This is a genomic window from Variovorax sp. GrIS 2.14 (genome assembly GCF_046115955.1).
GTDB lineage: Bacteria > Pseudomonadota > Gammaproteobacteria > Burkholderiales > Burkholderiaceae_C > Variovorax.
Window position 1 is genome coordinate 1 of the sequence record NZ_JBJXIA010000002.1, and the last position, 55,844, is coordinate 55,844.

Here is a 55,844-nt window from a genome sequence, read left to right on the forward strand (position 1 = left end):
ATTCAACGCCAGTGCCGCGGTAACCGACGAAGCGGCACCTGGAGTCGAACATCGGCCGGCCGCTCACGCGGAACTGCTGGCGCTGGCCACTGACCGACCACAGACTACCGCAACGCCTCGGCGCCAAGTGGAACTCGGTCCAGGTGATCTATGGGAAGCATGTCGGACGACTAGCCTGTGTCCTTGCATCTATGTTCGATCTAGTGCTCCTGCCCTATCAAGGTGATGGCTTGCTGATCGCCGGAACACGGAGTAGACCCTCGCTGGCAAGTCAAAATGCGGGAACTTCTAAGTTTGGTGCCCACAGAATGCGCTTTGTCCCCGATTGGTCAATACAACTTGCATGGTGGGCATCTGGCATCTTTGCTACCGGAGCAGCTTGGTATTTCATATCCACCAAGGACTTTACGTCCGCCGCGTACTCGGTCTTTTTCGCCATCGTGTTCGCCGGAATCGCGATTTTTCTGCATCTAAAGAAGGACGCTTTCGTCGCAGCGCTCATACCCAATGAACTGAAAAGCGCTGTTCCTGCGGACTACGTAAGAAGAAGTGCGGAGATTGAAGCACAGGTTCGCCTTGTTCGTCATCTGCCCGAGATGAGGGCTACTGCTTGTCTGTCGTCGAGTCAGGGATGGCATTCTGGGGTCACCTTAGACATGCGCGAAGCGAACTACGACATGATCGATGTTTTGGAGTTTGCTTGGCTGAGGCTCGCCGAGTTCTATCCAAGAAACCACTTTGGTACTCCGAACGCCCGTGACTACATTGAGACCTATATCCGCGCTCGCTTCGCATTTCATTGGGCGAAGCATGAGCCGGCGGGCCCCGGCTCAGGAGGGACCATTACTAGCGTGCTGACCGGTGGCGATGTCATCCGCGATCTAGAGCGACTCGTCGAAGAAACGATGCAATCGCTCTTCTTCGACAACCAACACCTTGACCTTGAAGATTGGCTACGACGCTGGCAAGCAGTTGGAAGTGCCTGTGCTCCAACTATTGGCCCCGCTGTCGTCAAAGTTTGATCGGGGCTGCTTCGGTCAGACTGGCACGTTCCGATTTGACCTATCGCAAGCCCGTCGCCACTCCTACTCACCGCGTATTCACCGACCGCCGTAAGTGGTCGATCCTCGAGAAGAACGCGTCCCTTGCGGAGCTGGCCCCATTCGTCTGAACAGATTCCGAATCTTTTTAAGTGAATCCTGCGAGGTCAGGCTATCTCGACCAAAGCTGCTTGATCAATTCCCGGCAAAAAATTCGGCGAGTATGGTCAGACGGTTAAGGACTCAGGGCGTCGTAGCTGCGCTCGCAGGCCCGCCCTGCGATACCTCTGGCGTCAGCGATCTCAGCCAGTCTTTGCGCTCGGAGGTCACACCGCCCAAGCACGTCGGCAAGCACTCCGATGGCGCCAGAGGCTGACGCGCCGCTGGGGAGAGGGGTTCGATCTTCGCTCGCTCTACGGGCGGCGGCTGAATAGGCGGCAATACGGCCGAGCAGCCGCTGACGATCAGCGACAGCAGTAGCCAATTCAGTTGTTTTGACATCGGTTTCTTTTGCGGCGTCATTGAGTGCCTTTCGTTGTTCGCCAACCCGGCGAGCCTCTTCAGCGCGCTCCCCGTGCTCGGCAATGCGTGCCGATTCGGCCGCGGTTGTTTTGTAATTGGCGAGGTCGAGCCGGGCTTCGGCAACAACGGCTCGAGCCCCGCTTATCTGTACGGCGCGCACGCCCAGCAGCGCCAAGGCGCCCGCCAGTAACAACGCCCACAGGAAGCCCGGCATCACGTCGAAGAGCCCCAGGAAAGCTTTCATTCCGCGGCCAAGCACTTCTTGTGGCGGGCAAGCTGGCGATCCCATACGCCCGGGCATCGGTGGTTTCCCGGCGTCGAGCAGTCGAAGCCGGCTGCCTTGCGGAAAGCCAGCAGCGCATCGCACGCGGCCCGATATTCGCTCACCAGCAGCTTCTTGCGCATGGTCGACGTGCGCCAGTTCCCAATGCCGTACTGACCGATGAAGTCAACGTAGACGTCGTATTCGTCCTGCCACAACGTCACGCCCGGGATGGTTTCGGCGAAGCGTTGTTCGTCCTGGCGCATCAGGTTTCGGGCAAGCTGTTCGGCCCGCGGGCGGGTGATCGTGTCGCCCATCTTGACGGGCGAACCGTCCTCGTATTTGGTCGACCCCAAGCCGAGCGTCGGCACATCGCCCTTGGTCGGAATCATGGCCTTAGGCTCGAAGCCTTCTGACTGGTTCCACACGCCCAGGCCGGCAGCGGAGACTGTCAGCAGCAGGACAGCGATGCGCCTCCGGGTACTCATTCGTCCTGCTCTTCGGGCTTGATGCCCACGGGCGCGGTGTCGATCGCCATCTTGCGCATGCGCAAAACATGCTCGGCGTGCTCGCGCTTGTCGGTGCGGTACTTGAAGTACAGATTGACCAGCAGGCCGATCACGCCCAGCGTGATGCCGAAGAGCACGCCGAACTGTGAAGACGCGAGCCAAGCCAGCAACGTGGTGCCGGCGCCGGTGTAGGTGATCTTGCTGCCAGCAGCCGCAGCAGCAGCTTCAATGGCTTCGCGGTTCATGCGGAAACCCCGCGGCGATGGCGGGGTGCATTGACGGTTACGGACGTCGCCGTGGATTGGGTGAGCATCGAAGTTCCTTGTGAGAACCGCGAGCCCCGTGTGTGTGGCCCCGATTAGGCCGCCCGCACGCCCCTCAGATCAAGGGGGGTTGCGCCGGCGCGACCAGTAGAGGAAGGCGCCAAGGCCCGCCAATGCCGCGCAGAACAGGTAGCCGTTGGCGCTGACGGCCACCAGCACGCTGACCAGAATCGTGATGCCTGCGAATGTGCTCAATTTTTACCCTCTTTAAGCTGTGCTTTCGCCTCTGCCCGAATGGCCTTAGGCGCAGCTTTGGCGGCGCGTGTTGCACGGTCCTGACGCATAGCCATGACGCGGCGCCGCACGGCAGCCATGTCGATGGTCATTGGTGAGTGGGGGTTTTTGCGGTTCCACTCGGCGACGTCGTGCCGCACCGCTTTCTGAGCCTCAAAGTCTTTGTCGTTCACGGCCTGCGCCATGTCCGCGGCAAATTCACTCTTGGCCAAGGTATTTTGCGCGCGGAAATTCTGAACGGCGTAGGCGCGCGACGATTCTTCCGCCACGTCGTTGGGCTGGAAACCGATCAGCTTGCCGATGCCGTCGGCGGTGCTGACGTTCATCACCTTGCGGCCCTTGGTGTCCTTGTACTCGCCATCGAGCAGCATTTCGACGCCCTTGCGCAAGTTCTCGGAGGCCTTCGGGCTCATGGTCATCGCGCCCAGGATCGGATGCCCGTCAAGCGCCTGCCCGGCGCCGGTGTACGCGCGGCTCACGAGATCCGCCATCGGGCCTGCGATCTCGGTCACGTCGCGCATGTGGTCGGCCTTATGCACCATCAAGCCGGTGCCCGGGATGAGGTTGCCCATGCCCAGCCGTCCGGACACGTCGATCGGTGCGCCTGGAAGGCCCGACACACCGCGCTCCACGAAGTCGGCCGCGCCTGCGCCCAGCGTATTGATGAGGAATTGCTTGCGCACTTGCTTGGTCGACCAGCTGTAGCCGAGCGATTGCATGATGCCGTCGAGGATGTCTTCGGCGTCACTGGCGAACGGCAAGCCGCCCACACCCGACAGCAGCATGAGCATCGCCAGTGACCACAGAGCGGCCTTCTTGCCCTCTGGCCCGCCCTGCGTGGCCATGCGGTGCAAAAGCTCCGTGTAGCTGATGCTGTACTGCTTGAACGTGAAAACGATGCCGCCGACGGCGCCGCGCGCCCACTGCGGTTTGTTGCCCTTGTTGTAGACGAACTGAGTGTCGTTGATCGCCTTCACAGCGAAGGCCACGGGGTCGCCCATGCCATGAGCAACGGCCGTGCGGTAGGCGGCGATGAACGTCACGCGGCGATTGAACTGCTCGGCGATGCTGAAGGGCTTGCCCCAAGCCAGTCCGACCTTTGATGCAAGGTTCTGCACGCTGGCGATCGCATCGCCCTTGAGAGTGCCGTCGCCACTCTTGAGCGAGCCCTGCCCACGGGCTTGGGCCATCAACTGATGCACTTCCTGCGGCGCCACGATACCTTCGTCCTCGGCGTGCTTCAGCGCCTTGTCGAGCACCGCGTCTCCGGTGGTCTTCGCCATCACGTCGCGCACCGCGCGCTGCATGTTGGCTGCCGACTTGGCCATGCCGCCGTACTGCGAGAGGTAAGGCATCGTCACCGCGAAAGGCTGCGTCATGTTCACCAGCGCCGATGCGATCGAACCGCCGATGTACTGGCTGAAGAGCAGTCCGCGGATTTTTTGAGCTTCCTCCTGCGGGTTGCGCACGTAGTCGGTCAGGTTGATTGCCATGTCTTTCAACTGGCCTTGCTCCTTCGGGATTGCGGCGGTGGCTTCGGTGATTTCGCCCTGGTGCAGATTCTGCGAAGTGAGGCGAGCGTTAGAGTAGATGAAGCCGGCCAGCACGCGCCCGGCGTCCTCGTTGAAGCCGGCGATGCCCTTGCGCTCGATGAGGCGCTTCATGGCCGATCGGTTGCTCTTCGCCAGCTTCAGGTACGACTGGAACATCTGCGCCTGCGGGCTGTTGCCATCGCCCTCGAGGCCGACCATCTGGCCGAACAGTTCGAGAGTTTCCGGGGTGATGCCGTTGAAGAGCTTGTAACTCTGCTCGCTGTTGGTCCCCATGGTGAACTTGCCTTGCGGGTAGAGCTTGCGCATTTCCCGCACCTTGGCGCCGCGCTCGGTCTTGCCCTCGTACATGCCGAAGAAGAGCCGATTGCCCGCGGCGTCCACGATATCGAGCGTGTATTGCCCGTAACGCGACAGCGGCGCATAGCCCCGGTCGATGAGCGACTGGATCTTGTCGCTCTTCTCGATCATGGAGTTGGCGGTGTCCAGCATGTCGGCCGACTCAGGATGCGGCACACGGGCCGGGTCGAGCGCCAGTGCGAGCCGAGTCTTCGCCTTGATGCGCAGTGCAGCCGCGCGGCCGGCGCGTTGGCTGTTGAAGGCCTGTGTGATTTCGGCCATGCCGTCCTGCGCCTGCCTTGCCTGCTTCATCAGGCGATCGGCCGCGGTGGTGGCGCCAGCCAGTCCCAGTTCACGCGCCTCGTCGGACAGGCGCTTCCACTCGGCCTTCAGGTCGGTCATCTTCTGCGTGTCTTCTTGTGGCGTCGTGTCGGCGGCAATCGCGTCGGCCTTGACCATCATGGCCGCGGCTTCGGCGCGAATCTCGCCCTTCAGCTTGTCGGTCATCGTGGCGGCGGGCTGGTGTCCCTCGGCCAAGCCGTTGAGGAAGTCGCGCAGCAGGATGCCCGCGGCGCGTGCGCTGCCGGCGTTCAGTGCCTGCTCACGGATGGCCGGGGTCAGGCGCTTGCCACCGAAGCGAATCATTTCCGCAATGCCCATCTGATTGAGCGACTTCGTGCTGGCAGCATGAAACTCACGGTAGAGGGCGATGTGCCGCGGGGTTGAGCCAAATTCCTTGACCAGTTCGGCGTCGGTGAACACCGCGCCCTCTTTCAGAAACTCGGCGTCGAAACGGTTGTTGATGGCGCCTTCGTAGGTGCCGATCTGGCTGGCCTTCCACGTCTTCAGTTCGGCCGCGCTGATGATGTTCTTGCGCAGCAACATCTGGCCTTTCTCGTCCGTCGACAGCTTGGCGTACTGCGCCTCGAGGTCGGCGTGCTTCACCAGCTTTCCCGCTCCGTCGCGGGTGTAGGTCAGCGTGCCCTCGAACACCGCGCGACTCATGCCCTTGACGTCGGCGTGCGACAGCGCCGACTTCTTCAGGTCGCGCAGGCTGTCGAGCTTCGGCAGGATGCTCGGCGCGAGATCCGCCGCTTGGGTGGCGTAGTAGCTGACGTCTTGCAGGAAGGTCTGCACGCCGTCGTAGACGCGCCTGAAAGCGGGTTGGCGCTGCGCGAGGTCGTGCATGGTGCCGACCGACTTGTGCCACCACGAAACCACGCCCGGCGACTTGAACAGGTCATTGGCGAGGTCGGATGCTTTCGCTCGATAGTCGCGGGTGTCGTTCACACCGTCGACTGCATACGGTGCGCTTTCTTCCGCGAGATAGCGCCCCTTCACGCGGGGAGCGGTGCCGCCCACCACGCCGGATTTGCGCAGCGACTCGCCGACCGCTGGTTGCGCGTCGGTCAGTATCCCTGCCTTGATGGCAGCGACGATGGGTGCCGAATTCATGTCGGCATTCGAGCCGACGGCGAACACCTTTTCGGAACCTGAGTTGCGTATCAAGCGCCGCACGGTGCCCGCCAAATACGGGTAGCTGCGCCCCAGGATCGACGACGGCGCTTCCGAAAGCACGCGCACCGCGCCGCCCGAATCGGTGCCGACCAGCGTGATCCATCCCGGCTTTTGCATCGACTTGGCTGCCACTGCGAGGTCGAGCGTTCCGAGCAGCTTGACGCCGAGCACAGCAGCCGGCTTACTCGCTTGCAGCAGTTGGTCCGGGCCCAATTCGTGCATCTTGACCTCGGACTTCGCCGAGCCGTTACGGCGCAGATTGATGACCGAATACTTGTTGCTGTTGATGATGACGTGGGCAAGCATGCCGGGCACATCACGGGCAAGGTTCTCGGTCACGCGCAAGTCGGGGTCACTCGCCGTCGGATCGCCCGTCGGGTGGTTGTGAAGGAGGTAGTAGCTGTCTGCGCCGGTCGCCATCATCTGCTCGTTGAGCAGGTTCATGTAGCCGTCGTAGTCCCAGCCCTGCGGCACCAGTGGCGTGTAACCCGGCATGCGGGCCGACACACCAGTCGAGTGAACGATGGTGCCGTCTTTGACAAAAAACAGGCGGGTGGTTTCGTACCGCGGATCGCGGTAGACCTGCGCGAGCGCGGCTAGGTCGTCGGCACTTTGGACTGTTTGCCCGATGAGTGCTTGACTTCCAGCACGCTCGATGCGATCGGCGATTCCCAATGCAGTGACGACTGCTCTACGTTGTACGGCGCCACCAGACCCCCGCACAGATGGTGCGGCGGAAGAATCGGCTGCCGCAAAGTCGCTTGCGGTGCCGTCGTCAGGTTGGCCGGGCGGTGCGTTGAAGTCATCGCTTGAATCGTACCCGGTGGACTTGGCCTCTGCAACTGCGTCATTTCCCATGGCGGGCCGATTGGCAGCCGGTGCGGTAGGCACGGGCTTCATCGCATCGGTGATCTGCTTGGCTTCCTCTGACATCGAGGGCAAGGCGTAGAGCGCGCCCTTCTTCATCAGCACCTCGAGGGCGGCTTTCGCCTCGGCGCCGTCCAAGGTGGTTGCCTTCATCTGGCCCCCGGACGTCACGAAGTCGTCACCGATTGCGGCGATGAGCGGCTGGTCGAGGAAATACTTGCCCCCCTTCAGCTTGCTCTTCGGCACGCTGATGGTGATGCCGCTACCTCCGAACGGGGTCACGCGCACCACTTGATCGCGGGTCGTGATGCCAAACCGCTCAATATCCTTGTGCGTCGACCGGTGCAGGAACGCCACGGCCTCGGCCGGCGTTGCAAGCCGGTGGTCGCCCTTGGTGTTGGCCTCGAAGGTGAACGTCTTGGGCAGCAGGATGCCCTGCTCTGTCGTGCCGTCGGCCTTCGTGAAGCTGATGATGGTGCCGCGGGCGCCGTCAATCTCGCCATACGCGGCCAGCAGGTTGCCGGTCACGATCTTGGCGACTTCGCGCTGGTCGGCCGGGCCTTCCTTGAACAACTGCTCGATCGTGAAGCCGCGCTGGATGTTCGACACCTGGATGGTGGCGAACTGCGAGGCCGGCACCGTCACGCTGCGCAGCGCACCGTTCACAGCGATCGTCACCTGAATCTTGCTCATGGCGAACGGGTTGCCCGTGGTCTTGTGCGTAGTGCGCAGGTTCGTGACCACGGCGTTGAAGCTGTCGCCGTTGATATCGACGCGGAATTTCTCGCCGATGGCGTGTTCTGCGATGAAGGACGCGGTGTTGTCGCGCGAGGTCATCACGAGCGAGCGTTGGTCCTCGGGCACCGATGGCAGCCAAGCCTGGAACTGCTCTTGCGCACGAGCCAGCATTGCGGCGGCGTGCGCCTTGCCGGTCTTGCCCTCGAGGTGTTCGTCTATCGCCTCGGTGATCTGCACTGGCGTCATCGGCTTGCCCTGAGCCTTGATGGAGTACTCCCCGTAGATTGCGTCTTCGCCGAAGGGCGTCGTGTGGTCCTCACCGGCGAACAAGACTTGCGTTTTCACTTCCTTGGCGTCGAAGTCGAAGGTGCGCGGCTCGAGGTCGTTCTGGTTGGTCTTGTTGAGGTAGTCGATCAGCGCGAGGTACTGGGTTTCGACTTCCTCATAGAAGGCCGTTTGCACCTTGATGGGTTGGAGCGCCAGGCGGCCAGTGGCCTTGCGTGCGACGTCCTCCATCGGGCCGCTGTCGGTCATAGGGCCGTTGATGCCCAGTTCCATTGACAGCATGATGTTCTCGGCGAGGTACTGCCCGACGATCTGGTCGCCATATTTGTTGAGCATGTCGGCCGACTTGATCGACGTCGCCGACTCGGTGTTGCTCGAGGTGTTGGCGTTGAGCCCCTTCATCTTTTTTGACAGCAGGGCCGTAGGGCGCTTTTCCGTCGGCAGGTCGGCACTAAGCAGGGAGTAGGCCGGCAGAGCGACCTGACCCGTGCGGTGGATGCGGCCGAGCATCTGCATGACGATGTTGATATCACCCGCAGGCTGCGCCACGATCATGAAGCGGGGGCGCTGGTCGGTGAATTTCTCGCTGGCGTGCAGGCTGATGCCCGTCGAGCCGGCCACGTTCAGGATGAGCGCGTCGAGCTTTCCGCTGTTGAAAAGCCGCGTCGTTCGCACTTTGTCTTTCTGTTCCAGCGGGTCAACTTGCGACAGCACCGGCGCGGCGCCGTTTGAGTAATCGACGCTGCGATTGCGGCCCGTGATTTCCGCGACCGTGTAGCCAGCGGCGGTGAGGGCCTGCCGCATGTGGTCGATCGGCGAGACAGGGATATCGAGGTCGAGCGCGTCAATGATCGCCTCGGCGTCGTTGTAGGCCTTGGCGGTCAGGCCGTCGAGTTGCGAGCGCGGAATGAGGCGCTTCACCTTGTCGCCTTGTGCGTTCTGCTCGGTGATGAAGAGCGTCCGGGCCAGTGCGCGGGACAGCACGGTGCGGTAGTCGAAGTCGCCCAGGGTGCCGCCGAGCGCGATGCCGTTGGCGTCGGCGTACTCATTGAGGAATGAGCCCATGGTGTTCTCCACGGCAATGATCGGCTTCTTGCCGGCCTTTAGTTGCTCGATGGCACTCTCGGCCGCGGCCTGCGCCTTCATGCCCAGCAGCATCTGCTTCACGAAGTTATGTACCACGCTCGAAAACTCGGTGTGGTCGACGCTGGCCTCGGCCTGATTGCCCGCGTTGTCGAGCACGCGGGCGCCCTCTGCCGCCAGCTGCTCCTTCATCGCCTTGACGAAGACGGAGTGGAACAGGCGGTCGGCGGTGACGATCGCGCGCAGAGCCTGCGTCGTGCGGTCGCTCATTTCCTCGTGGTGCGCCTTGTTCGCGGTGTCGGTCACGCTGGCGATGCTCACGCCGTCGTAGCTGCGCTCGCGCCGGAACATCTGCCCGGCCTTCACCAGATTGTTGGAGACGACCGTTTGCAGCGGCAAGCCGCCCGCGGCCATCGCGTTCATGAGCCCGTTGTCGTCGGAAGCTGCCTGCCCCATGTCCGTCTTGAAATAGAGCGGCATGTTGTCGGGGCGCTTGGCGTAGGTGGCGCTCAGGTAGGTCACGCCCTTGGCGAGATCCAGCAGGCCGCGCATGAAGTTGCCGGTGTTCGACTCTCCACCGGCGTTGTGGCTCTCGTCCAGGATGAACACTGCATTGGGTGCAATCGCGGTCAGGGCGCCGCGCTGGGTGTTCTCCACGTTGATCTGCGAGTAGGTCATGAAGACGGCGTTGGCGCCGTTCGGCAACCCGTGGCCATCGCGGATCAGCTCGAGTCGTTTCTTGTGGCCTGTGGGTTTGTTGGCGAACAGTTTCTCGCCACTGGCGCCGGCGATCGACGCATCGCTGTTGAGGATGAACGGGGCGATATCGTGGCTGCCGATGTCGGCGAGGTCGCCGTGCATGTCGGTGAAGAGCGATGGCTTCACGCTCACGAAAACGGGCGTGTAGCCCTTCTTCAGCGCCCAGCGGATGATGCCCGCGGCCTGCCGGCCTTTGCCGATGCCGGTCTGGTCGGCAATGATGACCGCCTTCCCCTTGTCCATCTGGTAGATGGCGCTGGCAACGCTGTCGACCTGAAGGCCCATGAAGGCCTGATGCAGTTCGTCGGTGCTCTTGTAGCCAAGCTCGCGTGCGGCGTAGTCGTCAATGTCGCCGACGGCATCCTCGAGGCGGGAAAGCGCGTCCTGCATCGGGTCGCGCATGTTCACCGGGATAAGCACGCCTTCGTCTTTGCGCGCGCTGCGCGCCACGTAGGTGGCTTGAAACTGGTTTTCGGCCGTGCTTAGGGCAGCAGTTCCAGCAGTTCCCGCAGGCTTGTTTCCGGCTGGTCGGTCAGGCTTCCCGACTGGCTCCACTCGATTTGCGCCAATAGGCTCTGCGCCGAGTCGCTGTTCGTCAGCGCTTCCCCCCACTGGGACTCCGGTACGTCCTCCGCTATCTGCCACAGGTTTGGTGCTTCCTCCTGCGACATTTCCAGCGCCGACCGTGCCTCCTGCGGGTCCGCGTCGATCATTCCCTGAAGGTGCAGCGACAGCAGGCGCCGGTACAGGCTTGGCGCCGGCTTCGACTGCGCTGGCACGGCCAGTGCTGCCGCTTGCGACTCGGACAGGCTCTTGCCCTGCGGCTGCCAGAAACTTTGTGTATTGCTCATAGACCTTCTCCCAGGTGTCGGCGCGCTCGATGGTGCCAGCGATCGGTGCCGTGCGCGTCGATGCTGCCCGGCCATTGATGATGATGACCCGCACCGGCCAGCTTGCGCCTTGCCGGGTGTAGAGATCCCCTTCTACTTCGAACTGGCCCGTCACGTTGTAGTGCGAGTAGAGCCAATTGTGAAAGATCAGATCGTCGTTCGACATCTGACCCGTGATCTTGTTGGCGCCCAGGATGAGCACAGCGCGGCCGTCGTCGTCCATGGCGGCGAGCGCCCGGGCTGCAATCAGGTGGTCGATCTGGCCGATGTTGTAGCCATCGACCTTGACCTTGATCGGCTTGCCTTCGGCGCCCTTGATGCTGCCGAAGGGCGGATTGGTGATGACGCGCTGCACCTTGACGCCGGGGAACCCGTCGACCGCATCGCGCCCCGTCACATCGAAGCCTTGGTCGGACAGAAGCGCCTGACGGGCTGGATCCAGTTCGTTGACCACTGCGCGGCCGATCGACGCGCGCATCAGCAGCATGCCGGTGCCGCCAGTCGGTTCGAGCACGCTGTCGCCCTTCTTGATGCCCGCCAGTTCAGAGGCGAGGAAGGCGAGCGGCGCCGGCGTGCTGTACGCCTGATTCGCCACGCTGGTGCTGGTGCGCACGTTCAGCAGCGGCTGCGACTTGTAGATCCGCAGCAGGCTTGCAAACGTGCTGGCCGGGCCTTCATTCTTCGCAGCGATGGCTCGCGCGGTTGTGGCGATGGCTGCTTCCAATGCCTCCTGCGCCTGCTTCATGCGCGCCGGCGTGGCGGGCGCCTTGTCGAAGGCCTCCACCACTTTCTTCAGCGCAATGTTGTCCTTGGGCATGCCGCCCGCTTTGATCGCGTCGTACAAGTGCCCCGACAGGGTTTGATTAGAAGCCGCGGGAGCCACGGGAACCGCCGCCGCCTCGGCCTTGGCCTTCATGTCGAAGCCATCGACTTCGGCCTCGGTGCTCATTTCCTTCTTGAACGACACCGCCCGGGCGTCGTGCTTGAGCGCCATGTAGAAGCTTTGCAGGTACGGCTTGATGCCGTCGCCCATGTCCCCCACCATGGCCTTGACGAATGCGCCGAAGGTGCGCGCGCCGGCCTCGATGTGATACCCGGCGAGGGTGATGCCGTCTTGCAGCAACTCCGGGTCGATACCGGAATTGAGGCGCCCCAGCTTGGCCTTCATGCGAGCGCGCGCAGCGGCTGCCATGTCGGCCGTGAAGATCGTATTGCCTGCACCGTGAGACGGTGCAGGGGCGGCGGGTTCATCGAAGATCCCGCCCTGGCCCTGCGATGCGCCCACATCGGCGGCGGGGTCGCTCCCAGTGAGGGTGAAGTCGCCGACGGCCGCGTCAGCGTCCAGCTTGTCGGCAGTGGCTTTCTTGGCGTCGGCCGCGGCTTTGATGCCCGCGGCTTCGCGCTCCTGCTTGGCGCTTACTTCTGCGGGACTAGGGCTGGATAGCCCGGCGCCGGCGCTGTCAGCGACGGTATCGGTCCCGGTGCTTCGTTGCGTTCGATCGCTTCCCGAAGCATTTGCAGGCGCCGCGCCGGCGTCACCTTGCTTAATTTGACCAGCGCCCGGATTGCGGCTTTTCGTTCCTTCGGCTTCTGCGGCAAGGGCATCTTGAATCTCCTGTTCGCTGGCACCCATGGCGCGCAGCATCTGTTCGGTCGTCGCGTTGCTTACCGCGTCGAGCCATGGAATATCGCTGTCCTGTTCCAGTTCAGCGCGCGTTTCGGGCGCCAGTGCGTCGAGCGCAAGGGCGGCATCTTCTTCTGCTTCGCGGGCGGCGGCAAGGCGGTTCGCCATTTCGTCTTCGCCCACGCCCTCGGCGAATTGGGGAATGACGCGCTCCTTGCGGAACCACTTGTCGATGAGAGCTTCGAGCGCCGGCACATCGGGCTCGGTCAGGAAGCCGTCGGACACGGCAGCCTGCGCCAGCATGTCCAGATTGAGGCCGGTTTTGCGGAAGATGGTCGGGTAGCCCTGCACCATGGCCTTGCGCTGCTCAACGATGCCCGGTGCCCACTGCTTCACCAGCGACAGGTTGATGCCGTACAGGCCGAGAAAGGCGCCCATGGGGTTGTCTATCCATGCACGGGCTCGAGCGCGATCGCCTGCGGTGATCTTCCGCGCACGCGGGCCAGCGGCCTTCGGCGGTACCTTCGACACGGGCGCGGTGTCGGCAGCGAACTGCTTCACCAGCTTGGCCTTCACAACGTCGCCCAGGTCGGCCCAAGATTTGGTCGATATCAGGTCCATGCGCAGCTTGCCCAGGCCGAGTGAATTTAGAAGCTCCAAGCGCGCGGACTTGTTGCTGCGCGTCCAGTGGGCCTCGGGGCTGTCGTCGTTCCTCACGCGGGTCTTGACGCCGGCGCGCGCGCCAGCCGGCGAAGTGGTCAAGGTTTCCTTGACTACTGCGGGCGCAGCGGCCGTCGGCAGTTTGTAGCCTTGTCCGTCCTTGACGATGGTGCCCGCTTCCAGCAGGCGGTCGATGGCGGCTTGCTTGATGGGGTCCGGTAGTTCGTAGCCTTTGTTCTGCGGGTCGCCCAGGTTGCCCATGAGCCGGTTGTGGGTCAAACGGCCTTGGAACATGCCAAGCACCTTCGGGATTTGCTTGTCGAGATAGGCGTCTATGTCATGCGCCGGTGCGGCAACCGTCAAGGATTCCTTGACAGATGCCTTCGGCGCCACGGTGTCGAGCCATGCGAGCACCTTGTTGGCGATGGCCTTGTCGGCGGGCGTGGACGTGTGGCGGGCCTTGGCCTTCTCCGCACCCTGGCGGATGAAATCGGCGGCGGCAGCTACGGCCTCGTCGCGGGTCGCGTACATGCGGCCGGGCGTCTTCGTAGCCGGCGAGCTATGGCCCTCGGTCATCGTGTTGAAGCCATGGCCAGCAGAGAAACGCCCTTCGTGCTCGTGGACCTTGATGGTTGCGAATGGGCTGCCCTTCGGGCGCTTCGGGTCGGGTAGCTCGAGCGTTTCTTTCGGCTCGGCGCTACCGAAGTGCGATGCGTCGTGCGCGGTGCGCTCTTCCTGTTTGCCGGCCATTGAAAGCAATTCAGCCGCTTCGCCATCTTCGAGCCGCGTGTCCTTCTGTATCTGCTGCTGCATGCCGATCGGAACGGCCTTGCCGTCGTTGATCCACTTGGCGTAGCTGCCGTACTGCTCGCTCTTCAGTGGCGCTTTGGTATCGGCATCCACGCCCGATCGAGCCCCTGCAACACCGCTCCCGCTTCCCACAGTGCCTTTGCGGTCGGCGGCTTTGGCGGTGGCAACTTCAGGAATTGCAGGAGCGCCGCTCGGTCGCTGGCCTGCGTCTGGTACTTGATCTTGGGCATTGGTTTCTCCGGTGTTGCGGACGGCGAAGCCGCCTTCGACTGCGACGACTTCATGGCCGGGACCGGCATTGGCTGCCGCTTTCGTCGCGGCCAGCTTGATGGTGAAAGGCTTGCCCTTGCTGTTCAGAATGTCCGTCGACTGGTGCGCTGCACCGGCTTCGGGTGCGGCCTCGGCCTCGAGGGGGTCGGCAATCTGGAACGACAGCGACTGCTCGTGCGCGTCCATCGCGTTGTCGTAGGCGTCCTGGTCGGACTGGCTTGCATCGCCGTGCGTGAGGTCGGCTACAGGCGCAGGGAGAGTAGGCGGCGCCAGCGGGACACCGGGCTGGCTTTGATCGCCCGGAAGAGTGCTCGGGCCAGTGATCGCCGTGGCAGGGGGCACGCCTGCATCGCTCGGCGCTTCATTGATCGCAGGTTCATTGGTGGTGGTCGGGTTGATGGCTGCCGAAGCAGTGGCGAGTGGGCCGGTCGGCTTGATCTGCACATCGGTGACTTGGCCGGTGGCGGTGGCGGCTGCGCGGGCCAGTGCGCCGCGGGGTTGCTGGGGCAGGACAGGCAGACCGTCGACGGTCGCGCCCTTCTGGAAGATTTGACCTTCGCGGCCTTGCGAAGCGGCCATCGAGGCGTTGCGATCTCCCGCGGTGGTCGCCATGCCGTCCGGACCCACTTCGATGGTCGGCGATGGCAGGCCCAGCGGGGCAGCGGGCACGGGGGGGACGGCGGCGGGCGGCGTTGCAGCTGCTGCCGGTGCGGCGTGTCCACCGCTCATGACGTTGGCACCGCCGCCCATGGCAGCACCGGCGAGCAGGCCGAGCACGGCAGCATGGTCGACGCCCTGCTCGAGCGGCTTGCCGAGCGCCAGATTCTGCAAGACCTGTTCGCTGATCGACTGAGGAAGTTCCTCGAGGATGCCTTCAGACGCCATGCCTTCGAGCACACGCTTGACGATGCCTTTGGCTTTCACCGGGCTCTGCGTTGCGCCGATGAGCATCGTGTCGACGTCATGGATGCCGAGCGACTTGGCCACCTTGGCGCCGAGCACGCCGAATGCGGTCGTTGCCACGCCGGTAGCGACCGCAGCGGCGCCCTGTCCGAGCGTCAGCAAACCGTCGGGTGTCTCCTGGCGGATCTGCTCGGCCTGCGAGCCTGCGCCCACAACACCCTCGCCGATACCCGCCGCGCCAGTGGCGGCTGCGGTGCTGCGTGCGCCAGCCATGGCGGCTTCGCGTCCGGCCATCGGGCCTGCGGCGATCGCTGCCTGTTCGGCCTTGCCCACGCCACCAGCAACCATGCCGGCCAGCTTCGGAGCGCCGGCCATGACGCCGCGGCCGACCACGCCACCAGCGGCCATGCTGGGGAGGGATTCGACAACGCTGTGACCGATCACCGAAGGATTGCGCAGCGCGGCCATGGCGGTGTTGCCGAAGCCCTCGGCGTCGTTCACTTCCTTGAAGGCTGCCTTCTGCTTGTCGGAGTAGAGGTCGTCGAGCATCCCCTTGGCGTCTTTGGGCCGGAAGCCCACAGCCTCGGCTGCCTTGCCTGCATAGCCCATGGTCGGGATATCAAGCAAGCCCACCGCAGCTTCAGGCACGCCGATCGCGCCCTTGAGTGCCGAGATACCCACGTCGCCCGCGACACGCGACCACGAGCGTTCTGCCGGTGGCGGCACCGCGTCCTTGACACCGAGCGCCTTGGCAATCTCGGCCTTCTCCATGTCGGGGTAATAGACCTGATGGACAACGTTGACGACCTGCTGGTCATCGAGGTTCTTCCATTCGGGGTTCTGTGCGCGGACTTCGGTGATGTTCATTGGGATGACTGGTTAGCGGCCCGAAGCCACGATGGTCTTGGAGTCGCGCTGTGCTTTGAGTTTTTCGGATTGGAGATAGGAGGCCTGCGCGGCGTTGAACTTCTGCGTGTCGCCTTTCGCGGTCAGGTCGTCAGTGCGCGCCTTCCACGAAGCAACGTCGGCGCTCAGGCTGTCGCGCGTGCCGTGGTTCATTTCGCCGACCTGCTTTTTGTAGAGCGCGGTCATCGGGTCGGGCTCCTTGTCGGCGTATTGCTTCTCTTGGTCCTTGTGCAAGCTCTGCGCGTAGCGGGTTGCCGCCTCGGGCGAATCGAACTTGCCCAGGTGCAAGCCGGTACGCTTGTAGAGCGCTACCGCCTCGTCATCAGTTAGCACTTGGCCGTCCTGGCTGACCGTCGGGATGAGCACTTCTTTACCGTCATATTCCACGCTGATGGAGCGCACGGTGCTGACGCTGCCGTCCTTGTTCTGCGCCACAGGCCGGGCGTTGAGGTCGATGTTCCCCTGCGTCGTCATGCCGGCTGCCTTGGTCGGGCCGAAGTTCTTGTTGGGGTTCGTGATCGCGCCCTGGCGCGAAGCCATGGCCGGTGTGCTGCCCGCGATCGGCGGCGCGTCGGTAGCGCGTGATGCCATGCGCGCGGCGACCTGCTTGCCGTAGTCGATGGTCCCCGGGTTCCCCGGGTTCTTGCTGTCATAGGTCTGAACGCCCTTCGCAGCTTTCGCCATGCCGTTCGGACCACCGTAGTAATAGGCGCCGGCCAGCACCGGATCGCCACCGGACTTGTCCCACGCTTCCTTCGCGTAGCGAACACCGGCGCGGGCGTTGTGGTCCTTGTTGTTGATATCCCAGTCTTTGTCGGCCACGCCCTTGAAGGTGCCCGGGATGATCTGCATGCCGCCCACGGCGCCGCGGTTCGAGGTCGTGGTGTTGGTGCCGTCGCCCGACTCCTGCGTGTAGATGCTGCGCACGAAGTCAGCGGCGCGGCCGTCGACCTTCTCGGCGTCGAGCGCGCCGTTGATGGTGCTCAGGTCGGCACCGCTGGCGCGGCGTCCGCTTCCACCGGCGCTGCGCCCTTGCGGTGCGGCTGCGGCTGCCGGGACTGGCTTGCGAATGCCCAGTGGGTCCGGTGCCGCGCCGTCCTGGTGCGAGTAAGGCGCAAGGTGCTTGCCGATCTGCCCGTTGATGATGGCTTGGCGTTCCATCAGGTTCTTCGCACCCGGGGTCGTCGCATCCCACGAACCATCGGCTTGCGCCTTGTAAATGATGCCGTTGATCTGCTTGGCTTCTTCCTGCAAGCCGGCCACGGCCGTCTTGATGGCAGGCGGGATTTTGGAGTTGCGCTCGAGGTCTTTGAGCTCTAAGGCGCCTTTGGCAAGCGTCTGGTCGGCTTGCAGGCCGGCGCGCGTCGAAGCGGTCTGCGCAAGGGCGTGACTCTGGCCGAATTGCTCAACCTGCGTGTCGTGGCTCTGCTGGTGATTCTTCTGCGCGAGGTCGCGCGCCGTCTCTGCGTCCGTGTGCGCCATGCGCGCGGCTGGGTCAATGCTCTGGTCGAGCATCCACGCGGCCTGCGTGACGCCCTTCTGGTCGTTGGTGAAGGCGCCGATGCCTGGCACCGGCACCAGCGCGCCGTTGGGGCCGATGGACGAGTAGGTGACGGTCTTGCCGTCAGCGCTCGGCACCGCCTGTACCTTCATGCCCTTCATGGGCCCGGCTTCCGACTGGGACACGAAGTTCGCAATGCCCTCGTGGCCACTGCGCATCGCTACGCCCAGGCCACGCTTCCATTGCATGTCCCCAAGCTGGATCTTGGACAGTTCGGCAGCACGGCCGCTCTGCTCGATCGCCATCGACTTTTCGACGTCGCCATGCGCGCGGTAGGTCTTGGCCAACCGGGCGTTGACGGCCTCGGGCGCGTTCTGAACACCAGCGGCAGCCGTGGCGCTGGCTTGGTCGACGTAGGGCTTGCCGGCCACTGCGAAGCCTGCATCCTGCAACCCACCATTGGGCAGCGCCGCGTTCTCGGGCGAGCCCACGTCGCGGTTGTCCATCGTCTGCGGAATGATCTTGCCGTTGGCGCCTTGGTCTACTTCCACGTCGCGGCTGGCCTGCTTCAAATCGGCCTTCAGCGAGTCGGCTTCAGCGTTGTCCTTGCGCTCGCGCGCCCGCTTCTCGTCCTTGTAGGCCTTCTCGGTTTCGTACTCGTCGTTCTCGCGCGCCAAGCGCGAGCCCTTCATCCAGCCGTCGACACCAGCGGCCAGTGCAAATCCCCAACCTGCGCCCATATCAAGCTCCCGTTTCGTTCTTGAGCCACACGATCGACCGGGTAACTTCGGTCTGGATCACGGCCATCTGTTGAAGAAATTTCTCGTATGTTTCGGGGTGCTTGGCTTGGAGGAAGGCCGCGCGGCCCTCGTCCCACCAGCCGGTGCAACCCATGCAGTCGCTGCCGTGCGTCATGCCGCTGTCGTAGAAGCTGTGCGCGATGGGCAGCACGTGCGACTCGAGGTAGGTCATGACGTCGGCGGCGGTCCAGTCCTCGATCGGATAGAGCACCTCGAAGCCATCTGCCACGTCGCCACTGCGCAGCGGCGTCTGTGCGTATTCGTCGGTGCGTTGGCCCCGGACAAGCAGCGTGATGCCGTCGGCCTTCATGCGTGCGTGAAGCGGGAGCATCAGGTTGGTGCCGCAGCAATCGAAGCGGCCTTGCAGGCGCACGGTTAGCCCGGACAACATGCGGCCCACGGGCGTGTTGGCAGCCGGCACCAGATCGGTGGGCATGCCCTGCACCTCACGCGCAGCCGGTACGTTGGTGAAGACACGGTGCAACGGCAAACCCGCGGCGTTTAATTCGCGCTCCACTTCTTCCACGACTGCAATCGTCTCGGGGAAGTGGTCGCCGGTGTCCACGTGGTAGATCCGCATGAAAGCCCAGTAGGGGCGCATCAGGTAAAGCGCCGCGGTCGAGTCACGCCCACCGCTGAACTGGAAACCGACGTTGCCCGCATGCCGGTGCAGCGTGCGCAACGTGCCCTCGGGCAGCGACATGAAGCGCCAGATGGTCGGCACTACGCCGTTAAGCAAGCGGTCGGCCATCGGGTCGTTGTCGAGCAGGTCGCGCAGGCGCTCCACGCCCACGTCAGGCGCCACGGCCGCGTCGAGGATGAAACCGGCCTGTTTCGCCCAGGCTTCGATCGTCTCGGGTGCATGCACGCGCCCGCCAAGCGCCGCTTCAAACTCGTCGTTGTCGCCACTGAGGCGGGCCATGTCGTTGATGAGCAAAATCCCGCCCGGCTTCAGCACGCGGAAGGCTTCAGCCAGTGCCTTGGGCCAGTCGCCCGACTGACAGATGGCGTAGCTGAAGACCACGCAGTCGGCCACGTGCGCGGGCAGCGGCATCGCATGGAAGTCGGCCAGCAAGCGGTCGCAGTCGATTGGGCAGTGCTCGAGCTGCACCGCGCTGGTGTTGACCAGAAGGAATTGCAGGTCCGGGCGCGACTCACGCATGAGCTTCGCCATTTCGCCGACACCGCAGCCGGCGTCCAGCACCATCGCGTCTTGCGGAGGAATGAGCGCGGCCAGCAACACCGCCACGTGCTCGCGTTCGTCGGCGCCGAAAAGCGCGCCGTTGAACACACGCACTCCACGCGCGAGCGCGGCTTCGGTTTCGCTATCGACGGCAGCTTGGTCAATGAGGTTCATACGATGATGGCTGCCGCGGCCACGGTGGCGACTGCGCCGACGGCCGCGCCGGTGTTGGCCGACTTGGCGGCGGCTGCCGAAGAGTTGGCGGAATTGATGCCGCCGTAGCTGTTTGCAGCGCCCGCAAGGCCCTGCTGCGCGCCGGCGAATCCCTGTTGCATGACTTGGTTGCCCGACTGGCCCGCGGCGATGCCAGCGGCCGACGATGCGTTGGTGGCTGCCCCCGCCTGCAAGCCCAGCGCGGCGCTGGTGCCTTGGCTCGATGCGATGTTGCGGCCTAGGTTCGCGGCGTCCATGCGGCGCGCGTAGCCGATCGTCTCCACGGCCTTGCTGGCAGCGTTGCCAGCGCCGGCCTTAGCCTTGGCTGCGCTCACGTCCATCGACGCCTGCACAGCCATGGTCTTCCCGCTGGCGGGGTTGACGCCAGCGCGCTCCATTTCCCGCATGGTCGAGCCACGCTGCGCGGCGATCTGCTTTTCAACGTCGGAGACTGCCGCGTTCGATTCAGACTGGCGGCGCTCGGCCGTGTCGTAGTTGCTCGCGTCGTCAACGATCTTCGATTCGAGCGGGCGAAACTTCGTGTTGTAGTCGTCACTGGCGCGCTGGGTAATCTCCTGCTGCTGGCGCATTTGCGCGAGCGACGCTTCGGTGACTTCGGTGCCCAGGCGCTGCGCTTCGGCGCGGTCGGGCGCCTCGGCCGCATAAACGTCCTTGGCCCAGTCGAGTTGCTGCTGGCTCAATTCGGCCTGACGGTATGCCGTGTAGTTCGATGCCGCCTGCGAAGCGCCACCGCTACCGCCACCACCCATAACCCGATGCGCGCCTTGAGCGCGCTGCTTCTCACGCAACAGATCCATTGAAGTCTCCCGTGTGCCGCGTAGGCACGTCGGCGAACGAGTCGCCGTTGTGGGACTTCTTGACCCTCGTTGAAATAGCCCGATACCCAAGGAAGCGCGCCATGCGGTCGGCGCCGTTCTCAAGCCGGAAGTGGAATGTCGCTTCGCGCACGCCCAGCGCGAAGATGCAACGCTCGGCGTACTTCACCAGATTCAAGCCGAGCATACCCACTCTATGAGTGGGCTCTATATACAAAATATCGTCAGTGACAGACTTGCGCCGCGTGTCGCAGTCCTCGCCGATCAGAAGCCACACGCTGCCGAGCAGATTGGTCGCTTCGTCGCGTGCAGTGAAGATCACTTGAGTGCCTTCGCGCGACTGACGGATGAGGCGTGCCCAGTCGGTGCGGATAGGAGCGCCGTCGCCTGTCTCATAGAGGTAGTTGCTGCGCTGCTGGCGCAGGTCTTGCCCACCGTCCATCAGGCGCTCGCACTGGAACACGTACATGCCCTGGCGCTCGGGCGCGAACTGCCACGGGTCGATGCTCATGTCGTACAAGGTCACGGCTTCGCGGCCGATTTCCCGGGCGAGTTCAGGAGTCAGCAGTTCACCGATATGCCGCGCAAGAGCAACAGCCAGTTTTTCCCGCACGTATTGCCCTTTGTGTGATGCCCATTGCTTCGGGCTTCACGAGGGTAGGCGGCGCAAACACCTAATTCAAGGGGGGTCGGATCACCACACGATGAGGTCCAGCGCAGCCGCGTCGAAGGCCTGCTCGATGGCACCGCGCCGGGCGCGGCCGCGCTCGTGAACACCGCTCGCATGCGACAGCACGGCCATGGCCATGCGCGGAAAGCTGACGAGATCCAGCGTTGCTACGGTGTCGTCAAAGCGCGTCCATGCAATGACCCAGTTCGGAGGCTGGTAGGGCAGCGTTGCGAACACCGCCGTGACGTTGATGTTGGCGGTCGCGTTGGTATCGAAGCGGCCAAGCCCGGGCACTTCCACGCCCGCAGCGAAGGCTTCGGCGCGAGCACGCTTGATGCGATCCCATGCAGACGCGCGCAGTTCGTCCAAGGCCCGCGGGTCGTTCCAGTCGCGCATACCGTAGTCGAAGACATGCACCGGGCTCGGCTGCGGTGGACAAGTGATGACCGCGCCGTTCTGCACGTAGCAAAGGCCCATGCCGGGCTCGCCTTCGCGCATCGCATAGGGCAGCCCCGTCAATGCCGTGATGCTCTGCGCACTCTCTTCTGTCAGGCACATCTGCGTGTGTTCGACCCGGCCGTTGGGTTCGTAGAAGAAGTACAGCTTCATCGCTTGCAAGTCAGTAAGACCATCGAGCGGAAAGCAATGGTGCCGTTGCCGGACCCATCTTGGTTTCGCACGATGAGGGTGTAGTGGGCATTGCCGGCGCCGCCGAAGTAGGCGGTCAGCGAGCCACCCAAAGTAGCCCCTTGCCAAACGATCAGGCCATCGCTGCGCTGAATTTGAAGCAGCAATTGCGGGTAAGCAGTCACTGATGTGCCGTCCTGCCCGCCTGAAAAATATGAGTAGCCAAGGTTTTGCACATTCATCATGGCGATGATTGGCGTGCCGCTGCTGTCGAAGTTGAAGACGGTCCCGATGGCCGAGGGAAAGCCGCGCTGGTCCCCGCCCTCCATGTAGCCCGGAACCGTCACTGCATTGCCCGCGATTTGCAGCGTGTTGATGACGTTCGCTGCTCGCACTTGCAGCGTGCCGTTGCTGTCGAAGTACAGGCCCGGCGTGTCCATAACCATCGTCGCTGACACGCCGGGGTTGTGATACATGTAGAACCGACTCGACCCAATGGTGAAGTCAACAAACATGGCCCCGTTCGGGTGCTGCGCCATGATCCATCCCCAATTCCCATCGAGCCACTTGTTCGGCGATCGGATGTAGCCCCAGTCGCCGCCCGCGTTGGACCCGATGGTCACTTGCCCCGCATTGATCGCGCCCAGGTTGGCGCTGAGTGCCGCGATGCTCGGCGTGACGATGCCCGCAGGCGTGATGAGCGTCCCGAGGCCCGTCGGGTTGTAGGGCGAGAACACCGTCTGTGCTTTGCCGGCCGCGGCCACGTGGCAGCCGCACGGCAGGAAGCAATAGCTGTCCGTCGCACCGGCGTAGGTGTCGCCCTTGCGAATAATCATGAAGGCCTGTGCGGCGCCCGCTGGGGCGATGCCAAAGGCACCGTAGCGGTTGTATTGCGCCAGCGACTTGCCGCCGCCACCAGCGCCCAGCGCATTGCCCGTGGCGCCCGGCGTGCCATCGGCCGTCGAGAAGTAGGCGAGCGCAGTGCCGGCCGAATTGAGAAAGCCCATGTAGACCTTCACCGAGCAGCGGTGCGCCGCAAGGTAGGCACTGAATTCGTAGCGCTGCCCTGCCACGCACGGGAAATATCCGCCGCTCACGTCGGTATAGGCGCCGTCGATGTTGGTGTCGCCATTGCGCCCGGTTTGCACCATGTAGATGGCCTGCGCGCTGCTGCCGCTAGGGGTCCAATCGTTCGCGGTGTCGACCTGCAACGTCGTCATGTAGGTCAGCGAGCCACCATACGTCCAGCCTTCAGGCACCGCGCCGTTGCGCACCACCCAGGACGAACGACTGAGCAGGTTGAAGCCGAAGCCGATGTTCAGCTTGCCGGCATTGATAGTGCCGTCGGGAATATCCAGCGTGCCGTCGGCGCCGAGCATGAAGCCGGTCCCGCCGAACGGCCCGCTGTAGTTGCTCGAGCGGATGCGGGTCGCCTCGATGATGATGCCGCCGACAGAGCCGCCGCCGAAGAATCCGAAGCCGCGCACCACCACGTTGTTGAGCTCGGCGTCACCAGCCCCGTTGATCTTCCAGCCTGAGAGCCCGCCCAGGTAGCCGGCGCTTTCGATGTACTCGCCCACGCTGATGGTGCCCGCGGTCAGCTTCGAGGCACTGACGTTTGCCACCTTCAAGTTGTCGATCGCGCCGTTGGCGACCTTCAGGTTGGTGATGGTGCCGTTCTGGATGTAGGCGTCTTTGATGTAAGTGCCCGCAGGCACTGTCACCCCGCCCGAAGTGATGGGCGCCGTGATGACGCTGAACATGCCGGCTTCAGTGGTCGCGCCCGGGATATCGCTAACCACATAGAACATGGTCGCCCGGATGGCGAGCTTCGTGAAGGTGGCGGTCGGATCTTCAGCGGCCTTCGTGATCGCGTTGAGCAGCTTGCTCACGTCCTGGCCGGTGTCGACCTGAATGCCGTGCAACCCGCCCGCGGGACTGATGCTTTCCACGCCGTCTTTGGACACCCACTTGAGCCACAGGAACCAGCGCGTTGCCGGCTCGCTCACGTAGGCCCATACGGTGCCGCCAAATTCGCCCAGCACCACGGCATCGGAGAACGTCGGGTCAGCGCCGGCGCCGATCGGCTTGGAGCCATACAGGCGGCTGACAAAGTGCCCGTGGCCCACGGTGTAACTGGCCGGCGAGCACTCGGCAAGCAGGCTGGTGATGGCTGCCGTTGCGGTGAAGCCCGTCGGGGTCGGTGGCGGGGTCAGGTCGGGGACGTAGACGCTGCCCGGCCCGCCGATTACGGTTGTGCTGCCGCCCGGGCCATCGAGCGCAAGGCCTCCACCGAAGGGGTCGCCCTGGCCGGTGGCGAGAAAGCGCGCCGACAAGTTGATGCCTGCTGCGCTCAGGTCGCGCAGTGTCACGCCGCGGTCGAGCCGGCTGCCCTGCTGGCCGAGGTACGTCATCAGCGACTCGCGCACGCGGTCGTTGAAGTTGGCATCGTTCGGGCTCGGGATCGCCTTGCGAATCAGCTTCGAGGGAGCGATGGTCATGCTTCGCCCAGTTCGGCCATGGATGTGGCGATGGTGAAGGCCACGACGGGGTTTTGCGTGACAACGGACAGCACCCAGTCGCGCGCCACGAAATCGCCGGGCAGTCGAAAGGGCTTGCGATTGGCAACCGATCGCGTGTGCCGCAGCGTCGTCGCATCGGGCGCGCTGAACTTCGTTGGCCGCGCAGCCACGCGCGCCGCCACCACAGCGGGCTCGAGGTTGATCGCGTCGACCATCACAGTCACCGGGAAAGCGGACGCAATCACGCGCCCCGCAGCGAAGGTAGTCAGCGGCTGGCGAAACTCCTTGGAGCGGAACGTGGTCGTCATCGACGCGCCGGCGTCCCACTTCTTCACGCTCGCGCCCTCGTGGACGTAGAGCATGTCGTTCAGGTCATCGACGTAGGCCGCGGCATAGCCGGTGTCGAAGAAGTACAGGCCCGTCGGGTTAAGCGGGTCGATGAAGAAGCCCTTCGTCACACCGCCCACGGTGTAGCTGCCGAAGTAAGCGCCTTCGTAGATGGCTCCGATCATCGAGCCCGGCACCATGGCCTGCCAATCGTCGCGCGTGAAGATGCCCGTCGTCAGGAGCTTGGGTCCACCTTCGCCAAAGTAAGCCAGCCCGTCGGGGCACGCCCAGCACACGCCATGCCCGAAAGAAACGATGCTCGGCTCCGACACGCAGGACTGACCGATCGGCAAAGGCTGTTCGTCCAGTGCTTCCGGCGCACCGCCCGACACCAGCACCGGGTCGCCCGTCGTGAGCACCAGGAGGCGCTGACCGAAGCGGCCCAGGCCGACGGCGCGGGCGTCCGGTGGCAACGTCTCGAAGGCGATCGGCCACGCATAGGGCTTGTACGGGATGCTGTAGCGGACCGCGCCGTCCACGGTGTTGATGCCCGCGATCATCCCGTTCCACATCGACGTGAGGCACGAGAGAGTCGCCGGTGGCGGAAACCAGCCGTCGGTCGGCATGACTTCGCCGAGTGCGCGCAGGTCATCGGTCGTGGTGGTGATGCTCGAAAGCTCTTCGCGCAGGAAGAAAAACTCGGTGTCGCCGGCTTGGCCCGATTCGGTGCGATAGACCCGGATGCGGTTGACGCCATGCGAGCCGGCCGCTGGGGGCGCGAAACTGTTCAACGTGGCAGTCTGGTCCGACTTCATGCTGGTCAGCGCGCTGACGGGCGCCGGCGCGCTCTCTTCCCCCTGATTCGTCACGTAGGTGTAGGTGTAGTACCGAATCTGGATCTCGGTGCTCGTGCCCCCGGTGATCGGCACCACAGTGATGGGCGACGTCGGCACCGGCACGCCCAGGTCGCGGTACGTGGTCGGGTAAGGCGCCGAGGCCAGCGCGATCGTGTTGTTGGTCTGCTTCGGCGCGCCGTCGCCGGTGTAGTAGGTGCGCTCGGTCGCGTCGCCACTGATGAGGCCATGCACCAGATGCACGCGGGTGTCCCAGGACAGCCAGTAGAGCGTGTCGCTGATGACAGAGCGACCCATGCGGTAGATCGTCTTGCGACCCGCGGGGATGGTGGCCACCGCCAGCGGCTGCTTCCACGGGCGCAGGTCGGAGCGCCCAGGTTTCTGGTTGATCGAGTTGGTGCCCACCGTATCGGCGAGCAGCTTGGGGTTGGGGCCGAGCGCGGCGCCGGCAAAGCCCTGAAGCGTGAGCACTTCAAAGCTCCTTGAGCTTCATGACAAATTCATCCTCGAAGGTGCGCCCGCCCGTCGTCATGGTGCGCACTGTCACCTTGTAGTTGCGGCCGTCGGTGCCGGCGCCAATCCACACCTTCACACGGTTGCGCACGCTCACGTCGATCACCCCGATGGTGAGCGTAAGGTCGCCCGCCACGCTGGGGGTGACAGTGACCACTGCGCTGGCCACGCTGTCGGTGGCCGGCAGATCCGGTGCGGCGAACGCAATGTCGTAGTCGAAGACTTCGCGCGGCTGCTTTTCTTGCTTGTCGAGAATGGTCATCGGGTCATCTTTCGGATTGGCCCCACGCGCACCATGACGCGGGAGGTCGGGTTGCGTTGCATACGACGGTTCGAGGCTGCGGGGCCGATGGCGCCGTGGTCGCCCGGGAAGGCCGCGGTCGACCACTCCACAAGGCAATCGCCAATCAGCGTTGCCATGGAGGTCAGGATGAAGCCCGCCACAAAGACGTCCTGCGCGTCCAAGTCGTCGGCACTGAAGGCGGCTGCGACCGTCTTGCCAGAAACGAAGAGGTCATCGGTCTGACCCTGCACGTCGCCCAGCATCCCGGCGATCGCGCTGCCCAGCCACAAGGTCGTGCCGTCCAGGCCGCACGTGAAGTCGCCGCCGCTGCTGGCGATCGCGTTCGAGTCGAAAAGGCTGGTGTTGCTGCTGGTGCCGTCCATCACGCCGGCGCCGATCGCGCCACCGATGACGGGCCACGTGCTGTCGGCGGTGATGGTCGCGGACATGCTCGAGACGGCCGATGCGCCCCACGCTTCGACATCGCTGCCGGTGTCGGCGTAGACGGCGGCAAAAATCTTCGCAGCCAGATAGGCGTTGGCCGCGTCGTCGGTTTCGGCGTAGAGGCCCGCGAGGACTTTGCTGGCGGTCCAGAGGTAGCCACCGTCGCCGTCGATCGCGGCAGCCGCTTCGATGATGTTCACATCGGTAGGTGCTGCGCTCAGGTACGGATGGCCCGCGGGAAGTGAGGCTTGCAAGCCCCAGGCCCACATCATGTAACCCTCTACTTGCTGGCGCTGCGATGGGGTCAGGGTGCCGCGGATGACGAGCCACTCGGCGAACTTGCCTACGCACAAGTCGCTCGCGCCATTGTTGTCGTAGCAAAACAGAGTGGATGCGCCGGCGTCGGTCGCCGACGTGTTGCCCGGCCCGCTGATGGTGACGTTCGCCGCATGCGCGGTGCCGTTCATCCATGTGTGGCCCTTGGCGTTGGCGTAGTCGGCGATGCCGCATGCCAATTGCCAGCCGGTGTATGAGGTCACACCGTCATTGACTGCGGTGTAGCTATCGGAGTCGAGACGGCGCACGCCAAGTTCAAGGTCGCCGGGCGTCGTTGTCGAGCGGGAAAGCCCAATACGGGTGCGCGTCGGGTCTGCGTTTTTCGCGTTGTGAATCAGCGTGCCGCCCGAAGTGAGCGAGTGCAGGCTGAAGAGCGTCATGCCTCCGGTGTTGTTCGATAGCGTTATCCCGCCGCTGACTGTGAAGGCGCATAGCGCACTGGCCGAACTGCCGGCTGTGATGAGGTTGCGCGCGTTGAGGGTGTCCACGCCCCACACGCCTTTGTTGTTCGCTAACGAACCCAGCGGTGTCGCAGTGAACCCGCCGCCCGACTTGTCTGCGATGACAGTGATGGCGCTGCTGCCCGTCGTGTTTGCGGGGTTATCGGCAACGCCCCAAGCCATTGTTAGGCCAAGGGATGCAGGGGTCCAGAGCGCCACGTGCGCTTACACCACGAGCGTGATGGTCGAGGTCGTCTTGACGCGCGGGGTCACGCCGTTGGCGACCACGATGTTGGGCGTCAGGGTGCCGCGCAAGAGGATCTTGGTCGATCCCGTGCCAGCGATGCCGACCGACACATAGGTGACGGTGCCGCCGGCGCCAGCGGTCATTTCGCCGAAGTCGATATTGGCTGCCGGGCTTGCTGCATTGGCAGTCACAGACCAGCCGCCAGCAGTGCGTGCGATCGCAATGCGGGCATAGCCGGTGTAGGCAATCTCGTTCGTGGTCTGCGTGCCGGCCGAGCCCGGGTCTGCGGTGTGCAGCGCGAGATAAAGCAGCGTGAGCGGGCTGGAAACGGCGTTGTCGCCCAGGTTGGCGATGGCAACCGCCTGAAGGATGAGCTTCAGAAGGTCATTTGCGAAGGTGGCACCGAATGGCATGAAAGCTCCTTGAGGTTGGGATGGGAAAGGGTTGCGAGTTACCAGCCGAGCGCGGTCACTTTGCTGGTCACGGCGTCGGCTGCCTTCTGGTAGCCGGCGTCAGTCAGGTGAATCTGGTCGACGTTGAAATACGTTGCGTTGCTGATGGTCTGAAGCTCGGTGATCGCCGCGAAGTCGACAACGCCGTCGGCGTAGTTCGAGAAGTTGGCGAGGATCGAGGCGTTGACGGCCAGCCGGTCGGTGTTGAAAGCGCCGTAGCCATCGCCGCGGTTCAAGCAGGTGCCCACCAGGACGCTGAAGCCCGCGGCCCGGCGAGCGGCGCAGTAGCTTTGCAGCAGTGCGAGGGTCGCGGCCACGTTCGTATTGGCCATCAGCGTGTTGGTCGTCTCCCACACCAGCGCCACCTTGCGCACGCCGGCCTTGGCGCCCATGACGTCGGCACAGAGCGGGCTTTCAGCGGTCATCTGCGTGAGGTTGCGGCCCGGGTAAGCGTCGATGCGCACGTCCCAGGTCGCCGCGAGCGCATTCCACACACGCGCTGGCATGTTGTTGCCGGTCGGCGACTGGTCCTGCCCTGCCCCGCCCGTCGAGCCTTGGCCCGAGGTCTGCGAGTTGCCGCAGCACACGAAGAGCTTCTTCGGGTACAGGTTGTGCTGCGCGATGAAATAGGCCTGCAGCGCCTTGTACTCAGCCGTGGTGAGCAGCCGGTTGATGGCGAAGTACGCACCGATCTGACCCGGCCAGAAGTAGGCCGCATCGGCGCCGCCGATCGTCATGTAGGTAGGCGTCGAGAAGCCGAGATTGCCGCCCACACCGCTGTCGCGGCGCATCTTGCTGAAGGTCGAGCTTTTCGGCGCGGTGCCGTTTTGCAGCCAGAAGCGATCGAGGCCGACACCCACTTGCGCCACGCCATATTCCAGCGCGAGCACGCCGTCGGTCGCCATGTTCGCGCCCAGTGCGGCGCCGGTGAAGCCGGTCGTGTGATCCCAATTGCCGTTCGAGCCGTCGTAGCCCGTGTAGAGGTTGGGAGCGAAGCGGCCATGCACCAGCCGCAGGTCGGTGTGAGGCACGCCCGAGCGCATCACGGCCATGAAGGTGGCGCTGTTGTTGAACGTGGCATCGAAGATCGACGCGGTGTTGATGTTGCCTGCGCCGGCGCACACCAGACCGGTGGTCGCGTTGTAGGTGCCCTTGGCGGTCGGGCCCGTGGCGTTGTTGCCCTTGCCGCTCTTGTCGAGCGCGAAGCCGACGGATTGGCCTGCCAGCATGACAGGCACAGTGCCGGCCGCGTCCTGCCGCAGCGAGGCCATATCGGTGAAGTCGTAATAGAGGCCCTTGTCCGAGGCGCCGAACAGAACCGCGGGCGTGAATGCCGCCGCTGCACCGCCATTGCGCTTCGGGTAGAGGACAAGACTGCTCTCGGCCGTGCCCGGCGTGCCGCTGCGGCCGCTGTAGACGGTCAGATTCGGCAATTCGACCGCGCTCCCGGCGCTGACGCCGTTGCGCTTCGGGTAGACCGTGACGGTCACGATGCGGCCACAACGCCGACGGTGGCGCCGGTGCCGGTGATCGAGTTGACGCGCGCCCATACGGTCATCCAGGGCGCCGTCGAGACGAAGCCATCGCCCGAGCGCACGGTGCCCAGCGTCAGAGCGATGTTGCCCAGCAGAACCGCGTCGGCGATTTCGCCTGTGTTGGCGCCCAGGATGTCGACAGAGGCCGTGCCAGCGCCGGCCGTGGTCTTGCCCAGCGCGTGAAAGGTGCGGTTGGTCGGCTTGAGCACCACGCAAGGCTGTCCGACACCGGGCGCAGCCGTGGTCGCGGGAAGGAGGATTACGCTGTCGAAGGACATGAGGGTTCCAATCAGAAAAAGTGAGCGCGCGAGCGCGGGCGGGTTGCTGCGCTGCCGCGCCAGAGCGCGACCTTGATAACGTCCATGTCGCTCTCGGCGACAAGGCGCAGGTTCCCGTCGCTCTTCAGGTCTGCGATGGCCAGCTTTGCGATCGTGCGGACGTAGGCGTCATAGATGACGTCGGCGATGCCCGTCGCCTTGTTGCCCGGCTTCAAGGCGCAGGTCAACACGAGCGCCTGCCCAGCCGCTTCGGGCGTGTTGAAGCTGATGGCCGACTTGTCGGCCGTGTAGACGAAGGTGCCGCGGGCCTTGTCGCCCTGGCGCCATACGTCGTAGTCGTTGCCGGCCAGCGTTGCGCTCTCGATGCGCACCAGTTCGTTGGCGCCAAGCTCCATGTCGTAGGTCAGCACACCGTCCACGGTGGTGGTCGGGTCGAGCGTGACTTGCCACGCCCGCGTGTACTGGCAGAAGTCTTGAGCCGCGCGGAATATGGCCCACTCCACCAGGGGTTCGGGCAGGCCGGGGGCCTTGGGCTTCACGTCGCGGAGGAAGTCGGACCAGAGTTTCATTTGCGGCTCGGCTTGGTGCTGACGTCAGAGATCGTCTTGCCCGTGAGCGCCTGCATGAAGGTGGAAAGGGCGTTGGCTGCCTTTTGACCGTCGGGGCCTGCATCGCCGTCCTTGGACCAAGCGCGGTAGCAGATCCAGTCAACGAAGGCGCCCTCGAAAATGTCATCGAGGTCAACGGTTGAGCCCACAGCGGTGCAGTCGGTGGGGATGGCAGCGACCAGCGCATGCACCTTGATACCGGCCGCGGCTGGCGGGTAAACCTCGAACGATTTGGGGTCGTTCAAGTCGAATGTGTAGTGCTTGATGACGTCGGCGTTGTCAGCGGAGTACCAGTCGGGGTCAAACTCCTGAAGCTGGTCGCGGCTGATGAGCGAGATTCCGCGGCCCCCGACGTTGCGCTTTACATCGAGCAGGCGCGTTGCCGAGCCCGGGATGCTCTGCTCTGCGCCGGCGATCAGCACGATATCGACTTTCGTGGCCTTCGCCTCGGGCCGCACGGCCACGATCTGAAGCTGCGCCCCATTGAGCCAGCCCAGCAGTTCCGCGTCCGTCCAGCGGTCACTGTCGGGGTCGTTGAGCAGGACGCGGGCTAAGCCGATGGGGCGCGATGCAAGCATGGGTTACTTCGCGGGGCCGGTCAGGGCGTCGGCAACCATCTGGCGAAGTGCAGCGACCTTCGTGCCCTTGCCCTTGGGCAGCGTCACGCCGGCCTCGAGCGCGAAGGCGCGGAGCTTGACTTCGGACATGGCGCCGAGGTCCACCTTCTCGCCGTCGGTTGCTTCGAGCACCAGCGAGTTGATGACAGGCACCACGGCGACGGGCACTGGCGGAAGGGCAGCAGCCGATGCAGCGGCAGCGTCGATCGCGGCTTGCACGATGGCTTCATGCGCCACGATCGCAAGGGTCACTTCGGTGTCGAGCAGTCCTTCGCGGTCGTCCTGATCGTTCAGGTTCCACTCTTCGCGGTTCATGTCCGAACGCTCGAATGCCATCTGCACCAGATCGCCCAGGGTGATGGTCACGCCTTCGCCGATGGTGATGATCGAAGGCAACGAGTCGGAGCCGAGCAGCACCAAGTCGAACACCTTGTCGCCGTCGCCTTCGTCGATCGTGGTGATGACCGGGGCCAGCGGCAGAGCAGCAGCGGCAACGGCCAGAGCCACACCCACTTCGACGCCCTTGCCGGTGTACTCGAGGAAGGCTTCGCTGATGGACAGCAGGCGGTCAACCACGCGGGTATCAACAACGTCGCCGCTGACCACGTGGCCGAGGGTGTTGGGTTTGAAGGCAATCTCTTGATCGAACAGATTGATCGAGACAGCTTCGAGACGGCGGTAAGCGTGAATTTGCATCTTGCATTCCTGAGACGGTTGAAAAACGAAAGGGGGGCACGCAGCGATGCGGCCCCCCTCACACACACACGGGGCAGGCGGGATTAGCCGCGCAGCATCAAGAGCGCGGTGACGGTCTTGCCTGCACCAGCCCACGTAGCGGCCGCCGCCGTGACCTTGAGGGCCAGCTTGCGGGGAACGGTCGTGTCAGCGAGTTGCTGCATAGCCGTGGTCGCGCGATTGCAGCTTCCGTTCGCCGTGCGGCCGAAGGTCAAGCCGGCTTCGTAGACAGCGGCCAAGTCGGTGAGCGCGACGTTCTCCTGGCCGAGCGAGAAAGTCAGCAGCGGCGTAGCGTTCGAGTCCAGTTGGGCCGCGAAGATGTCGTAGTCCAGCAGGTCGGTGTAAGGCGGCAGTTCGAGCAGCGCCAAGATATCGCCGACAGCGGGCGCAACGGTGCCGAAGACGAACGTGAGCGGCAGTTGCAGCACGCTGCCGTCGTAAGGCTGGGGGAGCGGCTTTTTGCCGGTGAGCAGTTCGGAAAGGAAACGGGCCATGGTGTTGGGCTCCTGAAGATTGAAGGGGGGACTGGTGGGCTTGTGACGAAGCCCCGACTTGCGCCGAGGCCTCTATGTCATCAAGGGTTCGGGTCGATCGCGTAGGTGTCGACAGCAACCACACCGAAGTCGCGCACGGTCTGACCGTCCTTCGACTTGTAGGTAGCCTTCTTGACACCGACGATGGCGTTCGTACCGATCGCCACGCTGTTGCCGTGGTCCTTGGTTTCTTCGGTCCAGTTGAACCGGGTGCCGGCCTCGTTGTCACCGTAGGCGATGAAGGCGGCTTGCGAGCCCAGGAACAACGCACGAGCGGCCGGCAGGTTGGCACCAGCGCCGTAATCGCTGAAGCGAATCACGTTGCGGTGCTTGTGCAGGATCACGTCGTTGTACATGCCCATGGCGCCCGTGAAGATCGGATTCTTCTGACCTTCGGAGGCAGCGGCTGCCTTCTGAATGTCGAGCCAACCGCCCGTGCCTGCATCGAGGCGCAAGGCATCGGCTTGGAACGTGTGCATGAGCAGGATGTAGTGGTCGCCGCCCTCGATGTTCACAGGGATCATCGAAAGCTCGTCCGAGCCGTCACCGCCCATGGTTTCCGACTTGGCCACGGCCTTGTCGACAACCCGCAGCTTCATCGTGTCAGCGGCTGCCAGAGACAGCTTCGAGGTCGCGGTGCCACCGTACATGGTGTGCATCGCGTCAGGCGCCGTCAGCGCGTTGATGGCGAACATTGGATTGCCCGCCGACCAGATCATGCCGCCGCCCGTGCCGCGAGTGCCCGAGATGTAGATGAAGTAGAGCTCGTCGCTCAGGCGCTTCCACCAGTCGGTGCTGACGCGCTTCGCGTCCTGGCGCAAGTTGCGCAGCGTGCGCTTCTTGCTCATGCGCGAACCCAAGTCAGCGCCACCGCGAACTTGGTCGATGCGCAGGCGGTCGGTGAAGTACTTCAGCGGCTGCTCTTTGCCGTCGAGAGTCTGGTCGCCGATCAACGGCTCCATGTTCATCGGCATGAGCAAGTCCACCGTCACTTCATCGCCGGCCCCGGATTCGAGGTCGTCAATGCGCTGGATGGGGAGGCGGGAGTCTTTGCCCTCGCCGACGAATTTCTTGGCCCAGTAGGAAGCCTTGTTGATGGCGACAGCCATCAGCGAAGCCCACTTTTTTACAGCCTGTGGATCATTGACCCCGATTAACGTCCGCATGTCGGCACTCCATCCCCTTGGGGAATCGAGCGCGTCTTGCGCATAAAAACTGCGATGCCCGCAGCGGCAGCGAAGGGGCTCCCGGCGTCTTAGTGCACGTCTGCCCCTTCACTACTCGAAATCGTATGCCCTCTTTTCTTCTATTCAAGGGGGGTCGCGCCGGTACTGTTAACTTTGTATTGCGAGCTTACAAACGGGCCAGTACGATCCTTGCCATGAAAACCTCTGCCCCCCTCTTACATGCCGACTTTGCGCCAGCCATGCGCGCGATGGGTTGATGTGCCAACTGCTCCAGGCGAAAGTTTGATCATCAAAATGTGGAACTCACTCGTCGACAAAGGCATCGGCGGCGTGTTGACACCTTGGCAAATGCGTCGGGAAGGCAGCGCGGCTTATGAGCTCAAAGCCGAAGAGATGATTGCCTTTGCCCATGCGGAACAATCGATCAAGCGGATACAGCTTGGTCGAGCTTCGCTGGTGTGGATGGAACCCATCTTGCTCAGCGGCCCGACTGCAGCGTCCAATGAACCGCAGTTGGTGCCGAAAGGCCTCAACGAGTACGACCATGAGTTAGTAATCCTTGCGAACCAGCGTGCCGACGTGATCCGCAAAGAAATCAACGTCGCAAAGGCGGTGCTCGAAGCTGAAACCGTTCTCGTGCAAGAAGCAGGTGCTCCGCCTAACGCAGTGCCAGAAATCGACTGGCTCTACAAATGGCGCGATCTGGCCGCCGAGACTTCCTCCGAATCAATGCAAAAGCTATGGGGCAGCGTGCTGGCCGGTGAGTTCAAGAAGCCGGGCAGTCATTCGCTCAGGACGCTCGACTTTTTGCGTTGCTTGTCGCAGACCGAAGCGACCCTGATTGCAAAGGCTGCGAGCTTCGTGATCGCTCAAGCTTTATGGAGCGGGGTTGAGGGCAAGTTTTCTCCCGAACGCGGGCTAACCCTTGTCGACGCGACCATCCTGCAGGATCTAGGTTTGATCAGCAGTGTGGGACGTGGGATGTCAAGGCGGTTTGAGGCAGCCAAAGGGCAGCCGTTAAACCATCTAATAATTTCGTGGAACAAAGCGCTGCTAGTCAGTGGGGCGGTCCGGCAGGGTCAGTTTTCAGTAGCCAACGTCAGCTCGCTCGGCATGCAAATCTTTGCGCTAACCAATCCCAAAACAAACGAAGACAACCTCGTCGATCTTGGAAAGTTTCTCAAGCACTCCAATCTAGACGTCGCACTTGTGGACTTCGAGGACTATGGCGGTCGCCAATACCGGTGGTTCAACGACGTGCAGCTTTAAGCTGGCCTCTTGGCAGGGTTTAGTTGCAGCGAAATTGCACTTCGGCCGATGCGCTGTTGTAGGCCACGGAGTCCATGGACGATGACGTCACCGGGATAACCTTCTTACCCGCCTTGGCGCAGTAGTCGGCTGCTTCGCGGTATAGCTAGGCCTTCACGCTGCCCCCGCTGTACGTGCCCATGCCACCCAACTTTGACGTCATGTAAATGCCGTCGCCGATCAGCACCACGCCCGTGGGGGAAGTGCATGCGGCCAGCGCGAGAGTGAGGCAGAGGAAGGCGAGCCGCATTTGAGATCCAGTGGGTTGCACGCCGATGCGGCGCCCCGGAGTATGGAGCGCCGCCCGATTCAGGTCGCTGCGATCGGCGCCTTATCCTGCTCGTCGTTCGCCGCGGTGCGCGGCTTGTCGACGACCACGTCCTCATGCAGCGTGAGTCGCAGGCGCGCGGTCTTGGGCGTGTTGCCGTCCAGACCGAGCACGATGCGCCCTTGATCGAAGGACAGGCGCTCGCCGACCTTCAGGTTGCGTATGAGGGTGTTGAGGCGCATTAGGAGTCCAGGTAGCGGCGCTCTTGCTCAGGCGTCAGCTTGGCAAGCTGGCGCTCGAGGTCGGCCGGGTTGGTGATGCCTTCGAGATGTGCAAACTCCGACGTGATGCTGGCGTCAGCGGCCACCGGGATGGCTGCCAGCGTCATGCCCAGCTTCGAGCGGTCAGGTGCAGGGCGCCCACCCTTGGGGACGACAGCGGCAGCCGCTGCAACCACCGGCGCAGGCACCTTGCCCGCGGCGCGCAGCATGTACGCATGGGCTTCGGACAGAGCCTTGCGGCTGTTCGCCAGATTGCCCGGCTTGTCCGATATCCCCTGCGCGGCCAGTTCGTTGGAGAACATGACAACGGCACGGTCGAACTTCGCAGCAAGGTCGGCGCTCGAGTAGTCGAGCCCCGCGGCCTTGCCCAGTGCCTTCGTCACTTTCACGTCAGCGTTGTAGAGCTTCATCATGCCGGCGTACTCGATGTTGGCCGTCGCCTTGTCGGTCGCTTCAGCCACGAGCAGCGTGTCGAGCGATGCGCGCACTTCGTTCTTGATGACGGCGTGCTCGGCCTGCGTGATTTCGCCGTCCAGCAGCTTCTGCATGCTGTCGTCTTCGCGGGCGTTGAGGGCCACACGTTGATCGGCGATATCGGCAGGCGCGGCGCGCGGCGTCGGTGCGTCGTCGTCTTCGGCTTCCACAGCGGCTTCGATGCCAGCGGCCCCAGGTGCAGCGGGTGCAGCGGGTGCAGCGGCCGGCGCTTCAGCGGGCGCAGCAGCCAGTGCAGCAGCAGCAGCGGCTTCGGCATCCTGCGCCGCGGTCGTGACAACCAGTTCGTCGTCAGCGGGCGCCGATGGGCTGCGCTTGCCGCTCAGTTCTTGCGCAATGTCGCCGTCTTCGTCGTCGGCTTCAGCCGCGATGAGGATTTCGCGTTCGTTCGCGGACAGGCCGCGCAGGTCTTCGTCAGAGATTGCCATGATGGTCTTTCAGTTCTTGAATGGTTGGGCGGCTCAGTCGGCCGATTCCTGCTCGGCCGTCAGCTTCGAGCGCAGTTCGTAGCCCAGCAGCGGCCAGATTTGATTGCGCGCGTGCTCGAAGGCGATGCGGCGCCCGATATCCGGGTCGAAGTTGGCGTGCGCAGCGCAGGCCGCATGCCCGACCACCGTGAATCCATTGCGCAGCGTGAGCACGCACAGGGTCAACGTGCTGCCCGGGGGCACGTCGTAGTACTCATGCGCGATGGTCTTGTCGATCTCGCGCGGGGTGATGCGTGCGGCCACGGCCTTGGATGCAAGCTCGGCTTCGGTCACGCCAATGGGGGTAAGGGATGGGTTCATGGTCGTTCTCTGAAGTTGGGGGCGTGCTGGCGGTCAGGCGACCAGAACCCAGTCGTCGGCCAGCAGGTCGGTCTGCGATGCGAGCCACGGCACGCGGGCGCCGGGCGTGTTCGCCGCGTCGGTCGGGTAGCTCATGAAGATGTAGGGCAGAGTGATCTTCGAGTGGGCGTCGGGCACTTGCAGCTCGAGCCACAAGCCTTTGCCGTTCCATCCCAGGCGCGCGACCTTGGCGCCCTCCTTCAGCACCTCGAGTGCCACGCTGAACGCCAGCGGCACGGGGTCTGTGATGCGTCCGGGCACGTTGGGCGCCGCATCGGCAGGCATGAATCCGCCCGTGCTTCCTGCAACCCACACGCCGTCTTCCATCACGTCGACCACCGGGCTGGTGGGGGACAGGCCGAGTGCTGCACGTGCAAGGCGCCCAGCGCGATCACCGTCCGACTCGCCATCGAACAGGCCTTCGTACAGTTCATTGCGGCCGGTGGCTTCATAGCCCACGTCCGGCGGCACGCTGGCGATTGGCATCGCGTGCAGGTTGCGCACCAGCGTCTCGTTGGCCCGGTCATGCGCGGCATTCCGCTCCCGCTGGCGCCGGCCCATGAAGGGCGCAGGCGAGCCGATCGCAACCGGGTTGTCGATGGCCACCAGTGCGATGCCCGGCGCGTCGTACAGGCTGCCCGGGTCCAAGGCCTCCTTGATGAGCGTTCGCACGATCGCTGCGGTCATCGGCGTAGCGGCTGCCTGCCCGATCTGGTATGGCATCCACTCGCAGAAGCTAGATAAGGGCTCGTACTCCATGCCAGCCTGCTTCAGTAGTACCGACGTGCGCTCAACGGGCTTGCCCTGGCGGTTGAGCACCATCAGGTTGACACAGCGTTCGGCGAACACGCGGGCCACAGTCGCAGCAAACGGCGCAGGGTCTTCGTCGTGCAGCGGGTCCGACTTGTTCGGGGTGAACCAGACCTGACGGCCCACGGTCGGGATGATGATTTTGTCGATTGCGTTGTTCAAAGCGTCTTGCTCCTACTCACTGCGGGGGATTTGCAGGGCCTGCGCCCTGCGGGGGAAAGTTGTCTTCGGGTCGCACCGTTTCCATGCCGCCCTGCACGCCTTCGAGGGGCGACGCGGGCGCCATGTCGGGCGGTCCAGCCTGTGCGGGGTCATTCGGTACGCCATCGGCCGGCAGCATCGGGTCGGTGTTGGGCTGCGCACCAGGAGCGCCCTGAACGCCTTGGGTCTGTGCCAGAAACCGCTGTGCCAGTCCGGTGGGCTGGGGAATGGCGCCGGGGTGCATGTCTTCCAGGCCGGCAGACAGTGCAATCTCGTCGGCTGCCGGCGTGACACCGGGCGTCGTGGCGACGATCTGCGCGGCTTGCAGTGCGGAGAACATCGCCTCTACGCGCTTGAGCACGCTGGTGACGTCCATGTTCTCCATCTGCGAGCGGATCAAGTCGACCTTGGCCTGCACTTCGGCGAGCGCGGCCTTGTTGGTGTCGGTCGCAACCTGCTCGGCTTCCATCTGCTTGGCGACAGTGGCCTGCTCGACTTGCTGCTCTTCGGGCGTCGGCGGCTTGCTCGGGTCACGTTGGCCGTTGAGCTTGCGGATGCGGGACACCCACTCTTCTTTGTCTTTGATTTCCGCGTTCTCAACCACCAGATCGAGCACGTTCAACACCACTTGCGGCGCGAAGGTGGCGATCTTGCCCAGCAGGTCGAACATCTGCTCCTGCGCAGACTGCGCGAGCGATGCGCGGTAGTCCTGCGTGTCGATGATGAAGTCGGCAGCCGATGCGGTGACGTCGTTCAGGATTTGGCCGGTGGCCGGGTCCACCTGATTGATCTTCAGCCACTCGATTGGCTTGCGCTGGCCGACGATGCGCACGGCCTTGGGCTCGGTATAGAACTGCTCGATGTGCGACAGGCGCAAGCCGCCCGCTTGCCGGATGGCCAGCAGGTAGTTGTCGAACAGTTCGCCCGTCGTGAGCCCGCCTTGGTCTTGCTTGAGGCCAATGGCCTTGCCCGACTGCGCGTTGGTGTCGTGGCCGAGGTTCTCGTTGGTCACACCGCCGACGTTGCGCATGAGTTGGCTGTCCTCGCGTGCCAGTTCGAGGTTGCCTTGGAAGTCGCCGGTCTGTTGCTCGAACTTCAGAATCTTGCCGGCCTTGACCACCATGATGGCGTCCGGGCGTGCGGCCTCGATACGCAGGTCTTCGATGTCATCGACAGCGCCGGCCTCAATCTGGATGCGGTTGGACGAAAGAGCGAAGAGCGCCTTCGAGCGGCGCTTGTTCAGGTCGTCCTGAATGTCCCGCATGCCGCGCATCGGGCCGTATGCCATGCCATCGCGGAAGCGCCGGTACGCATAGATCGGGGTGAGCAGGAATTTGCCGTGCTTGAACGGGCTCGGCATGTCCAGCATGGGCGCCTGCTTCGTGGCGATCATGAGGCGCATCTTCATCTTCACCGCCTCATAGGTCGGTGCGTTGTCAGCGATCGCGGCCTGATGCTCGGCGTTCTGGTCGTCCACCAGCTTGCCCGGCGCCTGCCCGCCCATGAACACCTTGACGCGCTCGGGCACCTTGTACCAGCACTCCAATAGCTCGCAGGAGCGGCGGCGGCTGTAATCGAAGTAGCCCGAACGCGCCATGTAGGCCGAGCGGTTGCCGAAGCCCGACATATCGGCCATCTCACGCATATCGGCGGTGCTGGCCTGCTTCTGCCCCAGGTACCACACGTCCTCACCGCCCTCGCCGTCCTCGTCCATGCGCCCGGCCATCGAGCGCAAGTGCGCCTCGTGCGCTGGGAGCAGTGCAATCGCGTAGTCCAGGTCGATGACGCGGCGGCGGAACAGGTAGCGGCTGTCGACGTTGAAGTCGATGTTGCGAGAGTGGCTGTCGCGGAAGACGTTGCGCCAGTCCTCCATGCCGCTGTAGATGATTTCCTGCTCGGGGTCCGGATTGATGCCCTCTTCGAGCCATGAGATACCGGCGGTCGCGGCCTGCTTGAATGCCTTGGAGCGGTGCCACTGGGTCAGATTGACGTCATCGGTGTACTTGACCAGCTTCGTCTTCAGTTCGGCGCCGGCTTCGTCGTCGGGCTCGCGCGGGAGAATCTTGTAGTCCTTGCGCAGCCGCTTTTCGGTGCCAGAGATCCAGTCGATCGTGAGCCGGGCTTCGTTGAACACCAGCGGCGCCTGTCCGCGCTCCATCAGTTCGCGTGCGTCATCGGCTGCCCACTGCTCATGGTCGTAGTAGCCCTCGTCCACTTGGGCCTGCGCACGCTCTTCGGCCTGCCGCTCGCTCTCGTACTCGAGCAGGTCCATCAGGACGTGATGCCGATGGATGGCCTTGGGGTCGCTTGCCACATCGCCGGGCGTTGCGTGCTCGATGATCTTGGCAAGGTCGCCGCCCTGGCGCTGCTCGCCCTCGGCTGGCGGTGCGGTCGTGGTGCTGCTCAGGTCGTCAAACATTACAAAACCTCGGTGTGCATGGTTTTGTCACCGTTGCGCACGGTGACTTCGATGCCAAGGCGGTGCGCTTGGATTTCCAGTGCCGTGGGCTGTTCGCTCGGCATGGTGATAAGGTCTGGCAGAGCCTCGATGACGAGATCCATCATTCGGTGCCGGGCTGCCTTGTCGTTCTTGTCGAACCCGCACGTCTCGCATGCGTTGAGCACCGAGTTGAAGAAATACGGGGTCGGCTTGCCCTCGCGCGCACCGTAGATGTAGGCGAACCGCTGCGGGATGACGTGCGCGCCCGTGTCCATGCGCCGGAAGGCATGAAAGATCGTCATGCAGGGGATAGGCCCCTCTTCGGGGAACGATGGGTCATGGGCTTGCAGGTCGAGCCACTGAAGGCTTGCCACCATGTCACCCTTCGTGAACTGGCGCCATGCGCGCTCGCCGCCCAGGTCGACAAAGGGCGTGCCGCGCGGGCCGAGCAGTGAGGGGGTCGTCATACGGTTCTCCAAGAGGTAGTGCGGGCGCCGTCTCGCGCCCTCGGTTTCTGACAGGCCAAGTCGAGGCCCGTCATGCAGACGTAGCGGGTGCCATCCATCAAGTGATCGTTGGCTTTGACGATGGCGCCCTTCACGTCGCGCCGGTAGATGCGGTACTCGTCAATCCAGTTGCGGCAGGACGCGAACACCTTCAGGCGCCCGCTGCTCATGCGGTCCCACACGTTGTAGATGCCGGCTTCGACGCCGTTGTCTGCGTTCGAGATAGCGAGGCCCAAGTCCTGATAGAGCTCGAAGAGTTGCTCGCCGTCCTTCTGGCTGCGGCCGTGGCTGGCCGGGTCGATGGCGCCCGGGATCCACTCACCGCGGGCCTTGATGGCTGCCGCATGCACCGCAGGCTCGGCTTCGCCCCGGTAGTGCTCGCTGTAGAGGTAGGCGACGTCGGTTTCGCGGTTGATCGCCGCCCAAATGACAGCGGTACGGTTCCAGCCGACGTCCATCCCGAACGCGCGGTGCCAGTAGTCGGGCAGAGGGAAGTCGGGCACCACGATGTCTGTCTCGGGCACCGGGTAGATGGCACCGGATCCCAGTGCGGGGATGCCCTTCGTGCGCGCGTCGCGCTGGTGCGGCATCAGCTTGGACAGCAGCTTTGCCTTCGCCACTTCGGACAAGTGAGGCACGTCGTCCCAGCCGCATTGAACGACCTCGCGCGACATGGCCGGCTTGTCCGGGTTGTTGCTGGTCAGTGCCTGCACGAGTGCCGTGAGCCCGTTCAGAGGCGTGAACGTCAGCATGCTGATGCCGCCCGTCGTCAAGAGCCGCACTTGGCCCTCTTCGTACACGTCCTCGGGGCATTCCTCGTCGGGCCAGAACAGATCAAGCTCGAAGCCTTGGAATATCTTGCGGCCCTGCACGTAGCTGCGAAGCCAAAGCTCGCTGTTCTCGCCGCTGACGTGCTTCACGGTGATCTTCTCCACCGCGCCCGGCACGCCCTGGCGCTTTGTCCACGAGACGATGCAGTCGCCCGGAATCAACCCGGTGCCGTAGTCGCGCTCGTCGGTGGTGCCGCCGAGCATCTTGTCTTGAATAATGTCGCGCGTCGTGTCGTGCGTGTCACCACTGGCCACAGCCCGGATGGCACGCCCGAAGCGCCGGCCTTCCCACCAGTCCGGGTAGAGGCCCGTGAGGTGATAACTCGTCTCTGTGCCCGCTGCAACCGTCTTGCCGACCCGGTTTCCGGCCATGAAGACGCGCTCGTCGTTCTCGCGGCCTGACCGGAAGAACTGCATGTGCTTCGGGTAGAGCGCACGGCGCAGCGGCCCGCGATCGGGGAACAGGGACTCGATGAGGCGCGTCTTACGGCGCCGCATGACCTCGCCCATGAGCGAAGACAGTTCGAGCCGCTGCGACGGCGTGAGCGTGGTCAGGTCAAGCATCGTCGGATGCCTCCTGATTCAGCGTTCCAATGCGCGGCAGGGATAGGCCCAGCGCGGCAATCTTGCCCAGTAGCTCGGCGTCCGACACAGAGGCCAGCGTCACGGTGCTCTCGATGGCCACCTTGTCGCCGTACACTTTTGGCAGGATGCGCGACAGAGCCCACTTGCGAGTCTCAACGCGCAGTTTGTTGCGGGCCACTGCAACCGCGTCGAGCGGCATCACTATCTCGCGGCCCTCGATCGTCAGAGTCGTCGTCGCCTCGTCAGAAATACGGGTCAGCGTGTCGAAAATGTCATGCGTCCGAACCTCGCACGCGCGTGCGTACGTGCCGGAATTTGTGGGATCGAGCGCAATCCACGTCTGCAAAGTCTGTCGGGGGAAGCCTTTATCTACGGCGTATTGCTTGAGGTTTCCGCCATCCTCGATGTAGCTACAAAAGGCTATGAAACTCTGCGGAAGCTCGGACTTCCATTGCTGCCATGGAGTCGCTGGTGCTGGTTGCGGGAGAACGAGTAGCGCGCGCCCTTCTACGGGCGGTGCGGTGTTGGCTGCTGGCTTTGGCTCTACGTCTTCAACTGATACGACTTGCGCGATGCGCCACTTGCTTGGTGGTGCGGGTGTGTTGCTTGCCTTGGGCTTTGCGGCCTCAGGCTTCTTCTTCGGGGTTGGCTGCGCCTTCGGCGGGCGGGCCTTCTTGTCGGTTTGTGCGGGGAGCTGTTTCTTAGTGCTCAATGGGAGCGCTGATTCAGCCAGCCCCCGCGGCTGAATTCAAGGGGGGTCGAACTACAGCTTCTTGTCCTTGATGCGGCGCTGGAACGCCCACCACGTCACGTAGGGCATGCGGCGCTCGCCGGCTTCCCACTGCTCCCACGCGCGGGTGCTGCACCAGATCATTTCCGCCGCGGCGCGCTGGCTCAGGCCTGCGGTGATGCGGGCAGTCTGGATCTCTTCGGTGCTGGGGTTAGCGCCCTCACCGGGCTTGGTGCTTCGGTTGGGGTGTGTGCTCATGCCTTGAATGTAGCCTCCTATCGCGTGCGGATTGCACTGGCAAGGCTCGAGGCCTTGACGGTGGAATCAGGCCGCGTCGAACATCGTCAGGATTTGCCCGGCGCTCAGTGCGCAGGCAACGCAATGCTTCGCTGACGCATCCACGGCGAACCATCCCGACCAAAGCGCGTCCTCTTCGGCACCCGTTGTTCTCTTGCGGTTGCGCAACCGTTTGAGCACGTCGGCGTGGGTGTTGTCCATGCGGAAATTGCTTTGCCAGAAAAGCAGGTCGCCGATCGGCCGCGTTCTCACTCTTCGCTCCCTTCCCGGTCGCCCGGGTGGTCGGGGTCTTGCGGGTTGGGGTGCGCGATCAGTTGGGCCTGATAGTTACGCCGGGCGCGGCTCTCGAAGGCCAGTTCATCGCGCTCGGACTGGTCTGGTTGCTCGTCGTACTGCGGGAAGGTGGGCATGGGTTTCCTCGGAAACGGTGAGTAAGGGATGCGGTCCATGAAGGCCCGGCATTGCGCGTTGAGGGACTGGCCCTGCACGCGCAGAAGAAATACGGAAGTCACGGGGCACGCTCTGCGTCCAGGCGGTTCCCATCAGTCGGCGGTGAAGACGGTTTCAGCCTTGGCGAGAACGACCTTTGCCGTGTCGTAGATGCCCTTCATGTCCTGGCCAAGCGAGCGGGCCCTTTGACACTCAGCCACGATCGCGGCCAGCGCGTCGAGCGCATCCAAGGTGACGGCGCCCAGCACGTCCATGTCGACTTCGCCCACGCGCTCGATTGCTTCCTCAAAGCCCGGGCAGCACGTGTAGTCGGAGATCACGTCGGCGCCGTTGCCGATGACGCAGAACAGGCCCGGGCGTCGCTTATTGCCGTCGACCAAGCCCTCGAACACGATCGTGCAGTCGAAGTCCACCGCGTCGATCGCGTCCAGCACTTCGGCTTCGGTGGTGACGGGCATCAGGTCGTCGCCGCCCTCGTTCACCGCGACCATGACGAAGCCGGCTTTGGCCGCAGCGCGGATTGCGCGGGTGATCTGGATTCGTTCGATTGCTTGCATGGTTGACCTTGAGCCCCTGATACCCCGAGGCGCGGGTGTTGCGCGGAGCGCACTGTGAAGCCTGCTGCGACAGGCTTGCAGTGCGTTCAGGCTTCGATGCCGGCCTCGATGGTTGCCCAGCCTGCGGGGGCGGTGGAACGGTTCGCATAGTGGGCTTTGGCAAGTTGAACGCTGGCGTCGACCTGCGCCAGCGCGGCCTCATGCGCCTTGCGAATCGCCTTCTCAGTGCAGGTGCCCGGGTGCGTTTCGCCCGTCATGTAGAAGTCGCAGGCGGCGCGCTCTGCTTCGGTCAGGAAAGGCGACACCGGCGGGTTGGACACGCGGAACCCGCGTTCAAGGCGGCTCACTGCGAGCACGGTGCAAACACCCTTCTCTTTAGTCCATGCCTTGTGCGTCTTGATGCCCAGCGACAGGTTGCCGCCGAGCGACACATAGGTGGCTGCTTCCCATCCATCGCGGCCCTTGATGAAGAAGGTTTCGTAGCGGGTTTTTGCGAGTGCTGCCATGATCTTTTCCTTGAGCCCCTGAACCGCGAGGCGCCAGCTGCAACATCTGTTGCAATGAACGAATGATATCCCTCAATGAGTGGGATAACATGGACTATTTCAAACTATTTTTTGCCAGCTTTTCCATCAGGTCGCCGAGACATGAAAGCTCGGTCTTCTTCGTCACGTTCCAGATGCGGCGCAGGCCATGGATGCCGTTGTGCGGGCCGGTGTGACAGCCTTGGCAGAGCGGCAGAGTGAGGAAGTGCGTTGACTGGTCGATGTGGTGCGCATCGCTCGGCCCGGGCTGGTCGCACACGATGCACGGTTGGCTCTTGACCCATGCAACGTGCGTCCGCTCGGCTGCCGATGGCGCCGGTTTATTCTTCGTTCTCATTACGGGTTGTCGGCAATCCAGCCGCTGTAAATCTGATCGAGCAGGCGGAGCATTTCGGCCTTCTCGAAGCGCGGCAGGATCACCGCAAGCAGCGCGTCGATCGCGGCGTTGTAGAAGCGTTCAAAGTCGTCCTGGCCCATGCTCTCGAAGGCGATCGACGTTGGCACCTTGATGACTTCGAGCGTGGCCGGGTCGACGTGCGGCTCGAAGAAGCCCGCGGCCAGCTTCAGCGCGACCAGCGCCTTTTCGGTCGTGTCGTACACAGCATGGTTGTTGCTCAAGAAGGAAAGCAGCGCGCCAAACTTCTGGTGATGGTCGACATGCCGCGGGCTCGACCACTCGAACCGCACGCATGCGCCGGGCTTTGATTTGGCAAGGCGCCGCTTGAACTTCAGATAGGCCTCGTGATCGTCAGGCGTGGCGCCGCGCAAGCCCTTCTCTGTGACCACAAGCAATGCCTTCACGTCGTCTCCCACCCTGGCACGATCGAGGACACCTTGCGCTTGATTTCGTTGTATTGCTTCTCGGCAACGACCACGAGTTTTTCGCTGGGGTGGTACTTCGCCATGCGCGCGATCGTGGTCTTGCTGCGTGCGTCCATCCAGCCCTTTACCTCGTGCCACTCGATAGACCCGTTGGGGTTGGTCACGCGGAAGTCGGGCAGATAGCTGACGACACCGCGGCGGATGCCCTCGAACCAGAACGTGTGCGGCTCGTGCTCCCATGACTGGATCTGCCCGATGCTGCGAAGCCATTCGAGGTACGCGGCGTAGTTCGCTTCCCACCGCGAGCGGAAGAAGCACCGCTGCCCGCCGTGCGTGCGCCATGCGGCCTTCCATGAGCCGCGCGGGTTGGCGAAGGGAATGCCGACTGCTCGCTTGGCCACCACGGCACTGGCCTGGATGGCTTCGAGATCCGGCGTGGGTGCGCCGGGGAAATGAATGTCTTTGCCGGCTGCATCTTTGGGGTTGTGGATCAATGGGCCATGGCGCCGAGCGCCCACACGGATGCGGGCGCATGGCGCATGGCGTGCTGCGTGGTCGTCATCGGGATGTAGGGCAAGCAAGGCGCTTCGATCACTGGCACCTCGGGCACTTTGGGCGAGCAGCGCAGGTAAAGGCACGGCAGGCGATCGGGATTGGCGCGCAGCGCGCGGCCGTGGTGCACCAAGTCGCCGATGATTTTTCCGACAGTCACCGGCGACAGCTTGCACAGCACGGCCACCTCCGCAGCGGTCTGCGCTGCACGCTCGTGGAGGAACGATTCGACCCAATTGGTTTTGTTCTTCATGCCGCCACCGCCTCGAGCAACGGAACGAAGTCGGTCCAGTTGATGTGCTGCGTGCGCATCTTCACGGCGAGGTCGCAGGCGGCGTCGACCAGTGCCCGGCGGGGCAGTACCTCGATGAGCCGATTGCAGGCGTCAAGGCCGCTCACGATCGACGCGCGGCGGGCTGCGGTGATGGTCGGCTCGTCCTTTTGCTCGTACACCGCGTTGCAGGCGCCACGAATGATGCGCAGCTCGAGCAGATCGGTATCGACTTCCTCTGCGATGCAGGCGCCGAGAACCACGAAGAGCACGCGGCCGGCGCCGTTCACCATTTCGTTGGAGCCATCGCCCATCAGTGCGGTGATCTGCCCGGACGTCACGGTGCTGCGCCATTCCTTGTCGATGATTGCCCGTTCGATGAGGGACACGCCCATGGGCTTACGTTGGGGCTTGCGATAGAAGCGGGTCATTGGGTTTCGTCATTGGCAGCAGGGAAGTAGTAGGACCACATCGAAAACGCGGCGCGGTGGTTGCGCTCGATGCAGTACTGCCGCGCGATGCAGGCGCGGTTTTCGGGTGTGTCGGGCACGTTGCCGGTGTTCATGCGGCGCTCGTTCACGGCGGCGATGTGCCCTGCGTGCTGCGCCGCAATCAGGTGCTGAGTCAGGGCCAGCATGCTCACGCTGGCACTCCTTCGACAGCGGCGCGCACGCGCAGCAGGTAGGCGGGGAACTGCTCGCGGCTGGCGCTCATGTCCGCGTCGTTCCACTTGCCCAGGCCGAGCGCGATGCCCTTGGCTTCGATGCTGGCGCGGCTGGCGTCCCATGCAGCGGTTGGCATGCCGGCGCCGGTGGCGATCGTGGCGGCATCGCCCATCTGCCGCTTCACGATGGCCAGCAGGTAGCTCAGGCCTTTCGGTGGCGTGGCCTTGGAGCACGTCTGTGCGGCTGCCTCGAAGGTTTCGAGCGGCACGCCCTGCTCAATGAAGGCCAGCAGTTCGGGATGCGACGGGTTGACCCCGGTGATGCCTTTGGCCTTGATGGCCTTGCAGACTTCGCCGGCCAGCGACCCCCGCGTAAGTTCGGGCGGGCTGCCAATTACCGTATTACTGGTTCCGGTTCCGGTTCCGGTGTCGGAATCTGGTCGGACTCCCGTGGTTGTCCCGTGGGACAAGGGTGGGACCTCAGGAGGAATCTTTCCGCGTGCCAGAGCCTTGCGATCGGACTCCTTGCGGCGGCGCGTCATCATGTCGACCACGAACAAAACGATGGTGTCGTGATAGAGCCGGCCATCGTCAGCCTGCCACCAACCGCGGCGCAGCGTCGTACGGTGCTTCACGAAGGTCTTGAGCGGCATTCCGATGCGCGCGGCTATCAGTTCGTCGCTGTCGGGCATGGAGCCGCACGGGGTCTGCTTCCATGCTGTCAGCCACAGCATGAGCAGCCATGGCTTCAGTTCGGCCGATGCAAGCGCCCAGGTGTCCGACTGCTCAATCTTTTCGTGGTCAAGCTCGAACCGCCAGCCCTTCGCCCGCACGTCGCCCGGGTAGGGAATTGCCCTGGTCAATGGGCGCCGCCCGGCATGCGGCGCGCGGCCTTGGCGTGGCGAAACTCGAACAGGCCTTCATTTGCTGGGTTCACCAGCGCGAAGAGCCGCGCGAAGTAAGGGGTGTGCCAGTCGTTCAGCTTCCAGTGCCCACAGCCCACGTCCTGTAACGCGGAGTGGTGCCGTAGCGCTTCGATGATGGTGCGGGCGCTGTAGTGCTTGAAGCCCTTGGCGACCACGTGCAATGCCTCTTCCTCGAAGGCGTCATAGACGTGCAGGTTGCCCGGCAGATAGGCAACAAACTCGGCCGTGAAGTGGTCGGCGTTCGCGGCAACCATCGTGGTTGCGCGGTGTGTGAAGAGGTCGCTCATGTGCCCATGCCCCGGACTTGATGCTTCAGCCACTCGGCCTCAATCCACTTCGTCGCTACATCGAAGCTGGTGCTGAAAAATTCACCGCCTACGCGATCGTCCGCAAAGTGGCGATGCGCTATGCGCTCAATTGCTGGGGAATGCAGACCGTCCAGGCTGACCCACGTGCGGAGTAGTGCCGCCTGATTCGCGCCAGCAACATCGGCGATGCGCGCTACGGGTCGGGTCGAAAAGCCGATCTTGATGTTCCCGTCGTCAAACTCAGCGACGTAGACATGCTTGCGGGTCGCCTTCTGATCGAAGTCGCGTCGGTCGTAGGCCATGGCGGTGCCGTAAATGGCTTCGCACAGAAGCTCGTAGTGCTTCAATGCGCTGTAGACCCGGCTGATGCTCGGGCACTCGCTTCCTTCGCGCGAAACCTCACGCTCGTACGTGCGCTCGATGAACAAGACTTGTGACGTAAAGCCCTCGATGACCACTGCCATCTGCTCACGCGACATTTCTTGAATATCGGCAGGCATCAACGTTTGTCGGACCATCACTTTCGCGTGAGTCTCGGCGTCCACTGGCACGTGCGGCTTGTTCATACGGTCTTTCCGGGGTTGTTGCGGGCGGCATCACGCGGGCGCATTGGCCATGCGGCTGGGATGAGGTAGTTGCGAGCGCTGCCCTCACAGGGTCGACGAGTGGAATGCCGTACCGCTTCACTTTTTGACTTGCTTGCCGTGGATCACGATGAACCGCAGTGAGAGCACGTATTCGCCGGTGCTCATTTCGCCGTCGGCGTTGACGTTGCGCACTACACACTCCGGACTGGCTGTGCCGGCGATGCGGCGGATCTCGATCACTTGCATGGATGGCAGGCGCCACCACTGATAAAGCTCTGCGCCGTGCTGTGTGCGTGGCATCGGCGTAGGTTGATCGACCAGCTTTCTCGGCGCCTTGTCTGACCCGCCCTCGAGCGCCTTCGCCGTAGGCGCTCGAGGCAAGCCGAATAAACAATGGGACATGCGTACTTCCTACTTACAAAACAGTGTGTTGTTGGAGGGGCATGGCCACTCAGGCAGCGCGCTGCAGATCGCGGGCGCAGAGCTGGAAAGCGGAAGCGAAGGTCAGGCGCTGGGGGGAGCCCGATGCAAATGGATTGGCGTCTTCGAGGCGCTCCCCACGTTCAGCCGCGTGACGGGCGATATCGCGGACTTGCTCGGGGGTCAGGCGCTCAATGGGTGTGACGTGCATTCAGGCCACCGCGGGAACGATGGCGGGAGCGTCTTTGTGCTTGACCAGTTCGGGCCACAGCACATGCCAGTCGTCGGGGCGGGTCAGCCACCGCGGGATGATGCCCAGGCTGGCATCGTCAATGGCGAGCGCGCGCAGCATGGGCACAGCGCGGTGCCCGTTTACCCAGTCGCTCATGTCGGACTTTGCGGCGCCGATTGCCACAGCGAGTCGGCCGCTTGTGCCGACACCACCATCGGCCACGAACTGCGGAAGTGATTTGTAGTTCATACCGTTGAATGTAGCACGGGGCTAAAGCCACAGTGCTAAAACGCGCTAACGAACCTGATTTAGCTCCCGGCTTAATATGAAACCGTGAAATTTATAGACGACATAAGGCGCGAGAACCTCGCGCTACTCATCACCGAACTGGGGTCTTCCAAGGCCCTGGCGGAATTGCTCGGGCGCGATGCAGCGCAGGTCAGCCAATGGAAGCAAGGATCGAAGAACAGCCGCACAGGTCGGCGGCGCGGACTCACTGATGAAACCGCTCGTTGGATCGAAGACAAAGCCGGAAAGCCCTCGGGCTGGCTTGATATCGACCATGGGGTTATCCCTTCAATCGAAAGAATTACTTTGAGCGCCCCGATGCGGGCTTGGGAGCATGTCAAGGAATTCCCGCACGCCGGGCCGGTTTTCATTCCCTCTTTGACGGTGGAAAGTTCGCTACAAGATGTTAACGGTCAGGTCACAATCAGCCTTGTGAACATGACTTGCCACCTTTTTGACTCCGACTTCATCGCGGCCGACCAACTTTCTCCCGCGGCGCTGGGTGTCGTTTTGGCGCCTGACGAGACGATGCAGCCAACCATCGAACGGGGTGACAGGTGCGTTGTCGACACGTCTCAGACGAAGGTGCAGGACGGCAGAACCTTCGCCATCTACTACGACGGACTCATGCGGTTGCGGCGCCTTTTCGGCATCCCTGGCGGCGGTCTGCGCATAGAGACGGACAACTCCCGACACCCAACGTTGGTGCTCACCAAGGCAGACGTAGACCACGTGACCATCATCGGGCGCGTGGTCCAGCGCTCGGGGATTGGCGGTTTGTAAGGATTAAGCTAATTTACTGAGTGGTTTACCCCACATCAAGCCCGCGGCAAGCGGGCTTTTTTACGCCCCGTGCTTATCTCTCTGTGCTAAATAACTTTCACAATCTTTAGCAAGATGCTATATTTCTCCTGTCGGCAGTTCGCTGGCAGGAGAAATCAGTGAACCGTTTTGCTAAACCAGTCGTCCCGACTGAAGCCGCTCAGGAAGCGATCAACCTGGAGCGCGATCACGCCTTCTTGGCGTCCCGGTATCCCGGCTGGCAAGAGCAACGCGCCACCTTCTCCGAGCGCGCCGTCGCCAACCCCAACGGCCCCGAAGCCGCAGCCGAAGCCATCGCCCTCCGCTACCGCCTTGCCGCAGGGCTGTCAGCGTGAACTGGCTGTACGCGGCCATCGCTGCCCTGCTACTCGCCGGCACGCCCGTCTGGTTCGGCGCAGGCCCTAACGACACCACCACGAATCTCGCCACCGATGGCGACCTTGACGACGCCCAACGGGATGCCCGTGCCGCCGTGCAAGAAACCCGCGCCCTGCGCATCTTCAACTCCAAGGAAAACCTGTGAACGCTGCTCGTCCCCCTTTCCCACGCACCCGCAGTGCGATGGTCAATCAGCCGGTTCCGGCTGACGCATCCCATTCCCTTCGCGTCGACTTGAGCGACTGGACGATGGTGCCCATGGCGCGTGTTGCACGCATGGCCGCGAACGACGCCCAGGTGCGCCGCGAGCACCAATTCGCCACGGATGGTGAGTCCCGCTACAACGTGCCAATGCTGCTCTGCGTAGCCGTGGTGGTGCTGGCCGTGTGCGGTGTTGCCGCCGCTGCCTACAAGCTGCTCGCGCGGCCCGTTGCCTCCCTGTTTATGCAGGCAATTTCCAACCCGCACGCCTTCGGTGTCGGAGTCGGCGTTGTGACGGTCTTGGTCCTCGGCGCGGTGCTCGGCTTTCGCAACCGTTCGGAGCAAGCATGAGCGCCGTCCTCTCTAACTCCACCATCACCGACGTGCTGCCGCGCGGTGAAGCCGCCAACGAACCCGGTACCGCCCTGGCGCTCAACACGCCTTCGATCGGCGGCGCCATCGGCGCACTGTCCAAGGTCAATGCTGGCATTGCGGCGCTGCACGAAAAGTACCTCGGCGTTGTCTACGATGTGAGCACGGGCAAGGGCTTGGACGAAGCCAAGGCAGCGCGGGTCGAGATCCGCGCTATTCGCTACCAGATCGAGCCGACGGTGAAGGCGACGAAGGCCGCTTGGAAAGTTGCCACCGCCCAACTGGACGTCGAAGCCGCGCGCATCGTCAGCGAACTGATGAAGGTGGAAAAGCCGATCCACGAGCAGATCACCGCCGAAGAAGAGAAGAAGGCTGCCGAGAAAGTCATCCGCGATGCGCTGGCTGCTGAAGCCAAGTTGCGCACCGACACTGCCCTCGAAGCCATGCGCGGTGCGCTGGTACAGGCTGTCGGCAAAACCGCTGCGGAAATCGTGCTGCTCATGGAAGGCGTTGCGGCCGTGGTGGTCAACATCGAGGCCTTTGGCGCCGATGCTGGCGAGTGCAAGCAGGTTCAATTGCAGACCATGGATGCCTTGACCGCGATGCACGCGGCTGCTGTCCTTGCCGAGGCAAACGCGCTCGAGCTGGCAACGATGCGCGCCGCCCAGGCCGAGAACGACCGCATCGCCAACGAAGCCCGCGAAGCCGCTGAACTGCTGGTGGCAGAGGCGACTGAAAAGCAGCGCATCGCCAACGAGGAGGCCGCAGCCACGGTGCTCCGTACGCAAAAGCAGATGGCCGATGCGATGGAGGCGATCACGCGCATTCAGGGCGTCCCCGCACTGGCAGCGCGCGGCGTGCCAACCATCGACAGCGTGCGCGCTGCGCTGGCCGACGTGTCGGTGTGGGAGCCAGTCGAAGCCGCATACGGGTTCCTCTTCGCACCGGCCACGCTCGCCAAGTCGACCGCGATCGCCCAGCTGCAGGCGCTCGAACAGAAGGTGCGAGAGGAAGAGCTTGCCGCTGCTGCGTTGGTCGCCAAGGCGAAGCAGGATGCCGACGACGCCAAGGCCGCAAAGGCGCTGGCAGATGCCGAGATTGCCACCGAGCGCAAAAAGCAAGACGACGAAGCCGCGGCTGAACGTGTCGCCCAAGCCGCACGTGATGCCGCTGCGGCGCGCGACAAGGCTGCCGCTGCCGTTGCACTCAAGAAGGCCCAAGGCGTTGCTGTGCAGCTTCTGACGGCGTTGCAGGGCATCAACGTCGCGCTCGAGGCCTTGACCGATGCAGAGAGCGAACTGTCTTGCATCCCCGAAGGTCCGGAACGCCACGCGCTCGAGGACGCATGGTTCGTCGGCCGCGCTGCTCTGTTGGCTGCGGAGTGATCGACATGAACACGCAAACCGTCCTTGACGTGGAATCGCGTGTCGCAGTGGACGCGGTGCTCGGCCTCGAACCGATCACCGCGACCACGGCGATGGTCGAATCGCCGGCGCTCGAAGTCGTTGTGGCCGATAGCCCGATGGCCCAGGCCCTTCAGGCGCTCAAGGCCGGGCTGACCCTGGCTGACATGCGCGACATTCTGGAAATGCAGCGCGTCCACAACGCGGAGGAAGCACGCAAGGCCTTCGTCTCGGACATGGTGCAGTTCAAGCTGAACCCGCCCGAAATCCTGAAGGACAAGCACGTCTACTTCGAGACGTCCAAGGGCGTGACCAGCTACGACCACGCCACCATCGGCAACGTGTGCAAGGCGATCATTGCCGCGGCTGCGGCGCACGGTTTCTCGCACCGCTGGGTGCCCGGCGCGACCGACGACGGGCAACTCCTGGTGACGACGGTTATCACGCACCGGCTCGGCCACTCCGAAAAGACCACGCTGCGCGCCGGCGCCGACGCGAGCGGGGGCAAGAACGAGATTCAGGCCATCGCCTCGGCCAATACCTACATGCAGCGGCACGGTGTCTTGATGGCCTTCGGCTTCGCCACTGAGGACGCACCGGACGACGACGGCCGCGCATGGGAACTGATGCCCGACGCTGCGACCGACCCGCTGCAGCGCACCCGAGAGCAAGTCGCGGCGCCCGCTGTCGCGGCAGAGGCGCACGTCGACAAGTCGGAAACCAAGCTGACCCGCTACTGGTGCGACATGGCCAGCAAAGCCCTCACGCCCCTTGCACTGCGCGCCACGAAGCGCGAGGCCAACAAAGGCTTCCGCGAAGCAAACGACCTGCCCCGCTGGAACGCCTGGAAGCAGTGGTGCGACGAGCAGATTGCCGCCATGGTGGCAAGGCAGGCGAAGTGAGCCGCTTCATCGTCTCCCCGCACGCGCAGCAAACGCCCGGCTGGTTCACCGACCGGCTTGGCAAGCTGACGGGTTCCAAGTGCAAGGCGATCGTCGCCCAGCGCGGCGAGCGCGACGGCCGCGAAACGCTGCGGCTGGATTTGGTGTTGGAGCGCATCACGGGCATTCCCGCCAAGGGTCCGCGCATGACGGATGAAATGCGCCACGGCATCCTGAACGAGCCGATCGCACGCTCCATTCACGAAGAGCAGACCGGCCTGTCGGTGTACGAGTCAGGCTTCATGTACCTGCCGCGCCTGAAGGCTGGCGGGAGTGTCGACGGCGTGCTGACCGACGACGACGGCCGCAAGGGCATCAGTGAGTACAAGTGCCCCGGCATGCGCGCTCACTGCCGCTACATCAACGCCGGCGTGCTGCCAGCCGAGCACGCGCCCCAGGTCATTCACAACCTGTGGGTGACGGGCTACGCCTTCTGCGACTTTCAGAGCTATTGCCCGTCGCTCCCGGAGAACCTGCAAGTTTTCCGGCTGCGCGTCGAGCGCGACCAAAAGGTGATCGACGCCTACGAGCGCACTGCGATGCAGTTCCTCATGGAGTGCGACGACCTTGAAGACCAGTACCGCCAACGCGCGGCTTGATCGGCCGCAGAGCCGAGCGAAGCCTCTTCGCTGTCACACACCCCCAACCTGAAAGAGCCCATGAAATCCTTCGCGATTCAATTGTCTGAGCACAACGATGGGACCACCGTAGCGCAAGCCACGGCCAAGTTCTCGGAGTTGCTGCAAGCAGTGCAGAACAGCGGCCGCGGCGGCAAATACGCCATCACGTTCACCGTGAGCCCAGCGAACCGCACCAATTCCGGCAGCGTGGACAAGGTGACCATCACGGCCACTCACAAGCTGGACTTGCCCAAGGAAGTGCAACAGGAAGATTTTTACTTCCTCACCGATGCCGGCGAGACGAGCCGCAACCACCCCAAGCAACAGAGCCTGGAACTGCGCGAAGTCCATGGCGTGTCCCCCCTGATCCTCAAAGAAGTAGTGAGTCAATAAATGGAAAACATCATCGAAGCCGCCCAGTACGTCGCAGCCGCGGCCGTCGCTGCCCTCGAACCCAAGGTGATCTTGCACAAGGTCGGCGCCGTCACCAACGTGGTGCTGCCGCCCGAGCACAGCTTGGTCGATATCACGAAGGCGCTCGAAACCGCCCAGGCCACGCCCAACCGCAAGCAGGGCATGCGCTCGCTGGCCGACGTCCCGAGCTTCATCAAGTATCTGGATGACCAAGCCGCCCAGTCGACGGCCTACGTCTATTCCGACCTCGAACAGCGCACGCTGACCTGCATCTTCAATGACAACAAGGCCAGCGCACCAGGCTGGCGCGACCAGGGCGCGACCTTCCGGGCCGAACTGACCGACGAATTTAAGCTGTGGATCAATCAAGACCGCAAGCAGTTCACGCAGTTGGAATTTGCGACGTTCATCGAGGACAACTTCGCCGATCTGGCCGGCGCTGATGCGACCACGCTCTTGACGGTGGCCACCACGATTCAAGCTGTGGGCGCCATCAACTTTTCGAGCGTCAAGCGCCTGCACGATGGCACGTCGCAACTGACGTTCAATGAATTGATCGAAGCCGGCGCAGGCCCGAACGGCGACATGAAGATCCCCAAGACCTTCCTGATTGGCGTGCGCATCTTCAAAAGCGATGGCGCCACCGATGGCGCGTCAATCCTT

Annotated in this window: 59 protein-coding genes (1 of these 59 running past the window's edge); 11 read left to right on the forward strand and 48 right to left on the reverse strand. The window is 63.5% G+C overall.

Annotated elements, in window-relative coordinates; translation table 11 throughout:
• Positions 1 to 191: 191 nt before the first annotated feature.
• Positions 192 to 1,022, forward strand: a complete 831-nt coding sequence (locus RCH10_RS03725; RefSeq protein WP_409051338.1) for a hypothetical protein — start codon at positions 192 to 194, stop codon at positions 1,020 to 1,022.
• Between the two features lie 253 nt (positions 1,023 to 1,275).
• Here the strand turns inward: RCH10_RS03725 and RCH10_RS03730 are convergent, their stop codons facing one another.
• The 22 genes from RCH10_RS03730 to RCH10_RS03835 all read right to left on the reverse strand — a co-directional run bounded on the left by RCH10_RS03730 (position 1,276) and on the right by RCH10_RS03835 (position 33,812).
• On the reverse strand, positions 1,276 to 1,806 hold the full coding sequence (locus RCH10_RS03730; protein WP_409051339.1) for a DUF2514 family protein: 531 nt from the start codon (positions 1,804 to 1,806) through the stop codon (positions 1,276 to 1,278).
• A complete protein-coding gene (locus RCH10_RS03735; RefSeq protein WP_409051340.1) occupies positions 1,803 to 2,312 on the reverse strand; it encodes a glycoside hydrolase family protein in 510 nt (169 codons plus the stop codon). Before RCH10_RS03735 ends, RCH10_RS03730 begins: the two co-directional genes overlap by 4 nt.
• Positions 2,309 to 2,578, reverse strand: a complete 270-nt coding sequence (locus RCH10_RS03740; RefSeq protein WP_409051341.1) for a holin — start codon at positions 2,576 to 2,578, stop codon at positions 2,309 to 2,311. Before RCH10_RS03740 ends, RCH10_RS03735 begins: the two co-directional genes overlap by 4 nt.
• Before the next feature lie 138 nt (positions 2,579 to 2,716).
• Complete coding sequence (locus RCH10_RS03745) at positions 2,717 to 2,851, reverse strand: hypothetical protein (protein ID WP_409051342.1); 135 nt, start codon at positions 2,849 to 2,851, stop codon at positions 2,717 to 2,719.
• Positions 2,848 to 16,053 (reverse strand): PLxRFG domain-containing protein, encoded by a 13,206-nt coding sequence (locus RCH10_RS03750; protein WP_409051343.1) that lies wholly within the window; start codon positions 16,051 to 16,053, stop codon positions 2,848 to 2,850. Before RCH10_RS03750 ends, RCH10_RS03745 begins: the two co-directional genes overlap by 4 nt.
• A 12-nt stretch (positions 16,054 to 16,065) precedes the next feature.
• A complete protein-coding gene (locus RCH10_RS03755; RefSeq protein WP_409051344.1) occupies positions 16,066 to 18,333 on the reverse strand; it encodes a transglycosylase SLT domain-containing protein in 2,268 nt (755 codons plus the stop codon).
• Position 18,334: 1 nt separating this feature from the next.
• Entirely contained in the window at positions 18,335 to 19,750 is a 1,416-nt protein-coding gene (locus RCH10_RS03760; protein ID WP_409051345.1) for a methyltransferase domain-containing protein, read from the reverse strand.
• Positions 19,747 to 20,607 carry a hypothetical protein gene (locus RCH10_RS03765; protein WP_409051346.1) on the reverse strand — a complete coding sequence of 287 codons (861 nt, stop codon included), beginning with the start codon at positions 20,605 to 20,607 and terminating at the stop codon, positions 19,747 to 19,749. Before RCH10_RS03765 ends, RCH10_RS03760 begins: the two co-directional genes overlap by 4 nt.
• Positions 20,591 to 21,238, reverse strand: a complete 648-nt coding sequence (locus tag RCH10_RS03770; RefSeq protein ID WP_409051347.1) for a GCN5 family acetyltransferase — start codon at positions 21,236 to 21,238, stop codon at positions 20,591 to 20,593. The genes RCH10_RS03765 and RCH10_RS03770 overlap by 17 nt, the downstream gene beginning before the upstream one ends.
• An 81-nt stretch (positions 21,239 to 21,319) precedes the next feature.
• The gene (locus RCH10_RS03775) at positions 21,320 to 21,904 is read right to left on the reverse strand and encodes a DUF4376 domain-containing protein (RefSeq protein ID WP_409051348.1); all 585 of its coding nucleotides are present in this window, start codon (positions 21,902 to 21,904) and stop codon (positions 21,320 to 21,322) included.
• Positions 21,901 to 24,423 (reverse strand): hypothetical protein, encoded by a 2,523-nt coding sequence (locus RCH10_RS03780; RefSeq protein WP_409051349.1) that lies wholly within the window; start codon positions 24,421 to 24,423, stop codon positions 21,901 to 21,903. The genes RCH10_RS03775 and RCH10_RS03780 overlap by 4 nt, the downstream gene beginning before the upstream one ends.
• On the reverse strand, positions 24,420 to 26,096 hold the full coding sequence (locus RCH10_RS03785) for a hypothetical protein (RefSeq protein ID WP_409051350.1): 1,677 nt from the start codon (positions 26,094 to 26,096) through the stop codon (positions 24,420 to 24,422). The genes RCH10_RS03780 and RCH10_RS03785 overlap by 4 nt, the downstream gene beginning before the upstream one ends.
• Position 26,097: 1 nt before the next feature.
• Entirely contained in the window at positions 26,098 to 26,400 is a 303-nt protein-coding gene (locus RCH10_RS03790) for a hypothetical protein (protein ID WP_409051351.1), read from the reverse strand.
• Positions 26,397 to 27,824, reverse strand: coding sequence for a hypothetical protein (locus RCH10_RS03795; protein ID WP_409051352.1), 1,428 nt, complete (start codon positions 27,822 to 27,824; stop codon positions 26,397 to 26,399). The genes RCH10_RS03790 and RCH10_RS03795 overlap by 4 nt, the downstream gene beginning before the upstream one ends.
• Positions 27,825 to 27,866: 42 nt before the next feature.
• The gene (locus RCH10_RS03800) at positions 27,867 to 28,301 is read right to left on the reverse strand and encodes a hypothetical protein (RefSeq protein WP_409051353.1); all 435 of its coding nucleotides are present in this window, start codon (positions 28,299 to 28,301) and stop codon (positions 27,867 to 27,869) included.
• A 38-nt stretch (positions 28,302 to 28,339) separates the two neighbouring features.
• Complete coding sequence (locus RCH10_RS03805; RefSeq protein ID WP_409051354.1) at positions 28,340 to 29,890, reverse strand: hypothetical protein; 1,551 nt, start codon at positions 29,888 to 29,890, stop codon at positions 28,340 to 28,342.
• Positions 29,827 to 30,153: a hypothetical protein gene (locus tag RCH10_RS03810; RefSeq protein ID WP_409051355.1), complete on the reverse strand. Its 327-nt coding sequence runs from the start codon at positions 30,151 to 30,153 to the stop codon at positions 29,827 to 29,829. The genes RCH10_RS03805 and RCH10_RS03810 overlap by 64 nt, the downstream gene beginning before the upstream one ends.
• Before the next feature lie 11 nt (positions 30,154 to 30,164).
• On the reverse strand, positions 30,165 to 30,722 hold the full coding sequence (locus RCH10_RS03815; protein ID WP_409051356.1) for a hypothetical protein: 558 nt from the start codon (positions 30,720 to 30,722) through the stop codon (positions 30,165 to 30,167).
• Complete coding sequence (locus RCH10_RS03820; RefSeq protein WP_409051357.1) at positions 30,719 to 31,339, reverse strand: DUF6682 family protein; 621 nt, start codon at positions 31,337 to 31,339, stop codon at positions 30,719 to 30,721. The genes RCH10_RS03815 and RCH10_RS03820 overlap by 4 nt, the downstream gene beginning before the upstream one ends.
• A gap of 3 nt (positions 31,340 to 31,342) precedes the next feature.
• Positions 31,343 to 32,074, reverse strand: coding sequence for a hypothetical protein (locus RCH10_RS03825; RefSeq protein ID WP_409051358.1), 732 nt, complete (start codon positions 32,072 to 32,074; stop codon positions 31,343 to 31,345).
• Positions 32,075 to 32,157: 83 nt separating this feature from the next.
• Positions 32,158 to 32,607: a hypothetical protein gene (locus RCH10_RS03830; protein ID WP_409051359.1), complete on the reverse strand. Its 450-nt coding sequence runs from the start codon at positions 32,605 to 32,607 to the stop codon at positions 32,158 to 32,160.
• Positions 32,608 to 32,687: 80 nt separating this feature from the next.
• Entirely contained in the window at positions 32,688 to 33,812 is a 1,125-nt protein-coding gene (locus RCH10_RS03835; protein WP_409051360.1) for a N4-gp56 family major capsid protein, read from the reverse strand.
• A 303-nt stretch (positions 33,813 to 34,115) separates the two neighbouring features.
• On the opposite strand from RCH10_RS03835, the gene RCH10_RS03840 reads away from it, so the two are divergent.
• On the forward strand, positions 34,116 to 35,102 hold the full coding sequence (locus RCH10_RS03840; protein WP_409051361.1) for a DUF2806 domain-containing protein: 987 nt from the start codon (positions 34,116 to 34,118) through the stop codon (positions 35,100 to 35,102).
• Positions 35,103 to 35,247: 145 nt separating this feature from the next.
• On the opposite strand, the gene RCH10_RS03845 is transcribed toward RCH10_RS03840, so the two are convergent.
• From RCH10_RS03845 to RCH10_RS03970, 26 genes are all read right to left on the reverse strand, one after another.
• Positions 35,248 to 35,391 (reverse strand): hypothetical protein, encoded by a 144-nt coding sequence (locus tag RCH10_RS03845; RefSeq protein WP_409051362.1) that lies wholly within the window; start codon positions 35,389 to 35,391, stop codon positions 35,248 to 35,250.
• Positions 35,392 to 35,450: 59 nt separating this feature from the next.
• The gene (locus RCH10_RS03850) at positions 35,451 to 35,651 is read right to left on the reverse strand and encodes a hypothetical protein (protein ID WP_409051363.1); all 201 of its coding nucleotides are present in this window, start codon (positions 35,649 to 35,651) and stop codon (positions 35,451 to 35,453) included.
• A complete protein-coding gene (locus RCH10_RS03855) occupies positions 35,651 to 36,610 on the reverse strand; it encodes a hypothetical protein (protein ID WP_409051364.1) in 960 nt (319 codons plus the stop codon). Before RCH10_RS03855 ends, RCH10_RS03850 begins: the two co-directional genes overlap by 1 nt.
• A 33-nt stretch (positions 36,611 to 36,643) precedes the next feature.
• A complete protein-coding gene (locus RCH10_RS03860; protein WP_409051365.1) occupies positions 36,644 to 36,970 on the reverse strand; it encodes a Gp49 family protein in 327 nt (108 codons plus the stop codon).
• Between the two features lie 33 nt (positions 36,971 to 37,003).
• Positions 37,004 to 37,981, reverse strand: coding sequence for a DUF2829 domain-containing protein (locus RCH10_RS03865; protein WP_409051366.1), 978 nt, complete (start codon positions 37,979 to 37,981; stop codon positions 37,004 to 37,006).
• Between the two features lie 16 nt (positions 37,982 to 37,997).
• A complete protein-coding gene (locus RCH10_RS03870) occupies positions 37,998 to 40,439 on the reverse strand; it encodes a hypothetical protein (RefSeq protein ID WP_409051367.1) in 2,442 nt (813 codons plus the stop codon).
• Positions 40,439 to 40,927 (reverse strand): hypothetical protein, encoded by a 489-nt coding sequence (locus tag RCH10_RS03875; protein ID WP_409051368.1) that lies wholly within the window; start codon positions 40,925 to 40,927, stop codon positions 40,439 to 40,441. Before RCH10_RS03875 ends, RCH10_RS03870 begins: the two co-directional genes overlap by 1 nt.
• Positions 40,924 to 42,360 carry a terminase large subunit domain-containing protein gene (locus RCH10_RS03880; protein ID WP_409051369.1) on the reverse strand — a complete coding sequence of 479 codons (1,437 nt, stop codon included), beginning with the start codon at positions 42,358 to 42,360 and terminating at the stop codon, positions 40,924 to 40,926. The genes RCH10_RS03875 and RCH10_RS03880 overlap by 4 nt, the downstream gene beginning before the upstream one ends.
• A complete protein-coding gene (locus tag RCH10_RS03885; RefSeq protein WP_409051370.1) occupies positions 42,353 to 43,093 on the reverse strand; it encodes a hypothetical protein in 741 nt (246 codons plus the stop codon). The genes RCH10_RS03880 and RCH10_RS03885 overlap by 8 nt, the downstream gene beginning before the upstream one ends.
• Positions 43,094 to 43,144: 51 nt before the next feature.
• Positions 43,145 to 43,369 carry an XRE family transcriptional regulator gene (locus RCH10_RS03890; protein ID WP_409051371.1) on the reverse strand — a complete coding sequence of 75 codons (225 nt, stop codon included), beginning with the start codon at positions 43,367 to 43,369 and terminating at the stop codon, positions 43,145 to 43,147.
• A gap of 66 nt (positions 43,370 to 43,435) precedes the next feature.
• Positions 43,436 to 43,609 (reverse strand): hypothetical protein, encoded by a 174-nt coding sequence (locus tag RCH10_RS03895; RefSeq protein WP_409051372.1) that lies wholly within the window; start codon positions 43,607 to 43,609, stop codon positions 43,436 to 43,438.
• 47 nt (positions 43,610 to 43,656) lie between these two features.
• On the reverse strand, positions 43,657 to 43,920 hold the full coding sequence (locus tag RCH10_RS03900; protein WP_409051373.1) for a hypothetical protein: 264 nt from the start codon (positions 43,918 to 43,920) through the stop codon (positions 43,657 to 43,659).
• A gap of 30 nt (positions 43,921 to 43,950) precedes the next feature.
• Entirely contained in the window at positions 43,951 to 44,415 is a 465-nt protein-coding gene (locus RCH10_RS03905; RefSeq protein WP_409051374.1) for a hypothetical protein, read from the reverse strand.
• 86 nt (positions 44,416 to 44,501) lie between these two features.
• Entirely contained in the window at positions 44,502 to 44,921 is a 420-nt protein-coding gene (locus tag RCH10_RS03910; RefSeq protein WP_409051375.1) for a hypothetical protein, read from the reverse strand.
• 94 nt (positions 44,922 to 45,015) lie between these two features.
• Positions 45,016 to 45,297, reverse strand: coding sequence for a hypothetical protein (locus tag RCH10_RS03915; protein ID WP_409051376.1), 282 nt, complete (start codon positions 45,295 to 45,297; stop codon positions 45,016 to 45,018).
• Positions 45,297 to 45,761 carry a hypothetical protein gene (locus tag RCH10_RS03920; protein WP_409051377.1) on the reverse strand — a complete coding sequence of 155 codons (465 nt, stop codon included), beginning with the start codon at positions 45,759 to 45,761 and terminating at the stop codon, positions 45,297 to 45,299. Before RCH10_RS03920 ends, RCH10_RS03915 begins: the two co-directional genes overlap by 1 nt.
• A complete protein-coding gene (locus tag RCH10_RS03925; protein ID WP_409051378.1) occupies positions 45,758 to 46,276 on the reverse strand; it encodes a hypothetical protein in 519 nt (172 codons plus the stop codon). The genes RCH10_RS03920 and RCH10_RS03925 overlap by 4 nt, the downstream gene beginning before the upstream one ends.
• Positions 46,273 to 46,587, reverse strand: a complete 315-nt coding sequence (locus tag RCH10_RS03930) for a hypothetical protein (RefSeq protein ID WP_409051379.1) — start codon at positions 46,585 to 46,587, stop codon at positions 46,273 to 46,275. Before RCH10_RS03930 ends, RCH10_RS03925 begins: the two co-directional genes overlap by 4 nt.
• Complete coding sequence (locus RCH10_RS03935) at positions 46,584 to 47,036, reverse strand: hypothetical protein (RefSeq protein WP_409051380.1); 453 nt, start codon at positions 47,034 to 47,036, stop codon at positions 46,584 to 46,586. The genes RCH10_RS03930 and RCH10_RS03935 overlap by 4 nt, the downstream gene beginning before the upstream one ends.
• Complete coding sequence (locus tag RCH10_RS03940) at positions 47,033 to 47,248, reverse strand: hypothetical protein (RefSeq protein WP_409051381.1); 216 nt, start codon at positions 47,246 to 47,248, stop codon at positions 47,033 to 47,035. The genes RCH10_RS03935 and RCH10_RS03940 overlap by 4 nt, the downstream gene beginning before the upstream one ends.
• Positions 47,245 to 48,132, reverse strand: a complete 888-nt coding sequence (locus RCH10_RS03945; protein ID WP_409051382.1) for a hypothetical protein — start codon at positions 48,130 to 48,132, stop codon at positions 47,245 to 47,247. Before RCH10_RS03945 ends, RCH10_RS03940 begins: the two co-directional genes overlap by 4 nt.
• Positions 48,129 to 48,482 (reverse strand): hypothetical protein, encoded by a 354-nt coding sequence (locus RCH10_RS03950; RefSeq protein ID WP_409051383.1) that lies wholly within the window; start codon positions 48,480 to 48,482, stop codon positions 48,129 to 48,131. Before RCH10_RS03950 ends, RCH10_RS03945 begins: the two co-directional genes overlap by 4 nt.
• The gene (locus RCH10_RS03955; protein ID WP_409051384.1) at positions 48,479 to 49,069 is read right to left on the reverse strand and encodes a GIY-YIG nuclease family protein; all 591 of its coding nucleotides are present in this window, start codon (positions 49,067 to 49,069) and stop codon (positions 48,479 to 48,481) included. The genes RCH10_RS03950 and RCH10_RS03955 overlap by 4 nt, the downstream gene beginning before the upstream one ends.
• Positions 49,070 to 49,186: 117 nt before the next feature.
• Entirely contained in the window at positions 49,187 to 49,336 is a 150-nt protein-coding gene (locus RCH10_RS03960; RefSeq protein ID WP_409051385.1) for a hypothetical protein, read from the reverse strand.
• A 205-nt stretch (positions 49,337 to 49,541) separates the two neighbouring features.
• Positions 49,542 to 49,721, reverse strand: coding sequence for a hypothetical protein (locus RCH10_RS03965; RefSeq protein ID WP_409051386.1), 180 nt, complete (start codon positions 49,719 to 49,721; stop codon positions 49,542 to 49,544).
• Positions 49,722 to 49,991 carry a YdaS family helix-turn-helix protein gene (locus tag RCH10_RS03970; RefSeq protein ID WP_409051387.1) on the reverse strand — a complete coding sequence of 90 codons (270 nt, stop codon included), beginning with the start codon at positions 49,989 to 49,991 and terminating at the stop codon, positions 49,722 to 49,724.
• 84 nt (positions 49,992 to 50,075) lie between these two features.
• Here RCH10_RS03970 and RCH10_RS03975 point away from each other — a divergent pair, with 84 nt between their 5' ends.
• The 9 genes from RCH10_RS03975 to RCH10_RS04015 form a co-directional block, all read left to right on the forward strand.
• Positions 50,076 to 50,813 (forward strand): S24 family peptidase, encoded by a 738-nt coding sequence (locus RCH10_RS03975; protein WP_409051388.1) that lies wholly within the window; start codon positions 50,076 to 50,078, stop codon positions 50,811 to 50,813.
• 158 nt (positions 50,814 to 50,971) lie between these two features.
• On the forward strand, positions 50,972 to 51,187 hold the full coding sequence (locus RCH10_RS03980; RefSeq protein WP_409051389.1) for a hypothetical protein: 216 nt from the start codon (positions 50,972 to 50,974) through the stop codon (positions 51,185 to 51,187).
• Complete coding sequence (locus RCH10_RS03985) at positions 51,184 to 51,375, forward strand: hypothetical protein (protein WP_409051390.1); 192 nt, start codon at positions 51,184 to 51,186, stop codon at positions 51,373 to 51,375. Before RCH10_RS03980 ends, RCH10_RS03985 begins: the two co-directional genes overlap by 4 nt.
• An 89-nt stretch (positions 51,376 to 51,464) precedes the next feature.
• Positions 51,465 to 51,782: a hypothetical protein gene (locus RCH10_RS03990; RefSeq protein WP_409051391.1), complete on the forward strand. Its 318-nt coding sequence runs from the start codon at positions 51,465 to 51,467 to the stop codon at positions 51,780 to 51,782.
• Positions 51,779 to 53,188, forward strand: a complete 1,410-nt coding sequence (locus RCH10_RS03995; RefSeq protein ID WP_409051392.1) for a hypothetical protein — start codon at positions 51,779 to 51,781, stop codon at positions 53,186 to 53,188. Before RCH10_RS03990 ends, RCH10_RS03995 begins: the two co-directional genes overlap by 4 nt.
• A gap of 5 nt (positions 53,189 to 53,193) precedes the next feature.
• Positions 53,194 to 54,108, forward strand: coding sequence for an ERF family protein (locus tag RCH10_RS04000; protein ID WP_409051393.1), 915 nt, complete (start codon positions 53,194 to 53,196; stop codon positions 54,106 to 54,108).
• On the forward strand, positions 54,105 to 54,746 hold the full coding sequence (locus tag RCH10_RS04005) for a lambda exonuclease family protein (RefSeq protein ID WP_409051394.1): 642 nt from the start codon (positions 54,105 to 54,107) through the stop codon (positions 54,744 to 54,746). Before RCH10_RS04000 ends, RCH10_RS04005 begins: the two co-directional genes overlap by 4 nt.
• A 60-nt stretch (positions 54,747 to 54,806) precedes the next feature.
• Positions 54,807 to 55,160, forward strand: coding sequence for a hypothetical protein (locus tag RCH10_RS04010; protein WP_409051395.1), 354 nt, complete (start codon positions 54,807 to 54,809; stop codon positions 55,158 to 55,160).
• A protein-coding gene (locus RCH10_RS04015) for a DUF2303 family protein (RefSeq protein ID WP_409051396.1) crosses the window boundary here: on the forward strand, positions 55,161 to 55,844 show its 5' portion. The gene runs 201 nt beyond the window's last position; 684 of the gene's 885 nt are visible here — the first part of the coding sequence; it begins with the start codon at positions 55,161 to 55,163; its stop codon lies beyond the right edge, outside the window. It begins immediately after the preceding gene.

Bases quoted from the DNA above. Each gene is read 5' to 3' on its own strand.
- RCH10_RS03725 (WP_409051338.1), top strand. From the start codon at position 192: ATGTTCGATCTAGTGCTCCTGCCCTATCAAGGTGATGGCTTGCTGATC.
- RCH10_RS03730 (WP_409051339.1), bottom strand. From the start codon at position 1,806: ATGAAAGCTTTCCTGGGGCTCTTCGACGTGATGCCGGGCTTCCTGTGG.
- RCH10_RS03735 (WP_409051340.1), bottom strand. From the start codon at position 2,312: ATGAGTACCCGGAGGCGCATCGCTGTCCTGCTGCTGACAGTCTCCGCT.
- RCH10_RS03740 (WP_409051341.1), bottom strand. From the start codon at position 2,578: ATGAACCGCGAAGCCATTGAAGCTGCTGCTGCGGCTGCTGGCAGCAAG.
- RCH10_RS03750 (WP_409051343.1), bottom strand. From the start codon at position 16,053: ATGAACATCACCGAAGTCCGCGCACAGAACCCCGAATGGAAGAACCTC.
- RCH10_RS03755 (WP_409051344.1), bottom strand. From the start codon at position 18,333: ATGGGCGCAGGTTGGGGATTTGCACTGGCCGCTGGTGTCGACGGCTGG.
- RCH10_RS03760 (WP_409051345.1), bottom strand. From the start codon at position 19,750: ATGAACCTCATTGACCAAGCTGCCGTCGATAGCGAAACCGAAGCCGCG.
- RCH10_RS03765 (WP_409051346.1), bottom strand. From the start codon at position 20,607: ATGGATCTGTTGCGTGAGAAGCAGCGCGCTCAAGGCGCGCATCGGGTT.
- RCH10_RS03775 (WP_409051348.1), bottom strand. From the start codon at position 21,904: ATGAAGCTGTACTTCTTCTACGAACCCAACGGCCGGGTCGAACACACG.
- RCH10_RS03780 (WP_409051349.1), bottom strand. From the start codon at position 24,423: ATGACCATCGCTCCCTCGAAGCTGATTCGCAAGGCGATCCCGAGCCCG.
- RCH10_RS03790 (WP_409051351.1), bottom strand. From the start codon at position 26,400: ATGACCATTCTCGACAAGCAAGAAAAGCAGCCGCGCGAAGTCTTCGAC.
- RCH10_RS03795 (WP_409051352.1), bottom strand. From the start codon at position 27,824: ATGGCTTGGGGCGTTGCCGATAACCCCGCAAACACGACGGGCAGCAGC.
- RCH10_RS03800 (WP_409051353.1), bottom strand. From the start codon at position 28,301: ATGCCATTCGGTGCCACCTTCGCAAATGACCTTCTGAAGCTCATCCTT.
- RCH10_RS03805 (WP_409051354.1), bottom strand. From the start codon at position 29,890: ATGGGCGCGCGTCAACTCGATCACCGGCACCGGCGCCACCGTCGGCGT.
- RCH10_RS03810 (WP_409051355.1), bottom strand. From the start codon at position 30,153: ATGTCCTTCGACAGCGTAATCCTCCTTCCCGCGACCACGGCTGCGCCC.
- RCH10_RS03815 (WP_409051356.1), bottom strand. From the start codon at position 30,722: ATGAAACTCTGGTCCGACTTCCTCCGCGACGTGAAGCCCAAGGCCCCC.
- RCH10_RS03820 (WP_409051357.1), bottom strand. From the start codon at position 31,339: ATGCTTGCATCGCGCCCCATCGGCTTAGCCCGCGTCCTGCTCAACGAC.
- RCH10_RS03825 (WP_409051358.1), bottom strand. From the start codon at position 32,074: ATGCAAATTCACGCTTACCGCCGTCTCGAAGCTGTCTCGATCAATCTG.
- RCH10_RS03830 (WP_409051359.1), bottom strand. From the start codon at position 32,607: ATGGCCCGTTTCCTTTCCGAACTGCTCACCGGCAAAAAGCCGCTCCCC.
- RCH10_RS03835 (WP_409051360.1), bottom strand. From the start codon at position 33,812: ATGCGGACGTTAATCGGGGTCAATGATCCACAGGCTGTAAAAAAGTGG.
- RCH10_RS03845 (WP_409051362.1), bottom strand. From the start codon at position 35,391: ATGCGGCTCGCCTTCCTCTGCCTCACTCTCGCGCTGGCCGCATGCACT.
- RCH10_RS03850 (WP_409051363.1), bottom strand. From the start codon at position 35,651: ATGCGCCTCAACACCCTCATACGCAACCTGAAGGTCGGCGAGCGCCTG.
- RCH10_RS03855 (WP_409051364.1), bottom strand. From the start codon at position 36,610: ATGGCAATCTCTGACGAAGACCTGCGCGGCCTGTCCGCGAACGAACGC.
- RCH10_RS03860 (WP_409051365.1), bottom strand. From the start codon at position 36,970: ATGAACCCATCCCTTACCCCCATTGGCGTGACCGAAGCCGAGCTTGCA.
- RCH10_RS03870 (WP_409051367.1), bottom strand. From the start codon at position 40,439: ATGTTTGACGACCTGAGCAGCACCACGACCGCACCGCCAGCCGAGGGC.
- RCH10_RS03875 (WP_409051368.1), bottom strand. From the start codon at position 40,927: ATGACGACCCCCTCACTGCTCGGCCCGCGCGGCACGCCCTTTGTCGAC.
- RCH10_RS03880 (WP_409051369.1), bottom strand. From the start codon at position 42,360: ATGCTTGACCTGACCACGCTCACGCCGTCGCAGCGGCTCGAACTGTCT.
- RCH10_RS03890 (WP_409051371.1), bottom strand. From the start codon at position 43,369: ATGAGCACACACCCCAACCGAAGCACCAAGCCCGGTGAGGGCGCTAAC.
- RCH10_RS03895 (WP_409051372.1), bottom strand. From the start codon at position 43,609: ATGGACAACACCCACGCCGACGTGCTCAAACGGTTGCGCAACCGCAAG.
- RCH10_RS03905 (WP_409051374.1), bottom strand. From the start codon at position 44,415: ATGCAAGCAATCGAACGAATCCAGATCACCCGCGCAATCCGCGCTGCG.
- RCH10_RS03910 (WP_409051375.1), bottom strand. From the start codon at position 44,921: ATGGCAGCACTCGCAAAAACCCGCTACGAAACCTTCTTCATCAAGGGC.
- RCH10_RS03915 (WP_409051376.1), bottom strand. From the start codon at position 45,297: ATGAGAACGAAGAATAAACCGGCGCCATCGGCAGCCGAGCGGACGCAC.
- RCH10_RS03930 (WP_409051379.1), bottom strand. From the start codon at position 46,587: ATGAAGAACAAAACCAATTGGGTCGAATCGTTCCTCCACGAGCGTGCA.
- RCH10_RS03935 (WP_409051380.1), bottom strand. From the start codon at position 47,036: ATGACCCGCTTCTATCGCAAGCCCCAACGTAAGCCCATGGGCGTGTCC.
- RCH10_RS03950 (WP_409051383.1), bottom strand. From the start codon at position 48,482: ATGAGCGACCTCTTCACACACCGCGCAACCACGATGGTTGCCGCGAAC.
- RCH10_RS03955 (WP_409051384.1), bottom strand. From the start codon at position 49,069: ATGAACAAGCCGCACGTGCCAGTGGACGCCGAGACTCACGCGAAAGTG.
- RCH10_RS03960 (WP_409051385.1), bottom strand. From the start codon at position 49,336: ATGCAAGTGATCGAGATCCGCCGCATCGCCGGCACAGCCAGTCCGGAG.
- RCH10_RS03965 (WP_409051386.1), bottom strand. From the start codon at position 49,721: ATGCACGTCACACCCATTGAGCGCCTGACCCCCGAGCAAGTCCGCGAT.
- RCH10_RS03970 (WP_409051387.1), bottom strand. From the start codon at position 49,991: ATGAACTACAAATCACTTCCGCAGTTCGTGGCCGATGGTGGTGTCGGC.
- RCH10_RS03995 (WP_409051392.1), top strand. From the start codon at position 51,779: ATGAGCGCCGTCCTCTCTAACTCCACCATCACCGACGTGCTGCCGCGC.
- RCH10_RS04000 (WP_409051393.1), top strand. From the start codon at position 53,194: ATGAACACGCAAACCGTCCTTGACGTGGAATCGCGTGTCGCAGTGGAC.
- RCH10_RS04010 (WP_409051395.1), top strand. From the start codon at position 54,807: ATGAAATCCTTCGCGATTCAATTGTCTGAGCACAACGATGGGACCACC.